A 56,376-nucleotide genomic window follows, 5' to 3' on the forward strand; every position below is an offset into this window, starting at 1 on the left:
CGCGATGGTGACGGCCTGCTCTATTTCGTCGGCCGCGACGATGCGATGATCAAGACCGCGGGCAACCGCGTCAGCCCGACCGAGGTCGAGGATGCAGCCGTCGCCACCGGCATGGTCTATGAAGCCGTCGCCTTCGGCGTGCCCGACGCGCGGCTGGGCGCTGCGATCCAGTTGATCGTGCGCGGCAAGGCCGATGCGGACCGCGAGGCGTTCGCCGCCGAGCTGCGCCGGACGCTGCCCAATTTCATGCAGCCCAAGGCCGTGGAGTGGCGCGAGGCGCTGCCGCGCAATCCCAATGGCAAGCTCGACCGCGTCGCGATCGCGGCCGAATGGGGTGCAGGGGTGGCGGCATGAAGCCGCACGGCCCGATCCCGCCCGGCTTCGCGGCCGACGCCGACGGCATGCTGCGCATCGGGGGCCGGCGCGCCGATGCCCTCGCCGAGGCCGCGGGCGACACGCCGCTCTTTGTCTATGACCGCGCGATGCTGACTGCGCGCGCCGCCGAATGGCGCGCCGCAATGCCCCGTGAGGTGCAGCTCCATTATGCGATGAAGGCCAATCCCTTCGCGCCGCTGCTTGCGCATATGGCGACCATCGTCGACGGGTTCGACGTGGCGTCCGGCGGGGAATTGGCGCTGGCGCTCGCGAGCAGCATGGCGGCCGAACACATCAGCTTCGCCGGCCCCGGCAAGCGCGACCGCGAACTGGAAGCGGCGATTGTGGCGGGCGCGACGCTCAATCTCGAATCGGCGGGGGAGGGGGCACGGGCGCTGGCCATTGCCGACCGTATCGGAACGCGGCCCCGGCTCGCAGTGCGCGTCAATCCCGACTTCGATCTCAAGGGATCGGGCATGAAAATGGGGGGCGGCGCCAAGCCGTTCGGGGTCGATGCCGATGCGGTGCCGGCGCTGGTCCGCACGCTGATCGATGCCGGCGCCGATTGGCGCGGCTTTCATATTTTCGCCGGATCGCAGGCACTTGATGCCGATGCGATCGCCGATACGCAGGCGCAGACGGTCGCCCTCGCGGCGCGGCTTGCGGAGGCGGTCGGCGCGACCCCGCCGCTCGTCAACCTGGGCGGCGGCATGGGGGTTCCCTATTTCTCCGGCGACCGCGCGGTCGACGCTGCGACGGTCGGCGCGCGGCTAGCCGAAACGCTCGGCGCGCGAGGGGCCGCGCTGGCAGAGAGCGGCTTTGCGATGGAACTCGGCCGCTGGCTTGTCGCCGAGGCCGGGGTCTATCTCACGCGCGTCGTCGACCGGAAAGTCAGCCACGGGGAAACCTTCCTCGTCACCGACGGAGGACTGCATCACCAACTCGCCGCGAGCGGCAATTTCGGGACGGTGATCCGGCGCAACTATCCGATCGCGGTTGCCGGCCGGTTCGGCCGCGAGGCCGTCGAAACCGTGTCGGTCGTTGGCTGTCTGTGCACCCCGCTCGACCGGCTGGGCGATCAGGTTGGCTTGCCGCGCGCCGATGTCGGCGACCTGATCGCGCTGTTCCAGGCGGGCGCCTATGGCGCCTCGGCGAGCCCCGCTGCATTCCTGGGACAGGGGCCAGCGCGCGAGATGCTCCTCTGAACCTTACCGAACGCGGTTAAATTTTGTGCCGAAGCGGCACAATGTGCGACAAGCGCGGACACAACTTATCCCAATACTAACGGTATGTTCACCCTTTTCCAGCATGGCTGACCCTGACGCATTGGCTGTTGCTGCGGGGATTGGCGCCGCGGCGGCACCCGTCCGCTCGAAAGGTGAATTGAACATGACGTCCTTCCCCTCGCTTCGCGCCGCCCGCGCCGCGCTGATTTCCGGCATCGCCGCGACCGCGCTGACCGGGTGCATGGGGGCCGGCACCACCGCGCCGCAGCTTCCCAGCGCCAATTTCGTCGCGAACCAGGAAGGACCGGGCGAGGAATATATCATCGGGCCGCTCGACGAGTTGCAGATTTTCGTGTGGCGCAACCCCGAACTCGGCGGCAAGGTGCAGGTGCGCCCCGACGGCCGGATCACCACGCCGTTGATCACCGATATGCCCGCGGTCGGCAAGACGCCGACGATGCTTCAGCAGGACATCAAGCTCGCGCTCAGCCAATATATCACCGATCCCATCGTCAGCGTGATCGTCACCAGCTTCAACAGCACCTTCTCGCAGCAGGTGCGTGTCGTGGGCGCGACCGAAAAGCCGGCGTCGATCCCCTATCGCGCGAATATGACCGTCCTCGACGCGATGATCGCAGTCGGCGGACTCGGCGATTATGCGGCCGGCAACAAGGCGCGGCTCGTCCGCTTCGACAAGGGCAGCGGCAAGCAGCATGAATATGGGCTTCGCCTCAACGACCTGATCAAGCGCGGCGACATCAAGGCGAACGTCAAGCTTCAGCCGGGCGACGTCATCATCATCCCCGAAAGCATGTTCTGACGGCGCGCATGCGCCCCCGACCGCCACTGCCCAGCAAGGACTGACGACAAGCGATGAACGGCCTTTACGACGAATTCCGGGTTGCGGTGCACAGCGTCTGGACGCGGCGCTGGCTCGTGCTCGCGGTCGCCTGGGGCATTTGCATCCTCGGCTGGCTGGGGATCGCGTCGATCCCGAACCGCTATGACAGCCGCGCGCGCCTGCTCGTCGATGTGAACCAGATACTGCCCGACGATGCGCAGGGCGGATCCTTTGGCGGGCGCCAGCAGATCGACCAGATTCGCGAAACGCTGACCAGCGCGCGCAATCTGGAGAAAGTCGCGACGACCACCGGCCTGATCCCGGCGGGTGCGGGCGAGCGCGAGAAAGCCGGTGCGGTCGCGATGCTGCAAAAGAATATCAAGATCTTGCCGCAGCAGGATAATATCTTCGAAATCACGTCGAGCGTCGGCATCGGCAGCCTGTCGGACGCCGACAATGCCAAGCTGGCGAGCGGTGTGCTTGACAGCCTGATCACCGTCTTTCGCGACGATCAGCTGCGCGGTGGCCGCGTGGATGCGCGCGAGGGGCTGAAATTCCTCGATTCGCAGATCGCTGACCGCGAAAAATCGCTGCGCGAGATCGAGGCGCGGCGCGCCGCGTTCGAGGCGCAGAATATCGGCCTGATCCCGGGCGGCGCCGGATCGCCCGCCCAGCGCGTCGATGCGGCGCGCGCCGAACTCAGCCAGATCGAAACACAACTGGTTGCGGCGCAGGCGGCGCTGGCGGCCGCGAACGGCCAGCTCGCCTCGACCCCCGCGACGGTGCCGGGCGCAGGCGGTGTTGGCGGCGGCGTCGCGCGGCAGCAGCTTGCGGGCGCGCAGAACGAGCTTGCATCGATGCGCGCACGCGGGCTGACCGACGCGCACCCCGATGTGATCGCGCTCAAGAGTCAGATCGCCTCGCTCAAGGCGCAGGCCGACCGCGAAGGCAATGGCGGTGGCGGCGGGATGCAGAACCCCGCCTATTCGTCGCTGGCCGCGATGCGCGCCGAGCGGCAGGCGACCGTCAGCGCGCTGTCGGCGCGCAAGGCGCAGCTCACTGGCGACATCGCGCGCATCACCTCGCAGCAGATCCAGAACCCGGGCATTGCCGCGGAATATGACCGGATCAACGGCGAATATACGGCGCAAAAGGCGCAGTATGACAAGCTGCTCGCGCAGCGCGAACAGGTGCGGCTGCGCGGCGACGTGCAGACCGAAACCGACGCGATCCGGATCGAATTGCTCGATCCGCCGTCGAAGCCGACCAGCCCTGCGGCGCCCAATCGCCCGCTGTTCCTGACACTCGTCCTGCTCGCCGGGATCGGCGGCGGCATCGGCGCGGCCTTTGGCTTGGCGCAGGTGCGCACAAGCTATGCCACCGCCGCGAAGCTCGAGCGCGCGAGCGGACTTCCGGTCATCGGATCGATCACCGAGGTCGTGACGCCCGACCGGCATGTCGAGCGGCGCAAGCGGCTTGTCTGGCTTGCCGGCGGGGGCGCGGCGCTCGTCGGCCTCTATGCGCTGCTGCTGGTCGCCGAGTTCGTCCAGCGTGGCATGGTCGCGTGAGCGAGGAAAAGGACATGAACGACCAACGCCCCGTCAAGCGCCAGCCCTCGCTCCTCGAACGCGCGGCCGACATGTTCGGCCTTGATCCAGCGAAGCATGCGCCGACGATCGACGTCTCGCAGCTTCCGCCCGAACCCGAGCGCAAGGCCAAGAAGGCGAAGCCCGCTGCCGAAGCGCCGCAGCCCGAAATCCTGCCGCCCGATGCGCCGGCACCGGCGGTCGAGGCGACGCCCCCATCCACCTCCACGCCCGCGGCAAAGGCATCGCCGCGCAAGGAGGTGGCGCGCGCCGCCCCGGCTATCGACGCGAACCGGCAGGGCAAGATCGATCGCGAGCGGCTCGCCGCGCGCGGAATGGTCGTGCCGGGCGCGCCGGTCACCGGCATCGCGGAAGAATATCGTATCGTGAAGCGCGAGATCATTCGCAACTTCGCGGGCACCTCCAACCGTCCCGTCGTGCCGCGCGGTCACCGCGTGCTGATCGCATCGGCCAATCCGGGCGAGGGAAAGACCTTTACCGCGGTCAATCTGGCGCTCAGCCTTGCGGTCGAGGCCGATCACGACGTGTTGCTGATCGATGCCGACATTGCCAAACCCAGCGTCCTCGAAACGCTGGGGCTGCCCGATGGGCCGGGCCTGATGGACGCGCTCGCCGATCCGCACTTGCCGCTCGGCGACTGCCTGATCCAGACCGACATTCCGGGGCTGAAGGTCATGCCTGCCGGTACGCAGCATATGCACGACACCGAACTGCTCGCATCGGCCCGAACCGAGACGCTGCTCGCGCAGCTCGAACAGGGTGCGCCGGGGCGGATCATCATCCTCGATTCACCGCCGGTTCTCGCCGCCTCGCCGGCCGCGGTGCTCGCGGGGCATGTCGGCCAGCTCATCATCGTGGTGCGCGCCGATCAGACGCTCGAATCCTCGCTGCGCGATGCGGTCGGGCTGATGGGCGGTTGCCCGCATATCCAGCTGCTCCTCAACGGGGTGAAATTCTCGCCGGGCGGCCGCCGCTTCGGCACCTATTACGGACAGGGAGGCGCGTCATGATGCGCGACCGGACTTATTTGCGCGGCGCTGCCGCGATCGCGGCGCTGTTGCTCGCCGGTACGGCGACGGGCGCGCAGGCCCAATGGTCGCAGGACAGCGGTTCCGGTTCGGGCTCAGGCTCTGGCGCGAGCGACGCTGCCCCGGCTTCGGGCGCTGCCTCCGGCGAAAACGACCGCAAGGGCGGCAAGCGCGCCGAGAAGCAGAAGAAGCGCCGCCAGGTCGACGTCAGCCCCTATCTCGAGATCGGCCAGGTACTCACTGCCGAGCTCAAGAATGGCGGCGACGTGCTCACCTACACGACCGTAGCGGCCGGCGTCGATGCGGTGATCGCGACGCGCCGCGCCGAGGCGGCAGCCACGATTCGCTACGAACACCGCTTCGGCGAATCGGGCAGTCTTGGCGATGCAGACGTGCTCAGCGGTCTCGCGCGGGCGCGCCTCGAACTGATGCAGGGCTTCAATATCGAAGGCGGCGCGCTTGCGACCCGTGCGCGCGCCGACGGTCGGGGCGCCGACAGCGGCCTGTTCATCGGCGGCGCGAACAATGTCGCCAATCTCTATTCCATCTATGCCGGTCCGACGCTGACCAAGCGCATCGGCAACCTCGACTTCGGAGCCGGCTATCGTTTCGGTTATACGAAGGTCGACATCGATACGCCCGCGGTGCTCGCACCGGGCGTTCCGGTCGGCGATGCCTATGACAGCTCGACGAACCATGTCGCCTGGGCCAGCCTCGGCCAGCGTCCGGGCGATCTGCCCTTCGGCTGGCAGGTTTCGGGCGGCTATGAGCGCGAGGACAGCAATCAGCTCGACCAGCGGTTCGAGGGCAAATATGCCCGCGCGGACGTTACGGTGCCGATCAGCCCCAGCGTCGCCTTGCTGGGCGGCGTGGGCTACGAAAAGGTCCAGATAAGCCAGCGCGATCCGCTGCTCGACACCAATGGGGTGCCGGTGCGCGATTCGAACGGCCGCTTTGTCACCGACACGTCGCAGCCCCGACAGCTCTCGTTCGACACCGACGGGCTGATCTGGGATGCAGGCGTGATGTGGCGCCCGAGCCCGCGCACCTCGCTGACCGCACGCGTCGGCCGCCGCTATGGCGACACGGTCTATACCGGCAGCTTCGCCTATCGTCCCGACGACAGGACGCTGTTCCAGCTTGGCGTTTATGACGGGCTTTCGAGCTTCGGGCGCGGGCTTACCACCGGGCTATCGGCGCTGCCGACGCAGTTCGATCCGACGCGCAATCCGATCAGCGGCGATGTGAACGCCTGCGTCTTCGGGCAGCAGAGTGGCGGATGCCTTGCCCCGCAGCTTGCCAATACGACAACCGCGCAGTTCCGCAGCAGCGGCGTGCAGGCGATCCTGTCGTCGCGCTATGGCCGCTGGAGCTATGGCGTCGGCGCCGGGTACGACCGCCGCAAGCTGCTGGTGCCGACCGGATCGGTACTCGGCGCGATCAACGGCACGGTGGACGAGGCCTATTATCTTTTCGTCTCTGCCGGGCGCCAGCTCGATTCCTCTTCGGACCTCAGCATTTCCGGCTACCTCAACTATTTCGACAATGGTTCGCCCGGTGCGTCCGACGTCCAGTCGGCCGGTATCTCCGCGGCCTATTCGCGGCGCTTCTGGCGCGGACTGACCGGAACGGCGGCGGCGGGGCTCAACGCCTTCGACCAGGATGGCTTCAACAGCCAGCTTATCGGATCGGCGCTCGTCGGTCTGCGTTACAACTTCTGATCCAGCACAACGGGATTACTGCGATGTACGATCAATTTTACGGCTTCACCGGACGCCCGTTCCAGCTGACGCCCGATCCCGCTTTCTATTTCGAGAGCGGAACGCACCGCAAGGCGATGTCCTACCTTGGCTATGGGCTGGCGCAGGGTGAAGGCTTCATCGTCATCACCGGCGATGTCGGCGCGGGCAAGACGACGCTGGTCGGCCATCTGATGAACACGATCGATCCGAACCGGCTGACCGCCGTCAAGCTGGTGTCGACACAGGTCGAGGGCGACGATCTGCTGCGCCTTGTTGCCGAACAATTCGGCATCGAATGGGAAGGGCAGAGCAAGGCCGAACTGCTGCGCGCGATGGAGCAATATCTGCGCGAACAGGCGCGCGCCGGCCGCCGCACGCTGCTGATCGTCGACGAGGGGCAGAATCTTGCGATCTCGGCGCTCGAAGAGCTACGGATGCTGTCGAACTTCCAGCTCGGCGGCCATTCGCTGCTGCAGATTTTTCTGCTCGGCCAGCCCGAATTCCGCCAGACGCTTTTCCATTCGCCGACGCTCGAACAATTGCGCCAGCGCGTGATCGCGACGCACCATCTCGATCCGATGGAACCCGAAGAGGTCGAACCCTATATCCTCCACCGCCTCGGCAAGGTGGGCTGGACGGGCAACCCGAGCTTCAGCCCCGACAGTTTCGAGCTGATGTATGATTATAGCGAAGGTGTACCGCGCAAGCTCAACGTCCTCGTCAGCCGCCTGCTGCTGTTCGGAGCGGTGGAGGAACTCAACCGCATCAACGCGCAGCATGTTCGCAACGTGATTGCCGAGATCGAATCGGACCGCGGCATCGACGAGGCGAGCCTTGCGCCGTTGCCCGTCGAGGAGGTGGTGGCGCATGCCGCAACGGCGAGCGCGCCGCACGCCGCCGTGCCGCACGAATGGCCGGTGACAAGCGCAGAGCGCGCGCCATTCGCGGCGCCGGCGACGGACGCCGCTGTGCCGGCAGTCGCGGCTCCGCAGGATACGGCGCAGTTCGATGCGCTGCGCGCGCAGATTTCGGCGCTCGAGTCACGCATTGCCGAACAGGATGAAGCGCTGCGCCGGGTTCTCGACCTGCTGATCGAATGGGTCGAGCGCGATCCGGATAACGCCCCCAACCCCGCAAAATCGCAGGTTTGGGCGGCCTGACGGCAGCGCCGATTTCGGCTATGCGACCGGCAGAGGTGATGGACGATGCAGAACGGCCTGTCGGTCGATGTCGAGGACTGGTTCCAGGTCGGCGCCTTTGAGCGCACGATCGAGCGCGCTGACTGGCCGGCGCTCGAATGCCGGGTCGAGGCGAATTGCGACGTGGTTCTGCACCTGTTCGCCGAAGCCGGGGTTCGGGGCACCTTCTTCACGCTCGGCTGGGTCGCCGAGCGCTATCCCGCGCTGATCCGACGGATCGTCGATGCGGGGCACGAGCTGGCGAGCCATGGTTATGACCACAAGCGCGTGTTCCAGATGACGGCGGGCGAATTTGCCGCCGACCTTGAAAAGACGCGCGCCATCTTGGAAAATCTGGGCGGCCAGCCCGTGCGCGGCTATCGCGCACCCAGCTTTTCGGTCGATATGCGCACGCCCTGGGCGCATGCCGTCCTTGCCGAACAAGGCTATGCCTATTCGAGCAGCGTCGCGCCGGTGGTGCACGATCATTATGGCTGGGCACAAAGCCCGCGCCATGCGTGGCAACCGCTTCCCGACAGCGCATTGATCGAATGGCCGGTGACGACTGCGCGCTTCGCGGGCCGCACGCTTGCTGCCGGCGGGGGCGGCTTCATGCGTTTGCTTCCTTATGGGTTCACGCGCTGGGCTATCGAGCGGATGAATCGCGAGGGGCATCCCGCGATCCTGTATTTCCACCCTTGGGAGATCGATCCCGGTCAGCCGCGCGTCGCCGATGCGCCGCTACGGTCGAAGGTCCGGCATTATACTGGCCTCTCGGCGATGGCGGGTAAGTTGAAGAAGCTGCTCGACGATTTCGAATGGACGCGCGCCGATGCATTGCTCGCGGCGCAGCGGAATCGCGCCCGGCCGTGGCGCGCGGCGGCGTGAACGCACCGGTCAAAACGATGAGCGACGCCTTTGCCGGTGCGCCGCTTGCGGACACGGCGGCGTGGGACGCCTATGTCGCCGCGCACCCCGATGCGACGCCCTTTCATACGCGCGCCTGGTGCGAAGCGATCACCAAGGCGACGGGTCACCGCTGCCATCTCGTCACGGCGCGCGATGCGCGCGGCGCGCTGACCGGCCTCGTCCCGTTGCACCACGTCCGCTCGCCGCTGTTCGGACAGGCGCTGGTCGGCAGCGGCTTTGCTGTCGACGGCGGACTGCTGGCGGACGATGCAGCGGTTGCCGACACCCTGGCCATGGGTGCCGCCGAACTGGCCCGCGCGCTCGGCGTTCCGTCGGTCGAACTGCGCGGGGGGCCGCTGCCCGAAGGCGAGGGGTGGCGCCGCGAAGACGATGTCTACGCCGGCTTCACGCGCGACCTCGCCGCCGATGACGAAGCCGAATTGCTCGCCGTCCCGCGCAAGCAGCGCGCCGAGGTGCGCAAGGCGCTGGCGGGCGATCTGTCGGTGAGCACGGGGCGCGATGCCGCCGAGCGGCGCGACCATTACCGCATCTACGCGACGAGCGTTCGCAACCTCGGCACGCCGGTCTTTCCGAAGGCGCTGTTCGATGCGGTGCTCGACGCCTTTGGCGAGGATGCCGACATATTGACCGTGCGCGCCGACGGCCGGCCGGTGGCGAGCGTGCTCAGCCTCTATTGGCGCGGCACGGTGATGCCCTATTGGGGTGGCGGGACGGCGGCAGCGCGCGGGCTGCGCGCCAACGAGCTGATGTATTTCGCGCTGATGGGGCATGCCCGCGCGCGCGGCTGCACCCGTTTCGATTTCGGCCGTTCGAAGCTTGGCACCGGTCCCTTCGCCTATAAGAAGAATTGGGGTTTCGAACCCCGCCCGCTGACTTATGCGCGCTGGCTCGCGCCGGGCGAGGCGCCGCGCGACACCAACCCGAACAGCGCCAAATACCGGTTGCAGGTCGATCTGTGGAAGAAGCTGCCGCTGTGGGCGGCCAACCGCATCGGGCCGATGATCGCCCGCGGATTGGGTTGACCCGCGCGATGGCCGAAATCCTGTTCCTGGTCCACCGCGCGCCCTGGCCGCCCGACCGCGGCGACCGGATAAGAAGCTGGCACATGTTCGAGGCGCTGCGCAAGCTGGCCCCCGTCCATGTCGCCGCGCTCGCCGACAATGCGGGCGAGGCGGAGACGGCGCGGAAGAAAATGGCGCCGCTTTGTAAAAGCCTGTGCATCGACGCGCGCCGCGCTGCGCGGCCCATCGCGCTCGCGCAGGCGGTGCTGCGCGGCGAGCCGGTGTCGAACCGGCTGTTCTGCAGCGGTGTGGTCGCCTCCTACGTCGATGCCTTGCTGGCGACCGGGCGCATTACCCATATCGTCGCCTTCTCGGGCCAGATGGCGCAATTTCTTCCGGCGCGTTTCGACGGGCCGGTCATCATGGATTTCGTCGACGTCGATTCGGCCAAATTTGCGACCTATGCCGAACAGGACAGGCGCCAGCCCATGAACTGGGTTCACCGGCGCGAAGCGGCAAAGCTCGGCGCCTATGAAGCGAAAGTCGCACGTTCGGTCGATACCAGCCTGTTCGTCAGCGAGGCGGAGGCGGCGCTGTTCCGGACGCGCAGCGGCCTTGGCGGCGACATCGCCGTCGCGGTCGAAAATGGCATCGACACCGACCGTTTCGACCCGGCGCAGGATTTCGCGGCGGTGGATGAAGGCGATGGACCGCTGGCGGTGTTCACCGGACAGATGGACTATCGCCCCAATATTGACGCGGTGAGCTGGTTTGCGGCGGCGGTGCTGCCGCTGCTGCGCCAGCGCGAACCGCGCGCACGCTTTGCGATCGTCGGCCGCGCGCCGACCGAAGAGGTGCGGCTGCTCGCCCGGCTGCCCGGCGTCACCGTCACCGGCGAAGTCCCCGACGTGCGCCCGTGGCTCGCCGCCGCCGATGTCGTCGTGGCGCCGCTGCTGCTCGCGCGCGGGGTGCAGAACAAGCTGCTCGAGGCGATGGCGATGGCGCGGCCGGTCGTCGCGAGCGCCGCCGCCGCGACCGGGATCGACGCGGTCGACGGCGACCATCTGCTCGTCGCCGATGGGGCCGCGGCCATGGCGGACGCAATCGCGCGCCTGTTCGCCGATCCGGGACGGGCCGCGCAGATGGGTGCCAGCGCGCGTGACCGAATGATCGCGCGCTATGGGTGGGACGCGCGGCTGGAACCACTCGGCGACTTGCTGGGGCTTCCCGAATGACCGCCCGGCCGATCGCGGCGCTGCACGGCTGGTCGCCGTGGCAGCGGCGTCTGGCTGCGCTCGGCGCGCTCGCGGCGGCGATCCTGCTGCTGTTCGCGCGCGATGCCGCCGACATGGCAGGCATCTGGTGGCACAGTTCGACATTCACCCATTGCCTGTTGATGGTGCCGATGATCGGCTGGCTGGTGCAGCAGCGCTGGCCGCAGCTTCGCACGCTGGCGCCGGTCTGGTGGTGGCCCGGCGTCGTCTGGCTGGCGGGCGGCGGCTTCGTCTGGTTGGTGGGCGAAGCGGCGGGCGTCGGCCTGTTCAGGCAGTTGGGGCTTGTCCTGATGTTGCAGGGCGCGGTCGGTGCTGCGCTCGGCGAAAACCTCGTGCGCGCGCTTCTCTTCCCGCTTGGCTATGCGCTGCTGCTCGTTCCCTTCGGCGAGGAATTGGTGCCGCTGCTCCAGACGCTGACGGCGCGGATCAGCGTCGTCCTGCTTCATCTCTCGGGGCTCGACGCGGCGATCGAGGGCGTGTTCATCACCACGCGCGCCGGCTTCTTCGAGGTGGCGGAGGCTTGTTCGGGGGTCAATTTCCTGATCGCGATGCTCGCCTATTCGGTGTTCGCCGCGAACCTCTGTTTCAAAAGCTGGACGCGGCGGATCGTCTTCGTCGCCGCGGCGCTCGCGACGACCGTCGGCGCCAATGCGCTGCGCGCCTATGGCACGATGGTCGCCGCCGAAATCTGGGGGATCGAGGCCGCGGGAGGCATCGACCATGTTTTCTACGGCTGGATATTCTTCGGGATCGTGATCCTGATCGTGATGTTGGTCGCGAAGCGATGGTTCGACCGGCCAGCGAACGATGTGGCGGTCGACATCACTGGGCTGGATGCGCCGCTGCGATTTGCCGGTCGGGCGCCTGCGGTTCTGGCGCTCGCCTTCGCGCTACCGCTCGCCTTTTCGGGGTGGGCCGCGCTGATTGGGGGCCGCGCAGCGCCGCTGCCCGCGACGATGGCGGTGGCGCCGCCGCCGGGCTGGCACGACGCAGCGAGCGAGGGCGCCGCGTGGCATCCGCGCTTCGACGGTGCCGACCGCCGGTTGGTCCGGCATTTCGTCGATGCCGCGGGACGCCGCGTCACGGTCGCGATCGGAGGCTATGAACGGCAGGCCGAAGGCCGCGAGGTCGTCGGCTTCGGGCAGGGCGCGATCGACCCCGACAGCAAATGGGCGTGGAGCGCGGCGCTGCCCGCGGTCGATGGCGCAAAGACCGAGCGGCTGCTTTATCCCGGTCCGGTGCTGCGCGACGCCGCAACCTGGTATGTCGTCGATGGCCGCGCGACGGGCAGCGCGCGCGCCGCGAAATTGGCCGAACTCAAGGCGCGGCTGCTCGGCGGGGATCCGCGCGCGCTGGCGCTGATTCTGACGGCGGAGGAGCGCGCGGGCGGCCGCGATGCGATCGCCGATTTCCTTTCCGCGTCGGGCGGAGCGCAGGCGATGGCTGACCGCGCGCTGAAACTGCGCTAGGGCTGCTTCCTATATGTGTGGGATCGCGGGCATTTATCATCTGGAGACGGCCAAGCCCGTCGATCCCGCGCGGCTGCGCGCGATGCTGCATCCCATGAGCCATCGCGGTCCCGACGGATCGGGCGAATGGACCGCGCCGGGTGTCGGGCTGGGGCATCTGCGGCTGTCGATCATCGATATCGAAGGCAGCCCGCAGCCGATGGCGAGCGACGACGAGGCGGTGACGATCAGCTTCAACGGCGAAATCTATAATTTCCGTCAGTTGCGCGCCGAACTCGAAGACCGTGGCCACCGCTTTCGCACCAGCGGCGATACCGAGGTGATTCTGGCGGCGTGGCGACAGTGGGGTCCGGATTGCCTGTCGCGGCTCAATGGCATGTTCGCCTTTGCAATCCACGACCATCAGCGGGGTTGCCTGTTCCTGGCGCGCGACCGGCTGGGCGTGAAGCCGCTGCATTTCGCGCAGCTGTCGGACGGATCGATCGCCTTTGCGTCCGAACTCAAGGGGCTGCTGCGGCATCCGCTGCTGCGGCGCGAGGCCAATCTGTCGGCGGTCGAGGACTTTCTGGCGCTCGGCTATGTGCCCGACGACAATTGCATCATGGCGGGCGTCAGCAAATTGGGCGCGGGCCATTATCTGCTGCTCGAACGCGGCAAGCCGTTTCCCGCCCCGACCTGCTGGTGGTCGCCCGATTTTTCGAACCGCATCCGCGCCAGCGAAGGCGAGGCCGCCGAGCATCTCGTCCATCTGATGCGCGCCGCGGTCACCGACCGGATGGTCGCCGACGTGCCGCTCGGCGCCTTTCTGTCGGGCGGCGTCGATTCGAGCGCGGTGGTGGCGCTGATGGCCGAGGCGAGCGCGAAAGCTGTCAAGACCTGCACCATCGGTTTCGATCAGGCGGCGCTCGACGAAACGGCCTATGCGGCGACGATCGCGGACCGCTTCGCCACTGACCACCGCACCCGCACCGTCGCGGCCGCCGATTTCGCGCTGGTCGACCGCATCGCCGACATGTTCGACGAACCCTTCGCTGACGCGAGCGCGCTGCCGACCTATCGCGTCTGCGAATTGGCGCGCGAAGAGGTGACGGTCGCGCTGTCGGGAGACGGCGCCGATGAGGCGTTTGCGGGCTATCGTCGGCTGGTCTTCCATCATCAGGAGGAACGGTTGCGGTCGCTGATCCCCGCCGTGCTGCGGCGCAATCTTCTGGGGCCGCTCGCCCGCGTCTGGCCGCAGATGGACTGGGCGCCGCGCCCGCTGCGCGCCCGCGCTACGCTTGCCAGCCTGTCGAAGAGCGGCGCCGAAGGCTATGCCGAAGCGGTCGGCGTCACCGGCCCGGACCAGCGCGCGCGCCTGTTCAATGATGCCGCGATCCGCGCGCTCGGCGATCATGTCGCGGAAACGCGCTATTGGCAGGCGATGGCCGAGGCGCCGGCCCGCGAACGGCTCGACCGCGCGCAATATGCCGACCTCAAGATCTGGCTGCCCGGCGACATTTTGACCAAGACCGACCGGATGAGCATGGCCGTCAGCCTGGAAGCGCGCGAGCCGCTGCTCGATTATCGACTCGTCGAATTCGCCGCCTCGCTCCCCGCCGCGATGCGGGTGAAAGGCGGGACGGGGAAAGCGATCCTGAAACAGGCGATGGAACGCTATCTGCCGCACGACATATTGTACCGGCCCAAGATGGGGTTCGTGACGCCGGTGTCGTACTGGTTCCGCGGCGCGCTGACCGAACAGGCGCGCGCGCTTGCCCATTCGGGAACGCTTGCACGGACGGGATGGTTCGACATGGCGGAGATCGAACGCGTTGTCGCCGCGCACCAGTCGGGCCGCCGCGATCATGGGCGGCTGATCTGGCAATTTTTCATGCTGGAAAAGTCGCTGGCGAAGCTTTTTGGTATCTAGTTTCTCGGCGGCGCGCGTGGTGCGAAGCCGCTGAATCGCCACCGCTTCTTAACAACTCGCTGCTAGGCTCGCCGCCGATGACGGTGCATCCCGCCTTTCCGACCCATGCCGCCGAAGCCGCGCCGCTGACCGTTCGTGTTGTCGATCCGCTCGCGCTGTCGGACGATCTTGCCGCGGCTTGGGACCGCCTGGCCGCGGCGGCGAGTGAGCCCAATCCCTTCGTTGAACGCTGGTGCCTGCAATCGGCGCTGCACCTGCTCGATCCTGAGCGGCAGGCGCGGCTGGTGATGGTGATGACGGGCAGCGACGGGCCGCTGATCGGCGTGATGCCGCTGGCGCCCGCCGCACGCTACGGCCCGTTGCCGCTCCGCCATGTTGTCGGCTGGGCGCACCCCAATCATTTTCACGGCGCCCCGCTGGTGCGCGCGGGCTGCGAGACGCTTTTCTGGTCGATCCTGCTTGGCTGGTGCGATGCTGCGCCGTGGGCGCAAACGCTGGTTCAGGTGCCGCGATTGACCGAAGACGGCCCGCTGCATCGCGCGCTGGCCGAAGTCGTGCGCGGTCGCGGCGACGAGGCCGAAGCCGTCCACCGCGAGGAGCGCGCGCTGCTCGAAAGCGACCTTTCGCCGGGCGCCTATTGGGAAGCCGCCATGCGCGGCAAGAAGCGCAAGGAATTGCGGCGCCAGGCCAACCGCCTTGCCGAACTGGGGCCGCTGACATTTCGCCAGTGGCGCAGCGGCGACGCGATCGAGGGCTGGATCGATGCCTTCCTCGACCTCGAAGCGCGCGGCTGGAAGGGGCGCGCCGGATCGGCGCTTGCGAGCCAGAGCGAAACCGAGGCCTGGTTCCGCGCGATCCTTGCCGCAGCGGCCGAGGCGGGCCGGCTCGACATGCGCGCGCTCGATCTTGGCGAGCGGCCGATCGCGCTGCTGATCAACTTCGTGGCGCCGCCCGGCGCCTTTTCCTTCAAGACCGCCTTCGACGAGGAATATGCCCGCTTCTCGCCCGGGGTGCTGCTTCAGCAGGCGAATCTCGATATCCTCGCCGACGCGCGCGTCGCATGGGTCGACAGCTGCGCGGCGCCCGATCATCCGATGATCGACAGCGTCTGGCGCGAACGGCGCCGGCTGGTGTGGATCAACGCGCCCCTATCGGGCGCCTCGGACCGCTGGCGCTTTCGCGCGCTGGCGCGTGCCGAGAAAATCTGGCGCCGCCTGAAGCGCGCCGCCCCCAAACCGCCGATCGAACAGGATCCGTCATGACCGCGCAATCCGCCGAACAAGTTCGTGTCTTTCCGCCCGAAACGCTGGAGCGCATGGCCGCGCTCTATCCGGCGCAGGCGGGGCTGCTGCACCACCACCTGCCCGACCATCCCTTGCTCTCGCTCGAAGCGCTCGCCGCGCTTGCCGACACGTTGCCCGCGTCGCAGGTCGAATATAATCCGGGCGATCTGTCCGTCGGCATCCGGCCCGAGGATGTGCCATCGAACGGGCTGTCGATTGCCGAAACGATCCGCACCATCGACAGCAACCGCAGTTGGGCGGTGCTCAAGAATATCGAAACGGTCGATGCCTATCGGGCGCTGTTGATGGACCTGCTCGGCGAGCTGGAACCCATTGTTTCGCCGCGCACCGGCGCGATGCTGACGCCGCAGGGGTTCGTCTTCGTCTCGTCGCCGGGATCGATCACGCCTTATCATTTCGATCCCGAGCACAATATCCTGCTCCAGCTTCGCGGCAGCAAGGTGATGCACGTCTGGCCTGCGGGCGACGAACGCTTTGCCCACCGGATCGAGCACGAACGCTACCACACCGGCGGTCACCGCAACCTGCCGTGGGAAGATGGCTTTGAAGGCGCTGAACAGGCGGTCCCGCTCGCGCCGGGCGATGCGGTGCTGATGCCCGTGATGGCGCCGCACTATGTCCGCAACGGCGATGCGCCCTCGATCTCGCTCTCGATCACCTGGCGCAGCGAATGGAGCTACCGCGAATCCGAAGCGCATGCCGCCAATGCCGCGCTGCGCCGGATGGGGCTGAACCCCGCAATGCCGCCACGCTGGCCGAACTATGCCTGGGCAAAGACCGTCGGCTGGCGCGTCGCGCGCAAACTGAAACTCGTGTCCTGACGCCACCGCGACAGATGGCTTTCAATTGCGCGCATTTGGAGCTATGGGCGCGCATCCTTAAATTTCGAGCCCATAGAGGATAGATGGCGAAAGAAGAACTTCTCGAAATGCGCGGCCAGGTGGTCGAACTTCTGCCCAATGCGATGTTCCGCGTCCGGCTGGAAAACGACCATGAAATTCTGGGCCATACGGCCGGCAAGATGCGCAAGAACCGCATTCGCGTTCTGGTGGGCGACGAAGTGCTCGTCGAACTCACCCCCTATGACCTGACCAAGGGTCGGATCACCTATCGCTTCAAGTGAGCGGGGCGGCGATCTTGCCCGCACCGTCGCTCGTGCTCGCATCGACGTCGCCGCGTCGGCGCGAACTGCTGGCGCGCATCGGTCTCGAGCCGGCGCGCATTGCGGCTCCCGACATCGATGAAACCCCGCTGAAGGGCGAACTGCCGCGCGCCTATGTCGCGCGCCTCGCCGAGAGCAAGGCCTGCGCCGTCGACCGCTCGGCGGACGAGGTGGTGCTGGCGGGCGACACGACCGTCGCGGTCGGGCGCCGCATTCTCGAAAAGCCAGCCGACGAGGCCGATCTGCGCCGGATGCTCGGTCTGTTGTCGGGGCGGCGCCATCATGTCTATTCGGGGGTTTGCGTTGTCGGAGCGGATGGCCGCCCGCGCGTTCGCGTCGCCGATACCGTCGTCGCCTTCAAACGGCTGACGCCCGCCGAGATCGACTGGTATGTCGCGAGCGGCGAGGGGATGGGCAAGGCCGGCGGCTACGCCATCCAGGGCAAGGCCGAGATGTTCGTGCGCTTCCTTTCGGGCAGCCATTCCAACGTCGTCGGCCTGCCGATCTTCGAGACGCGCGCGCTGCTGACGAGTGCCGGAGTGCCACTTGGCTGAGTGGCTATACGAAGCCGGCATCGGCGAGGCGCGGGCCGCGCTGATCGAAGACGGTCATATTATCGAGGCGCGGATCGAACGCGAGGGCGAGCGGCCGCGTGTCGGTGCTATTGTCGCCGGGCGGTTGATCGAACCGGGGGTGGTGCGTCTCGACCTGCCGGGCGATCCCGTCGCAACCGTGGCGGCGAAGGGCGTTCCGCTCGGCACGCGGCTGGCGGTCGAGATCACGCGCATGGCGCTGCGCGAGCGCGGTCGCGACAAGCCCGCGCGCGGCCGGCTTAGCGACGCCGCGCCGGATGACGGACCCGACCTGCGCGCGCGCATCGCCGCGAGCGGCCTGCCGGTGACCGACCTGGCCCCGACCGGTCCCGACCGGCTGCCCGACCGGCTGGAGGAAGCGGGCTGGTCCGATCTGATCGATCATGTCCGCACCGGCCATTGGCCTTTCGCCGGCGGCGCGCTGTGGGTCGATGCCACGCCCGCGATGCTGCTCATCGACATCGACGGCGATGGCGATCCGCTGGCGCTGGCACAAGCCGGCGCCGCCGCTGCGGCGCATGTGGTGCGCTGCTGCGACATCGGCGGCTCGATCGGCATCGATTTTCCCTCGCTGCCGGGCCGGGCCGAGCGACAGGCGGTCGATGGCTGGGTCGATGCGCATTTCCCGCAGCCGTTCGAGCGCACCGCGACCAACGGGTTCGGCTTTCTGCAGATCATCCGGCGCCGCGAGCGCCCGTCGCTGATCGAACAGGTCCGCTTCGACCCCGTGGCGACCGACGCCGCGCTGCTGTTGCGCCAGGCCGAGCGCGCGGTTGGTGCCGGACCGCTGCAACTCACGGCGCGACCGGCCGTTGCCCAATGGATCGGCGCGCACCCGCACTGGATCTCGATGCTCGAACGGCGCGCCGGGCGCGCGGTCGCGATCGCCGCCGATGCGCAAGTGAAAGGAACGGGCCATGCCCAGTAATGCCGCCGCCCGATCGCGCCGCTGCCCCTTGTGCGGCAAGCCGCGCGACGAGACCTACAAGCCCTTTTGCAGCCGCGGTTGCCGCGACCGCGACCTCAATCGCTGGTTCGACGAAGGCTATCGCGTACCGGTCGATCAGGCGCCCGACGGGGGCCTCGACGGCGACCGTTTCGAGGATGAATGACAGGACAAAATTTGCGCAACAAAGGCTCTGGACAGGATCGAAACCCCTGCCTATAGCCGCCGCTCCCGAACAGGCCGCACGGCCTTGTGGAGCCCGTGCCCGGGTAGCTCAGTTGGTAGAGCATGCGACTGAAAATCGCAGTGTCGGTGGTTCGATCCCGCCCCCGGGCACCACGGTCCCTTGGCGACCGTTCCGGAACATCTTGAAACCGGGATAATATTCCTGCGATGGCTCGCGTGGCTCGTCGGCGCGGCCTGGCGCGCCATGCCGCTCGGTTCCGATCCGAAAATTCCCGGCCAGCTTTCTGTGGGCGCATGCTTGGCGCGATATCCCGGGCCGGGGCGGGGTGCCATGCGGCAATCGCTTGCCAAGGCTCTGGCGCGCGGCTAAAGGCCGCCCATTCGGACAGATGCGCCGTTTTCCTTCCGCCTTTCGCCGACATGCTCGGGGAGGGTGGGCGGACTATTGCCTGAAGCCGTGCTTGACGCGGCGGGGGCGGCAACCCATCTGGCCGTGAACTGAGACGCATGAAGGACGGGACGATCGATATGGCGAGGCCCAAAATTGGCGAATTCGTCAACCAGGTAAAGGCGGAAGCCGGCAAGATCGTGTGGCCGACGGGCCGCGAGACGGTGCAGACGACGATCATGGTTCTGATCATGACGATCCTGCTGTCGCTGTTCTTCTTCGGCGTCGACACGGTATTCAAGCTGATCGTCGGCTGGCTGACGTCGCTCGCGGGCTGATCCGCGCTTCACACCCAATTTCAGGACAGGACACGCACAGATGGCGCGCTGGTACATCATTCACGCCTATTCGGGTTTCGAGAACAAGGTTCGCGATTCGGTCGTCACCGAAGCCGAGCGTCTGGGACTCAGCGATTTCGTCGAGGCGGTCGAAGTGCCCGTCGAAACGGTGACCGAGGTCAAGCGCGGCAAGAAGGTTCAGTCCGAACGCAAATTCTTCCCCGGCTATGTGCTCGCCAAGCTGACGATGACCGACGATGTGTATCACCTCGTCAAGAATACACCGAAGGTTACGGGCTTCCTGGGGTCGTCGGGCAAGCCCCAGCCGATCAGCGAAGCCGAAGCCGCGCGTATCCTGAACAGCAAGGAAGAAGCCGCCGCGCGCCCGAAGACCGAGATTCGCGTAGATTACGAAATCGGCGATCAGGTCAAGGTGCTCGAAGGCCCGTTCGCGAGCTTCAACGGCGTGGTCGAAGAACTCGATTTCGACAAGGCGCGCGTCAAGGTCAGCGTATCGATCTTCGGCCGTGCGACGCCGGTCGAGCTCGATTTCGAGCAGGTCGAACGGATGAAGTGATGGCCGTGGGCCGTCGCTTTTCGCAGCACTGGATAATCGCATGAGTCTGAGTCAGGACGAGATTCAGGCCCGTGTTGCGCGCGCACGCGAAATCAACGCGGGTGTTTCGGCCGAGAAGGTCGTCGCGGCGGTCGCGCGGCTGTTCGATCTCGACCCCGTGCCCGGCGTCGAGGATGAATTTACCTATCCCGCCCTAGCGACCACCGCGCGCGACCGGATCTTCGGCGGGCAGGTCATCGCGCAGGCGATGTTCGCGGCTTCGCGCACGGTCGAGACCGGAAAGCAGGTGCATTCGCTCCACGCCTATTTCCTGCGCGGCGGCGACGAAACCAAGCCGCTGCATTTCCGCATCCACCGCGATTTCGACGGGCGCAGCTTTTCGAACCGTCGTGTCGTCGTGCGCCAGGACGGCAAGGTGATCTTCAACCTGACCGCATCGTTCCAGATTCCGGCGAAAGGGCTGTCGCATCAGGTGCCGATGCCCGACCTGCTGCCGCCCGAGCAGTGCTGGGACTTCACCGATTTCATCGCTGCCGATCCCAATATTTCGGACCGCCATCTTGCCCATATGGCGCGGCGGCGGCCGTTTGAGGTGCGCAGCTATCGCCCGCCGGCGTCGGCCAAGGCGACGCAGCATTACCAGTGGTTCCGCGTCGCCGCGCCGATCGGCGACGATCCGCTGCTCCATCGCGGTTTCCTCGCTTTCGCATCCGACATGGGGCTTTTGTCGTCGGCGATGCTGCCGCACGGCGTCAACTTCTGGACGCTTGGCATGGTGTCGACCAGCCTCGATCATGCGATGTGGTTCCACGACGATATTCGCGTCGACGACTGGTTCGTGTTCGTGATGGACAGCCCGTGGACCGGCGGCGATCGCGGGCTGTGCCGCGGGTCGATCTATCGCCAGGACGGCACGTTGATCGCAACCGTGGTGCAGGAAGGCCTGGTGCGCTATCGACCGGATGCCGTGCGATAGCGATTGCGCGCGCCGCAGAAGGGGGCTGCTTTTCGAATGGGAACGGACGGCACGGCCATCGGGCGACTGAAGCAGCTTGACGGGGTGCGTGGGCTTGCCGCCTGCGCCGTCGCCTTCGGATATCATTCCAAGATATTGTTCGAACGCGCTGTTTTCGAAGACGGCTGGGGCGGTCCGGTAGCAGCGTGGCTGCGTGACAATGGCTGGACTGCAGTCGACCTGTTCTTCCTGCTATCGGGTTTCGTGTTCGCGCATGTGTATCGTTTCGGCGAATCGCTGCAGTCGACGCGCGCTCTTGCCGATTTCACCGTGGCACGCATCGCGCGCCTATACCCGCTTCACCTGTTCATGCTCGTCTGCTGCGCTGCAACCTTCTGGTGGATGCCGTATAACAACGTCGGTACCTTCATTGCGCATCTGTTCATGCTGCAGGTGTTTACGGAGCCGGTCGCGCGCACCTTCGATGGTCCATCCTGGTCGATCTCGGTCGAGGTTTTTTGCTATATTCTTTTCGCGGCGGCGGCTTTCGCGGGGCGACGGGCGGTTCTTACGGTCGCCTGCACCGCGATTCTGACGAGCGGTATAGTGCTTCTTTTCGACGGGCACGCGGGCCAGCCACTTACCTCCGCCAACAGCATCGCGCGTGGCGGCTTCGGCTTTTTCATCGGTGTGCTCCTGTGGCGCTACCGCGACCGTTTTGCGCGCGTTCCGGCGCTGGTGCTCGTGGCGATCGCCGTGGCGGGACTCCTGATCCCGACCGGGACAGCCAATCCGGTGCTGCCGCTCACCGCGCTGACCTGGCCGGCGGCGTTAATCCTGGCGCTGCGGACGCGCTTCATGGGAACAGCGCCGCTCGTGTGGCTCGGCGATCGCAGCTATTCAATCTATCTCGTCAATATTCCCGTCGCGGACGTGCTGTTGCGCGTCGCTGGCAAGTTCCGTGATTGGGACTACGGCCTGTTTTCGGCGCATATCCTCTTCGTCGCGATCGTCATGCTGCTGTCCGAATTCACCTATCGCTACATCGAACGTCCTGGCCAGCGGATGATCCGCGATCGCTGGAAGATCCGGCGCGGCCGGCAGGCGGCGGCCGCCGCCTGATCGCGCCGCGCGGCGCGTCTTTCCTTGCATTTCGGGCGAAAGCCCGCTAACGGCCGCGCTTCGCGATCGCCCTCCTTTGGAAAGGCGGCGTGATTCCGCGCGGGAGGAGGGCTGATAACCCTCTGCTTGACCGCTTATTTTGAGCCCCGGACCCGTCCGGGGCGACAGAAAGAAAGGAGGCCATCATGGCCAAGAAGATCAGCGGCTATATCAAGCTGCAGGTGCCCGCCGGCACTGCCAATCCCTCGCCGCCTCTCGGGCCGGCGCTGGGTCAGCGCGGCGTCAACATCATGGAATTCTGCAAGGCGTTCAACGCCGCGACCGACGGCATGGACAAGGGCACGCCGACCCCGACCATCATCACCGTCTTTGCGGACAAGAGCTTCTCGTTCGTCACCAAGACGCCCCCGGCAACCTACCTCATCAAGAAGGCCGCGAACCTGAAGTCGGGTTCGAAGGAGCCCGGCAAGATCAGCGGTGGCAAGATCGCGCGCTCGAAGCTCGCCGAAATCGCCGAGATCAAGATGAAGGATCTGAACGCCAACGACATCGAACAGGCGACCAAGATCATCGAAGGCAGCGCCCGCTCGATGGGCCTCGAAGTGACGGAGGGCTGAACCGATGGCAAAGCTGACCAAGAAGCAGAAGGCCCTCGAGGGCAAGGTCGACGCGACGAAGCTGCACAGCATCGAAGACGCGCTGAAGACCGTCCGTGAACTCGCTTCGGCGAAGTTCGACGAAACGCTCGAAATCGCGATGAACCTGGGCGTCGATCCGCGTCACGCCGACCAGATGGTCCGCGGCGTGGTCACGCTGCCCGCCGGTACCGGCAAGGACGTCAAGGTCGCGGTTTTCGCGCGCGGCGACAATGCCGAAAAGGCGCTCGCCGCCGGTGCCGACAAGGTCGGTGCCGAAGACCTGATGGAAGACATGCTCGCGGGTAACCTCGACTATGGCCGCGTCATCGCGACGCCGGACATGATGGGCATCGTCGGCCGCCTCGGCAAGACGCTGGGTCCGAAGGGCCTGATGCCGAACCCGAAGCTGGGCACCGTCACCCCGAACGTCGCCGAAGCCGTCAAGGCAGCCAAGGGCGGCCAGATCGAATTCCGCGTCGAAAAGGCCGGGATCATCCACGCCGGCCTCGGCAAGCTGTCGTTCGGCGAGGAAAAGCTCCGCCAGAATTTCGACGCGTTCGTCGACGCGATCGTCAAGGCCAAGCCGGCCGGTGCGAAGGGCAAATATGTCCGCAAGATCGCGCTGTCGTCGTCGATGGGCCCGGGCGTCAAGATCGACACCGCGGACGTCGCCGGCGCCTGATTTTCAGGCAAAGCAATTCAAGGAAAGGGCTGGGGGAAACTCCGGCCCTTTTCTTATGGGCTGAAGGGATGGATTGGGATGGGAAGCGGGCGTTGCCGCTAACCGCATGGTGTTCCCCGGCGAAAGCCGGGGCCCAGGGCTTTACAGTATCAACATCAGCGTTCGACACTCTGGACCCCGGCCTTCGCCGGGGAACACAATGACGACGTGGAGCTCTATTCGTTCGTCATCCCGGGCTTGATCCGGGATCCATTATTCCGACGCTGCGTGAATGGATCCCGGATCAAGTCCGGGATGACGATGAGGATCAGATGCCCCTTTCCGCTCGAAACCCGCTATTCCCGCAAGCCTCGCAATGCCGCCCCCGCCGCGAAGGGGCCTGTCACCGTCAGCAGCAGGCTGGCAGCGGCGAGCAGTTTCACTGCACCGCGGCCCGATGGATCGAGCATTCCGGCGCCGAAGATCAGTAATGGCACCGCGAGCGGCAGGACGAGCAGACCGCCGATCGCATTGCCGCCCTTGAGGTTCGCCGTGAGCGCGGCGCTGAGCACCGCGAGCGAGGCGAGGGCCGGGATGGCGATGGCGAGGCCGAGGGCAATCGTCGCGACGCGTGCCGCATCCTGTGCAAGCAGCGCCGCGGCTGGCAGCAGTGCAATCAGCAACGGCAATCCGAAGCCGATCGCATGGGCGGCGATCTTGACCGCCGCGACGACCTCGTCGGCGATGCCGCGCACCGCAAGCTGATCGAGCACGCCCGCATCCTTGTCGGGGCGGATCAGCCGGTCGATCGGCAGCAGCGCCGCGAGCAGCGCCGCGACCCACAGCATGCCGCCCCCCGTGCGCGCGAGCAGTGGCGCGTCAGGCCCCACCGCGAAGGGAAAGGCGGTCGCGACCAGGAGGAAAAAGACGACGGGCAGCCACAGCGCGCCGCTGCCCCAGGCGCGGCGCAGGTCGCGCCAGAAAAGCGTGAGCAGGGCGGTCATGCGCGCGCGCCCATGTCCAGCTCGGCAAGATCCGGGATGTCGAGCGCGAAGTGCGAGGCGAGCAATACCGCGCCGCCGTTCGCGCGGTGCGCCGCGATCGCTGCGACGAGCCGCGTCCGGGTGGCGTCGTCCATGCCATTGGCGGGTTCGTCGAGCATCCAGATCGGCGCCGCGCTGCCGATGACGCGTGCCATCGCGGCGCGTTTGCGCTGGCCGGTCGACAGCATAGCAACCGGTACTTCGGCAAGAGCGCCGAGCGCCATGGCCTCCATCGCGCGCTGCGTCATCGGGCCGTCGATGCCGTCGATGCGCGCCCAGACGTCGAGCGCCCGGCGCAGCGGCAGTTCGGCATCGAGCGCCGCGGCTTCGTCGATCAGCGCGCAGCGTTCGTGCCGCGTCACCGTGCCCGCGGCGGCGCGGAGCAGGCCCGCGGCAACGCGGATCAGGCTCGATTTGCCGGCACCGTTGGGACCACGCAGCCACAGCGCCTCGCCGCGCGCAAGCGCCAGCGACAGGCCTTCGAACAGCAGCCGGTTGCCACGGATGCAGGCAATGCGGTCTAGCTGGAGCAACAGCGTCACGCCATGTCTTCCAGCGCGTGCATATCGTCGTCCGAAAAGCCGAAATGATGTCCGATTTCGTGGATCAGGACGTGGCGCACCAGCCAGTCGAGCCGTTCGCCGCCTTCGATCCATTCGACCAGAATCGGGATGCGATAGAGCGTCACCCGGTCGGGCATGCCGCCGCTCATGTCGATGCTGCGTTCGGTCAGCGGCCGGCCTTCGTAGAGGCCGGTCAGATCATAGGGATGCTCGATACCGAGCGAAGCGAGCGTTTCGTCGTCGGCAAATTCCTCGATCGCGACGACCACGCCGCGGATGTGCGGCTTGAAAATATCGGGCAGCGCGGCCAGCGCCGCATCGGCCATTGCGTGAAAGGCATCGGCATCGGGGGCGCCGCCGGTCCAGCCGTCGGGCAATCGGGAAAGGGCGGCCTTGTCGCTCATCGCGCCCTTCCTTATGGCGGGGACACGGTCTTTACCAGCGGGAGAAAGCGGATGGTCCAGAAACTCGACGATGCGGCGCGTGCGGCGCTGCTCGCGCGCTTTCCCGAATGGACGCACGAGCCGCAGCGCGACGCGATCACGCGCCGGTTCCGGTTCGACGATTTCGCGCAGGCCTTCGGCTTCATGGCGAGCGTCGCGATCATCGCCGAAAAGATGGATCACCATCCCGAATGGTCGAACGTCTATAATCGCGTCGATATCCTGCTGACCACGCACGACGCCGACGGACTGTCCGATCGCGACGCGCGCTTGGCGGAAGCGATCGAAGCCTTGCTCTGATCCGCCGATGATCCGCTTCGATCAGGCTTATCGCACGCTCGCTGTCGGGATCGCTGTTTTGGCGGGCTTCGTCGATGCGATCGGCTTCGTCGAATCGGCGGGCTTTTTCGTGTCGTTCATGACGGGCAATTCGACCCGCCTCGCGGTCGGGGTGGCGGAGGGCCATCGCGCCGCCCTGCTTGCGGGCAGCATCATTGCGATTTTCGTCACCGGCGTCGTCGCCGGATCGTTGATCGGCGCGCGCGCAGGGCGGCGGCGCACGCCGGCGGTGCTGATGTGCGTGACGCTGCTGCTGGTCGTCGCGGCGCTGCTGCGCGTGGCCGATGCCGGCTGGGTCGCCATTCTCGGCCTCGCTTTTGCGATGGGCGTCGTCAATGCGGCGATCGAGGGCAGCGACGGCACTGTGGTCGGCGTCACCTATATGACGGGCACGCTCGTCCAGATGGGGCAGAAGATCGCCAACGCGCTTCGTGGCGAGGGCGACCGGCGGTGGCGTCATCATCTGGGGCTATGGGCGGGGCTGGCGGGCGGTGCCGTCCTGGGTGCGCGCACCGTTCTGTGGTCGGCACCGCTGGCTTACGTGCTCGCGATCGCGCTTGCCGCGGGGCTGGGGGCGCGCGCGATGTGGATGGCGCGCCAGACGCCCTAGGGTCAGGACCCATTAATTCCACGATCGAGGCGTCGAAATGGCGAAGATATCGGGTCTGCGCGGGTGCAGCGGGTAGCATCGCTACCCGCAAGGCCGCGCGGGCCTGAGATCGAAGCCATTTCGGCGTCCCTGCGGGATTTGACCGATTTTGCCCATGGCGTCGTCGAAAAGTCTCGAAATATCGACATATTCCTTCGCCTTTTCTCCTCGCCCTGAGCAAAATCGCTTCAAACCTCGATCGCGGAATCAATGGGTCCTGCCCCTAAGGCGGCGCTTGCCTTCCCCGGCCGACCGTTCCAAAAGTCGGCAATAAAGTAACACACCAAATCGTGAGACAGGGGAGTGTGCCGCATGTCCGACAGCCTATTTCGCCGCAAGGCGATCGTTCCCGACGCGCATGAGCACAAGCTCGCGCGCACGCTCGGATGGCCGCATCTCGTCGCGCTCGGCGTCGGCGCGATCGTCGGCACAGGTATCTTGACGCTGATCGGCGTCGGCGCCGACAAGGCGGGCCCCGCGGTCATCCTTTCGTTCGTCATTGCCGGACTGATCTGCGCCTGCGCCGCGCTCGCCTATGCCGAAATGGCGACGATGATCCCCGCGTCGGGCAGCGCCTACACCTACAGCTATGTGGTGATCGGCGAACTGATCGCGTGGATCGTCGGGTGGAGCCTGATCCTCGAATATTCGCTGGTCGTCAGTGCGGTCGCGGTCGGCTGGTCGGGCTATGCCGCGCCGCTGCTCCACGAATGGGCGCGGGTGCCGCAGGAATTGATGCAGGGCCCCGAACTCGGCGGGATCGTCAACCTGCCGGCGATCGCGATCATCGCGGTGGTCGCGGGCATGCTGCTCTATGGCACGCGCGAGAGTGCGACCGTCAACGCTATCCTCGTGCTCGTGAAGATCGTCGCCCTTGCGGTGTTCGTGGCGGTTGCGCTACCTGCCTTCGACGCCGCCAATCTCGAACCGTTCAGCCCGTTCGGCTTTGCCAAGCATATGGGTCCCGATGGCGTCGAGCGTGGCGTAATGGCGGCGGCGGCGATCATCTTCTTTGCCTTTTATGGATTCGACGCAATCGCGACGGCCGCCGAGGAGGCGAAGAATCCCGACCGCGACCTCAAGATCGGGATCGTCGGGTCGATGATCGCCTGCGTCCTGATCTACATTGCCGTCGCGGTCGCGGCGGTCGGGGCCATTTCCTACAGCCGCTTTGCGAACAGCCCTGAACCGCTGGCGCTGATCCTGCGTGAACTCGGCCAGCCGCTCGCCGCCCATTATCTGGCGATTTCTGCGGTCATTGCGTTGCCGACGGTGATCCTGGCGTTCTTCTACGGTCAAAGCCGCATCTTCTTCACCATGGCGCGCGACGGCCTGTTGCCCGCCAGCCTGGCGAAGCTGTCGGTGCGGGGGACGCCGGTGCGGATCACGATCTTCACGGCCGCAGTCGTCGCGGTGCTGGCGGGCTTCATCCCGCTCGGCGAGCTGGCGGCGCTGGCCAATGCGGGAACGCTGGCGGCCTTTACAGCGGTGTCGGTGTGCATGCTCATCATGCGCCGCCGCGCGCCCGACGCACCGCGGACGTTCCGTGCGCCAATGCCGTGGGTGGTCGGCGGCATCGCGGTGCTGGGGTGCATCTATCTTTTCTTCAGCCTGCCGGCAAAGACGCAGCTGTGGTTCCTCGCCTGGAACATCGGCGGTCTGGGCGTCTATTTTCTTTACGCGCGGAGCCGCGCCGTCGCGGGCTGAACAATAGATCCATGCTGGCATGGAATGGCGGTTGCATCGCGCCCTCAGCCCATGCAGGCTGGAATTTGTTTTGGGGCATTTGATTGGGGGAAAAGGCCGATGGCCGGATGGGGACGTGTTGCCGGTGTGGTATTGCTGATTGGCCCGGCCGGGTCGGCGTTGGCGGGTGAGCAACCGCTCTATCAGCCCGCGCCCGACTGGGCACAGGTCGCCACCCTGCCCGACGCTGCACCGGGCGGCGGGTTGCAGGTGCTCGATATCGAACAGCGTGTCGATGGCGCGACGGTCTGGAATTACACCGACACCGTCATCAAACTCAACACACCCGAAGAACTGGCGCAGAACAGCAATGTGACGGTCGGCTGGGCGCCGGACAAGGGCGATCTGATCGTCCACGAACTGTCGATCATCCGCGACGGGCAGGTGATCGACGCACTGGCGGGCGGCCAGAAGTTTACCGTATTGCGCCGCGAAGAAGCGCTCGAACAGCGCGAACTGACCGGCATCCTGTCGGCCAATCTGCCCGTCGAGGGACTGCGCGTGGGCGACATGTTGCGGCTGCGCATGTCGATCACCAACAAGGATGACGCGCTGGGCGGCCGCGCACAGCTGGCTGTGCCGCTGATCGCCGAACCCGCGCGCATCGGATCGGGCAGCTACCGTCTGTCCTGGCGCGCCGACGACAAGCTGCAATGGAAATCCTTCGCCAATGGCGTCACGCTGAAGCCGGTGCGCAAGGGCGCCTATTACGAGCTGCCGGTCACCCTGCCGATCGCGAAACAGGCCGAAATGCCGTCGGACGCGCCGATGCGCTTTCGCAGCCCGCCGCTGATCGAGGCATCGACCTTTTCGGGCTGGTCCGACGTGTCGAAGGTGATGGCGCCGCTGTACGCGACCGCCGGCACCATCGCGGACGATAGCCCGCTCGCCGCCGAAGTGGCGGCGATCAAGGCGGCGACGATCGACCCGCTCGAACGCGCCGCCAAAGCCTTGCAACTCGTGCAGGACAAGGTTCGCTATCTGGCGGTCGGCATGGACGGCGGTAATTATGTGCCGCAGGCGCCCGCGAAGACCTGGGACGTCCGCTATGGCGACTGCAAGGCGAAAACGCTGCTGCTGCTCGCGATGCTGCACGCGATGGATATCGACGCCGAACCGGTGCTTGCGCATGCGCAGCTCGGCGATGCGGTGGCGAGCCGCCTGCCCACCGCGCTGGCTTTCAATCATGTCATCGTCAAGGCGACGATCGGCGGCGAGCCGCTGTGGCTCGACGGAACGGGGCTCGGCACGCGGCTCGCCGATATTCGCGATACGCCGGCCTTTGGCTATGTCCTGCCGGTGCGCGCCGAAGGGGCGGAGCTGGAGAAGATCGCGCTGCGCCGTCCGGCGCGTCCGACGATCGACCTGGCGCTCGATGCCGACGAAAGCACCAGCATCGACCTTCCGTCGGTCATCAAGGTCGACATGGTCGTGCGCGGCCAGCTCGCGAGCCTGCTTACCCTGTCGACCGCGCAGCTCGGTCCCAAGGAGCAGGAGGACATGCTGAACGGCCTGCTCCAGAATTTCGTCGGGCAGGCGCAGTTCGACAAGCTGGAAGCCAAACCCGACGCCTCGGACGGCAGCGTGACGATCACCGCGCGCGGCGTGTTCGGATCGGGGTGGGAGCGCGAGGATAATCACAGCGAGCGCTGGCTGTCGCGTGTCGGCAATCTGATCGAATTTTCGCCCGACCGCGCGCGCGCTTCCTGGGCGAATATTCCCGTTGCGACGGGCGCGCCCGACTATGCGCATTATCGTTTGCGCGTCCGGTTGCCCGACGGCGGCCGTGACTACAAGATCGAGGGCGAAGGCGCGCTCGACGCGCGGCTCGCCGGCGTCGATGTCAAACGCAGCGTGACGATGGCCGACGGCTATGTCGTCGTCGACGAGGTGCTGGCGAGCAGCGGCGTCGAAATCGCGCCGACGGATGTCGCGGCCGAGCGCGACCGCGTTGCCACCGTCATCAGCCAGACCCCGCGGCTGGTCGCGCCCGAGGATGCGCGGCGGCGCTGGAACCTGAAAGGCGCACCATCGACGTCGCAGCTCGACGCAGTGCGGTCGATTTATGCGGTCAACGCCGCCAAGGCCGATGAGGAAAATGTGTCGGCGCTGATCAGCGAAGCGTCGTTCCAGCGCGGCATCGGCGATTACAAGGCAGCCGAGCAGACGTTGACCCGCCAGATCGCATTGCAGCCGTCGGAGGACGCCTATCTGTCCCGGTCGGGGGTGCGCAAGGAATTGGGGAATATTGCGGGCGCGCTCGCCGATGCCGAAGAGGCGCGCAAGCTCGACCCCTCGTCGCTCGGCGCGATCGGGGCTGTCGCAATGCTGACCGCCGAAAAGGGCGATGTCGCCGCGGCGACGCGGATGTTCGATGATCGCATCGCGCTTGGCGGCAAATCGAAAAGCGACCTCCGGCTCGCCAAGGCGGCGATGGTGGGCGAATTCGGCGATCCCAAGGCCGCGATCGACGAACTCGATGCGCTCGTTGCGACAAAGCCCGGGTCGCCCGACCTGCTCAACGCGCGCTGCTGGGTGAAGGCATCGCGCGAAGTCGCGGTCGACAGCGCGCTCAAGGACTGCACCTCGGCGATGGAACTGGCGGACAGCACGGCGCATATTCTGGACAGCCGCGCGCTGGTGTGGCTGCGCCTCGGCCGCAACGACGATGCGCTGCGCGATCTCGACGCGGCGCTACTGCAGGTGCCGTCGCTCGCATCGAGCCGCTTCCTGCGTGCGATCGTCTACCAGCGGCTGGGCCGCGCCACCGATGCCGCGGCCGATCTCGCGATCGCGCGCCAGCTGTCGCCGTCGACCGAACGCGATTATGCCCGCTTCGGGCTGAAGCCGTAACAACAGCGAAATCGATGCGGGAAATGCATCCGGGGGGCGGGGCCTGAAGGCCGCTCCGCCCCCCGTCTGCGTCGGGGGCAAGTGGGGATGTCCCGGTGGGGGCAGGGGGCATCAGGGACCAGACCGATGCCCCCCACCGCTCCATTGAGCGGAACACTCGGGAACATATCTTACTATACAAGTGCCGTGCCATTTTCGGGCCGTCGCGCAAATCAGCGGGTTACGCTGGTTAGCGATTTCTTACCGCGCGGCAGACTTGTCAAAAATCCCGACACCGGCCGGAAAAATCCCGTTCATCGACCGTTCAGTCAATTGACTACATTTGTAGTCGCATAGATTGTCGCAGCCGAAGGGAGGGGTTCACCATGGCGGAACGACCAAGCGAATCCGAAATGCAGGTGCTGGCCGCACTGTGGGATGACGCCCCGCAGACCGCGGCCGATCTGACCGCGCGCGTCGGCCGGGCGAACGGCTGGACGCAAGCGACGGTCAAGACGCTGCTCGCGCGGCTCGTGCAGAAGGGCGCCGTTGCGGCGGAGGCCGACGGTCGGCGTTATCTCTATCGCCCGGCGGTCGATCGCGACGCGGCGGTGGGCGAGGAATCGCAGCGTTTCGTCGATCGCCTCTTCGGCGGCCGCGTCAGCCCGCTGATCGCGCATCTCGCCGACCGCGAAGCCTTGACCGACGCCGATATCGCCGAGATCGAGGCGCTGCTCCGGAAGCTCAAGTCATGAGCGGCGCGACCATCATGCAGATTTGGGGCGACACGCTCGTCACCACCGCTCTGCTCGTCCTCGCGGTGCTGCTGGTGCGCAAGCCCTTTGCGCGCCAGTTCGGTCCGCGCCTGACCTATGCGCTCTGGCTCGTGCCGGCGCTGCGGCTGGTGCTGCCGCCCTTGCCCTTTGCCGATCCCGTGGCGACCCCGGCCGCGGTGACCGTCCCGGCCGATGTCGTACTGATCGAGGCGGCCGACGCGGCGCGTACGATCGGGACGCCGGCGGCGATGCCGCAGCCGAGCTGGGGGCTGGCCGACGCGCTGCCGCTGCTGTTCACCCTGTGGATGGCGGGCGCGCTGTTGCTGATCGCGACGGCGATCGTGCGGCATATGCGCTTCCGGCGGCTGGTGCTGGATGCGGCGGTCGCGCTCGAACCGATCGGGTCGATCCGTCTCGTCATGAGCGGCGCCGTCGATGGTCCCGTCGCCTTTGGCCTTTTCAGCCGATATGTGGCGGTACCCCCCGACTTTTTCGCCCGCTACGCCGCCGAAGAGCGCGCGCTGGCGATCGATCATGAACTTGCGCACCATCGCCACGGCGATCTGTGGGCAAACAGCGCCGCGCTGCTGCTGCTCGCCTCGCAATGGTTCAACCCGCTCGCGTGGCGCGCGATCCGGGCGTTTCGTTTCGACCAGGAGGCGGCGTGCGACGCGCGCGTGCTGACGATAGCCGATACCGCCGAACGCCGCGTGCGCACCGCCCATTATGCCGCCGCGATCGCCAAGGCGGCGGTCGGTGCGCGCCTGTCACTTGCCGCCCCGATGGCGGTTCACGATAATCTGCAGGAGAGGCTGACCATGTTGACGCAGCAGGATATTTCGAAAAAGCGACGCCTTGCCGGAAAGCTTCTCGTAGGCAGCGCGACGCTGGCCGTGCTCGGCGCGACCGCGACGCTCGTTCCAGCTGGGACCGCCACCGCGCATGTTCAGGACGCCGGTTTGATCGCGCCGCCGGCTCCGCCGGCTCCGCCCGCCGCGCCCGAAGCGCCCCCGGCCCCTCCCGCACCTCTTGAGCCGGTTGCGGACGGTCCGCACCATATCATGATCGTCACCACCAAGGGCGATGGCGAGAGCGAAACCGTGACGACCTCGGCCGACGGCACGCGGCGCGAAGTGAACCGCGTGGTCGTGCGCCAGATCGCGGATGGCGACGGCAAGGCGGCGCGTGTCACGCTGGCGCCCGGTACCGGAGAGGGACGACGGTTCGAGCTTCACTTGCCGGGGAATCTGTCGCGCGAGGACATTCTGGCGACGCTGACGGAACAGGGCATCAGCGGCGCGCGCGCCGAGGCCATAGCGGACAAGCTGGAAGCCAAGCGCACCGAGCGCTTCCGCACCGCGCTGGCACCGATGCCGCCAATGCCGCCACTCCCGCCGATGCCTCCGATGGGCGAAGGCGCCTGGCGTTCGAAGGATGGCAAGGCGATGGCGACGGCCACCTGCAAGGACGGGCCGAAATCGGTTCGGCTGTTTTCCAGCGACGAACAGGAACAGGGCGGCCGCAACCGCATGGTGATGATGGTGTGCGGCGATGCCGGGGCGAGCAAGGCCGATCGGGTCGCGGCGCTCAAAAAGGCGCGCGACCGGTTGGCCGCCGACAGCCGCAGCGCGATGTCCGGCGAAATGCGCGCCAAGGTGATCGCCGACATGGATCGCGCCATCGCAGAAGCCGAAAAGGGCCAGTAACCGGATCAGCTTTGACGCCGGTCTTTGCTCCCCGGTTGGGATCGGCGGCAGGGGCGGGGAAAGGGAGCGCGGTTGTCCCCGCTTCCTTTCTCCGTCCCCCTTTTGCCCTTCTTTCGGCGGGCGCGGGCTTTTCCTTTCGCCCGCGCGATGCCACATGGGAGGGGTGAGCGAAGAAAAACCCTGGCCCGACACGATCCGCGCCGGCGACTGCGAACAGCATGAGCCGCTGGTGCGCCGCGTGCTCGCGCCCAATCCGTCCCCCTATACCTTCACCGGAACCCAGACATGGATCGTCGGCGCCGGCCGCGATGTCGCGATCATCGACCCCGGCCCGACCGGATCGGGGATGAGCATCGGCGATCCACCCGACGCGAATGGCGCAGGGCATGTCGATGCAATTTTGCGCGCCGTCGAAGGGCAGAGCGTGGCGGCGATCCTCTGCACGCATACGCACCGCGACCATAGCCCCGCCGCGATGCCGCTGAAACAGGCGACGGGCGCGCCGATTATCGGCTGCGCACCGCTCGCGCTTTCGGACGATGGCCCGCGCGCCGATTCGGCCTTCGACCCCGATTATGCGCCCGACCGCGTGCTGACGGACGGTGAGCAGATCGCGGGCGACGGCTGGACGATCGAGGCGGTGGCAACACCGGGCCACACGTCGAACCATTTATGCTACGCGCTTATGGAAAGCGGTGCGCTGTTCACCGGCGACCATGTCATGGCCTGGTCGACGAGCGTCGTCAGCCCGCCCGACGGCGACATGGCCGCCTATATGGCGAGCCTTGCCAAGCTCTATGACCGCGACGACCGCGTCTATTATCCGGCGCATGGTCCCGCGGTCGCAAAGCCCAAACAACTCGTTCGCGGCATGCTCGGCCATCGCAGGCAGCGCGAGCGCCAGATATTGCGGGAACTGGAAAAGGGGCCGCGCGTCGTCCCCGATATGGTGAAGCATATGTACAAGGGGCTCGACCCCCGCCTGACCGGCGCTGCGGGCCGATCGGTGCTCGCCCATCTTCTCGATCTGCAGGCGCGGGGCCGGGTGCGCGTCGAGGATCAGACCTGGGAGCTTTGCTGAATGATCGCGATCATCCTGCTGGCTCTCGCCGCGCAAGCCGCGCCCGATGCGCCATCGGACGACCGCATCGTGATGCTGTCACCCGGAGGCGACGGGGCGCTGTGCGTTGCCGATAGGGGCCTATGCCTCGCGCTTACGGGAGATGGCGATGCGCGCGCGCTTCACGTCGCCGCTCCGATATCGGGCGATGCTGCGGGAACGGACCTGCCGTTACCCGCTCCCCTTGCCGCCGCGCCGGACATTGCGCTCTGGCCCCATCTCATTGCTGTTCCCCGCGACGACGTGGCCGGACAGGCGGCGGGATCGGAGTATCTTGCCGGATTCGTAACGACCGAGAGGACGGGCTATTCGGGCGGCGGCGGGACTGGTGGACGCCTGCATCTTTTCCGTTTGACCACGCCGCCCGACGCGATCGGCTTCGGCAGCGAAGTGCTCGACGTCGTTTGGGACAGTTCGCTCATCATCCGTGCCTGCTTTTCGGAGCGCGATGCAAAGGACAGGCTCGGTGCCTGCCATGACGAGTATCGCTTCATTGCCACGCTCAACCCGGCGCCGGGCGATGGAGCCGAACTCCCGGCATTGCTTTATCGCAGCGTAGCGACGGCCTATCCGCAAACGGCGCGGCGCGGCGAAGACAATAGCGGACAAAAGCTGACCAAGGCCGATCTTTCGGACTGGCGCGACTTCGACTGCAGCTACGAACGTGTTCTGCACTATAATCCCGCAACCGCGCGATATGAAATGGATCGCCCGGCGCCCGATTGCTCGGCCTACACGACGCCATGACCGAAGCGAAAATTTCGTCCGGGCGCATGATTGCCCGCCTTCTTCTCCTCGCGACCGCAATGCTGTTCGTGCTCGGCACATGGTGGACGGTTTCGGCGTGGCGCGATTGGCGCGAGGGTACGGCGCCGCAAACCGTGGTTGCGGCGAGCCTCCAGGGGCTTCAGGAGCAGAATGTCCTCGTGCCCTTCACCGCGCGCTATGTCGCGGTCGTGACCTCGACTCAGAACCGGCTGGGGCTGGAGGCCAAGAAGACGCTGATCATGCCGGGGACGGTGCGGTACGAGGTCGATCTTGCCAAGCTGAAGCCCGCCGATCTCGACTGGGATGCGGCGAACAACGCGCTGACGGTCACCTTGCCGCCGCTGCGCCTCGCGGGGCCGGAAATCGACATCGATGCGATCAGCGAATATCGCGACGGGCTGATCCTTCTGACGCTGACCGATGCCGAACAGGCGCTCGATGCCGCTAATCGCAAGGCGGGGCAGGCCGAATTGATCAAGCAGGCGCGGGGCGACACGCCGATGCGGCTCGCCGAAAATGCCGCCCGGACGGCGATCGAACAAAGCTTTGCGATGCCCCTCAAAGCCGCGGGGATCGACGCCAAGGTCACGGCGCGCTTCGGGCGCTGAGCCCCTCCGAAATTTCGGCTTTCGTCCGCGCGGGCTTCACGCTAGCTTCCGCCGCCTGTCCGGCCTGAGGGGGGTATGGCATGGCAACGACCGCAAATCGCGCGCTCGCCGGCGAGCGTTTCTGGCAGCGTATGGCAATCGGCCTCGCGCTTTTCATCTTCGTCGCATTCGCCCAGTTCGCATTTCGCGGGCTGGCCGATCCGGTAGCCGCACCGATTTGGGTGCATCTGCACGCGCTGGCGATGTTCGGCTGGCTCGGGCTTCTCGTCGTCCAGCCTCGCCTGGCGGCGGCGGGCAACCGGACGCTGCACCGCCAGCTTGGCTGGACCGGCGCCGCGCTGGCGACGATCATCGTCGGGCTTGGCATCTTCACCGGCTTTGCCGCGGTGATCCTGCACCGCCAGCCGCCCTTTTTCACCGCACCCTATTTTCTCGCGCTGACCGCAATCGAAGCGATCGCGTTCGGGTTGCTTGTCTATGCTGCGATCCGCCGCCGCCGTGCCACCGACTGGCACCGGCGCCTGATGCTGGGGGCGACGATCATCGTCCTCGAACCGGCGCTTGGGCGCGTCTTGCCGCTACCGCTGATGATCGGCTGGTCCGACATTCCGATCGGTCTCGTCGAACTCGCGGTCGTCGGCCTGATCGCGTTCCATGACCGCCGCACGATCGGGCGCGTGCACCCGGCGACGATCCGGGTCGCGCTCGCGGTGGTGCTAACCCGCATTGCGGTCTACTCGCTCGCATTGGCACCGCCGGTCGAGGAGCTTGCGCGGCGCCTTGGCGGCGGCTGACCAGCCGCGGCCGGCATAAGCCGCGGCGGGCGCGTTTGCCCTCGCGCTGACGGCGGTGTAGGGAGCGCCCGACAAGCACCGACAAGGAACCGCCATGACTGCTCCCGTCCGCGAAAATCTCTCCGGCCTCGACCTGCGCGCCGAGATCGATCGTCTGCGCAAGGAGCGCAATGCGGTGATTCTGGCGCATTATTACCAGAAGCCCGAAATTCAGGATCTTGCCGATTTCGTCGGCGATTCGCTCGAGCTTTCGCGCAAGGCGGCCGAGACCGATGCCGATGTCATCGCCTTTTGCGGGGTCAAGTTCATGGCCGAGACGGCGAAGATTCTCAGCCCCGAAAAGATCGTGATCCTGCCCGATCTCGACGCCGGGTGCAGCCTGGAGGACAGCTGCCCGCCCGAACAATTCGCGCGGTTCCGCGCCGCCCATCCCGACCATATCGCGCTGACCTACATCAACTGCTCGGCGGCGGTGAAGGCGCTCAGCGACGTAATCGTGACCTCGTCGAGCGCCGAGACGATCATCAGCCAGATCCCGCCCGAACAGAAGATCATCTTCGGTCCCGACCGCCACCTCGGCGGCTATCTGAACCGCAAGTTCGGGCGCGACATGCTGCTGTGGCCCGGTGTTTGCATCGTCCACGAAGCCTTCAGCGAAACCGAGCTGCTGAAGCTGAAGGCGCAGCATCCGGACGCGCCGGTCGCGGCGCACCCCGAATGTCCGCCCTATATCGTCGATCATGCCGATTATGTCGGATCGACCAGCGGCATCCTGCAATTCGCCAAGACCTTCGATGGCGATACGCTGATCGTCGCGACCGAACCGCATATCATTCACCAGATGCAGCTCGCGCTGCCCGGGAAGAATTTCATCGGTGCGCCGGGTGCGGACGGCAACTGCAACTGCAACATCTGCCCCTATATGGCGCTCAACACGATGGAAAAGCTCTACATCGCGCTGCGCGACCTGAAGCCGCAGATCGAACTCGACGAGGACCTGCGCCTTGCCGCGCGCAAGAGCCTCGACCGGATGCTCGAAATGGCGTCGGGAACCGTCGGCAAGGGCGATCTGGGCGCTCGCTGAGTCGCGAGTCGTCGTCGCGCGGGGCGAGTCGGATCGGCGAGTCGTCGCTCAAACCGCCTCTGGGCGAATCCGAAAATGCTGCAGCGCTGTTACAAAAATGCTGCACCGAATCCGCTTGTTGCTAATGCCGGACTTATCCACAGAAGGCGGCGTGTGCTGCGCGCGAAAGCGCGTTTTTTATTTGGCGCTCCGCGGCCTTCATGTCAGCTTCAAATCATCGGACGACAGAGACGTCGGACCGCCGGGACACGAAGGGTGGTTGCAAGACTAGCCAGAAGAGAACGGACCGGTTGACGAGGAAATTGACCGATAGCTCGATCACGGAACGCCGCGATTCCCACGAGTTGAGGCGAACCCGATCGGGTGCGGGAAAGCAGACCGTCGCTTGGACGGCGACCGCTTCGGCGGACGCGCAGACCGGATGACGAAGGGCTTTCCGGGTGAGGCCGGCCCCCGAAAGGGGGCCGACCGAACCATCGCCGGATCGAGCCGGCGCGCGCCGCGACGCATCGTTTGGCGGGCTGCTGGTCGCCAGGCCAGCGGTTCGGGATGAAGCGGAACGGACGCGCGACGATCGAAACCGGATAGTGGGGGTTGGCAGCGATGTCGGCCCCCATTTCGTTTGAGCGCCGCCTGTTTGGGTGCCGCTATCGGCCTTCGGCACTTTTTTTCGCGCCTGTGATGTCTGTCACAACCGCGGCGCACCAATCCCCCTAAATCCCGTCCTGCGACCCGGAGCAGTTCCCCGACCGGAACTGATCCCACTGTCCCGGCCGTGACCTTTCGGGGAAGCGGCCGGGAACTTTTCGCCCTCCATCGACATTATGATCGCATCGTTGAAGCGATGTCGCACCGCGACCGGCCGAGCGTCGGAACGGGTGCCGCATCGATGTTCGACTGTGTCCAAGGAGGAGATTGCAACATGATCGGCATTATCATCTGGCTCGTTGTCGGCGGTGTGGTCGGCTGGCTGGCAAGCATCGTCATGCGCACCGACGCGCAGCAGGGCATCCTGCTCAATATCGTTGTCGGCATCATCGGCGCCTTCATCGGCGGCTTGCTGATCGGCGGCGGTTCGATCAACAACGCGATTACGCTGTACAGCTTCCTCGTGTCGCTGCTGGGTGCGATCATCCTGCTGGCGATCGTGAATCTGGTGCGCCGCGGCAGCGTCCGCTGACGTCCGATGGCGGCGTCCTTCGGGTCGCCGCCAATTCGTTAGGCAATCGGGGCTGTTCGCGTTATCAAGCACATACCCGCAGACAGGCGGGCAACAATGATCGTAGGGGGTCAATGTCATGATCGATTTCATCATCGCTATCGTCGTGGGCGGCATCATCGGCTGGCTTGCCAGCATCGTAATGCGTACCGACGCACAACAAGGCATTTTCCTGAATATCATCGTCGGCTGCATCGGCTCTATTCTGGGTCGGTTTCTGCTCGGCGGTCTGATCGGCGGCGGCCATTTGCGTGGTGACGCGTTCGATCCGAAGACGTTGCTGACGGCCTTTCTTGGCGCCGTGATCCTGCTTGCCATCGTCAATCTGGTCCGGCGGGGCAGGGTGCGCTGAAGCGCTGAAACCGACATAGCTCCAAAGCGGAGCGAAGGCTCGAAAAAGGGTGGTCTGCGACAGCAGGCCGCCCTTTTTCATGGGCATAAACGCTGGAAAAGACGGATGATTTCGCCTAGTCGCGCGCAGCTGTGTGCGGGGTGTGCACGGGCTCAATCGCCTCTTGTATGTGGTGATGTAATAGGGTAATACACCTTCGACATATTTGTCCTGCCGTTCGGAAGAGAGGGGCGGCCGTCACGGACGGCTGCGGCACATGCCGGCGCGGAGGGATGGGGAGTTCGATGTGAACTACGAGCGGAAAGTGGATTCGATGGATAGCCTGGCGGGTTCGACCCAAAGCTTTTACGAAGAGGCGGACAATCGCCGCAAGCGCACGATCCTGATCGTCGCTCTGGTGTTGACCGCGATCGTGCTTGCCGTCGCCTGGTTTGCGTTCGGTTCGGGCAAGGCCGGCGACGGCGCGGCCTCGGGCGGCGCCGCGGGCGCCGCTGCGGGCGCCAGCACGCCGACCGTGACGGTGATGATCCCGGGCCGACAGTCGGTCGAAGCGGTCATCGCCGCCAATGGCACCATCGCCGCACGGCGCGAGATGCCGGTCGGTGTCGCGGGCGAGGGCGGCCAGGTCGTCAGGGTTCTGGTCGAACCCGGTCAGTGGGTCGGCGCGGGCCAGACGCTCGCGGTGATCGACCGCTCGGTGCAGGCGCAGCAGGCCGCGAGCCTTTCCGCATCGATCCGCGTCGCCAGGGCGGACGCCGATCTGGCGCAATCCGAGCTCGATCGCGCCGAAGCGCTGATCAGCCGAGGCTTCATCTCCAAGGCGGATCTCGACCGCAAGCGCGCGACGCGCGACTCCGCGAACGCGCGGGTTCGCGTTGCGGAGGCACAGTATAAGGAAGCCGTTGCGCGCAACGGCCGTCTGAACATCGTCGCGCCTGCGGCGGGTCTGGTGCTTACGCGCCAGGTCGAACCGGGTCAGGTCGTCGGCGCCGGCAGCGGCGTGCTGTTCCGCATGGCCAAGGGCGGCGAGATGGAAATGCTCGCGCAGCTTGCCGAGGGCGATCTCCAGCGTGTCCGCTCCGGAACGCGCGCGACCGTGACCCCGGTCGGCACCAATCTGCAGATTGCCGGACAGGTGTGGCAGGTGTCGCCGGTCGTCAATCCCGACACGCGGCAGGGCACCGTGCGCATTGCCGTCCCCTACAGCGATGCTCTGCGTCCCGGCGGCTTCGCCGACGCCCGCCTGGTCTCGGGTTCGGCCGAGGCGCCTCTGCTTCCCGAAAGCGCGGTGCAGAGCGGTCCCGAGGGCAATTATGTCCTGATCGTCGGCAAGGACGACAAGATCGAACGGCGCCCGGTCAAGGTCGGCACCGTCACCGATGGCGGCGTGTCGATCGCGTCGGGTCTGACCGGCAACGAAAAGGTCGTCGTGCTGGCGGGCGCCTTCCTCAACGTCGGCGACAAGGTGAAGCCGACGATCCAGAAATCGTCGCAATAAGCCTCTCCCCGGACCGACTGCGCACAAGGGCGTTTGAATCATGAGCTTTCGCAACATCTCCGCCTGGTGCATCCGCAATCCGGTGCCGCCGATCGTCCTGTTCGCGCTGCTGCTGCTGGCGGGGATCGTCAGCTTCAACCGGATGGACGTCAACGACAATCCCGATATCGAATTCCCGGCGGTGCAGGTCATCGTCGCGCAGCCGGGCGCTGCGCCAGCGGAACTCGAAACGCAGGTGACGCAGCGCGTCGAAGCTGCGGTGCGCAGCGTCAGCGGCGTCGACGAATTGTCCTCCTATGTCAGCGAAGGCAGCAGCCGTACGATGGTGCAATTTGCGATCGGGACACCGATCGATCGCGCCTATAATGACGTCAATCAGGCGATTTCCCAAATCCGCAGCAATCTGCCCGACGGGATTCTCGAGCCGCAGGTGATCCGTGTCGATATCGCCGGCGGCCCGATCACCTATTTCTCGGTCGAAGCGACCGACATGACGCTCGAACAATTGTCGTGGTTCGTCGACAATACGGTCGCAAAAGAGCTGCTGTCGGTGCCGGGTATGAGCCAGGTGCGCCGTTCGGGCGGGGTCGACCGCGAAATCCGCGTGATCCTCGATCCCGCGCGGATGCAGAGCTATGGCCTGACCGCGAGCCAGGTGAACCAGCAGCTCCGTCAGGTCAATCTGAACGCGGCGGGCGGGCGCACCGAAATTGCCGGGTCGGAACAGGCGGTCCGCGTCCTCGGCAACGCGCAGAATGCATTCCAGCTCGGCGAAACGCGCATTTCGATCGGCAACGGCCGGACGATCCAGCTTTCCGACGTGGCCAAGGTGACCGACGGTTATGCCGAACAGCGTAATCTGGCGAAGATCAACGGCCGTCAGGTGCTGTCCTTCTCGATCGAAAAGGCGAAGGGCTCGTCCGACGTCAGCGTCCATGACGAGGCGATGAAAAAGCTGGCGGAGATCGAGAAGAACAACCCCAAGGTGAAGTTCAAGATCCTCTTCACCCGCACCGAATATACGAAGGAACAATATCGCAGCTCGATGGCCGCGATGATCGAAGGCGCGGTGCTCGCCGTCGTCGTCGTCTTCCTGTTCCTGCGCGACTGGCGCGCCACGATGATCAGCGCGATGGCGATCCCGCTGTCGGCCATTCCGACCTTCTGGTTCATGGATCTGATGGGCTTTTCGCTCAACAGCCTGTCGCTGCTGGCGCTCAGCCTTGTCGCCGGGGTACTGGTCGACGACGCGATCGTCGAGATCGAGAATATCGTCCGACATATGCGTATGGGCAAGACGGCCTATCAGGCTTCGATCGACGCCGCCGACGAAATCGGCCTCGCGGTTGTGGCGACGACGATGTCGATCGTCGCGGTCTTCCTGCCCGTCGCGTTGATGCCCGGCATCTCGGGCCAGTTCTTCATCCAGTTCGGGATGACCGTGGTGTTCGCGGTGCTGATGAGCCTTGCCGTCGCGCGTATGATAACGCCGATGATCGCGGCCTATTTCTTGGCCGCGCACGGCGAACAGGCGCACGCCGAAGGGCCGTGGATCGATCGTTACGAGCGCGTGCTGCGTTGGACGCTCGACAATGGCAAGCATCACGCGGTGCGCGCCCGCTACGAAGCGGTTCCGACCCGGCTCGCCTTCCTCGCTGTTCCCCTGATCCTGTCGGGCATCTTCGTCCTCTATTCGGCCTACGCCTATTTCCAGCCGGTGCCGGTCGGTCAGGATGCGCCGAATACCGCGCTCTATTTCCTGCTGCGCACGCCGGCGCTGACCGTGATCGTCTTCCTTGCGACCAGCTTGCTTGCGATCTTGCTCGGTGCGCTCGCCTGGTTTGTCGGTATGCGCCAATGGGCCTTTACCGGCTGGGCCAAGTTCATGCTGCAGCGCGCTTGGGCACGGCTGTTCGATCACCGCGTGTGGATCGTCGGCATCGGCGCCGCGGCCTTCGTGCTGAGCATCGTCCTGTTCGCCACGCTGCCGCAGCAGTTCCAGCCGACGATCAACAGCGATTACAGCCAGATCAAATATGAACTGCCGCCGGGATCGACGCTGGCGCAGAGCGAGCATATCGCGAACCAGGTTTCGTCGATCCTCAGCGCAAGCCCCGCCGTCGATACCGCCTTTTTCGACGTCAATGTCGGCGGCGGCAATGCCTTCCTGACGCTCAAGAAGGACCGCGATATCAGCAGCGTCGAATGGGAACGCAGCCTGCAGCCGAAGTTGACGGCGATTCCCGATGCGCGCGTGTCGTTCCAGAGCCAGTCGGGCGGCTTTTCGGGCCGCGACATCACGATGGTGATCGGCGGCGACGATCCGGTCGCGCTGGAAAAGCACGCGCTCAAGATCGTCGACGAAATGAGCAAGCTCAAGGAACTGCGCGCGCCGCGGATCGAGGGCGACATTCCGCGGCCCGAGATCATCGTCAATCCGCGCATGGATCTGGCCGCCGAACTCGGCGTGACCACCGCGGCGCTCAGCCAGACGATCCGCATCGCGACGCTGGGCGATATCGATCAGAATGCGGCGAAATTCTCCCTGTCCGATCGCCAGATACCGATCCGCGTGCTGCTGTCAGAAGATTCGCGCCGCAGCCTCGCGACGATCGAGAATCTGCCGGTGCCGACCTCGCGCGGGACGACCGTGCCGCTGAAATCGGTGGCAGAAATCGGCTTCGGCGCCGGTCCGACCGAATTGCGTCGCTACAATCAGACGCGGCGTATCGTCATCGGGGCGGACCTTGCGCCCGGCCTTGTCACGGGCAATGCGCAGCAAAAGATCGATGCGCTGCCCGCGGTCAAGAACATGCCGCAGGGCATCCGCAAGGTCATCCAGGGCGACCAGAAGTGGCAGGCCGAGCTGATCAAGAACTTCCTGATCGCGGTCGTGTCGGGCCTGATGCTCGTGTTCTCGACGCTCGTGCTGCTCTATCGCCGCTTCCTGTCGCCGCTGGTCAACATGTCGTCGCTGCTGCTGGCACCGCTCGGCGGGTTGCTTGGCCTGCTCGTGACCGGGATGCCGATCTCGATGCCCGTCTATATCGGCCTGCTGATGCTGCTGGGGATCGTCGCCAAAAACTCGATCCTGCTCGTCGATTTCGCGATCGAGGAAATGGATAAGGGGATCGGCAAGGTCGAGGCCCTCGTCGATGCAGGGCGCAAGCGTGCGCAGCCGATCATCATGACGACCGTCGCGATGGTCGCGGGCATGGTGCCGACGGCGCTGTCGCTGTCGGGTGACGGTGCATGGCGCGCGCCGATGGGCGTCGTCGTCATCGGCGGCCTGATCCTGTCGACGATGCTGACGCTGCTGATCGTGCCCGCAGGCTTCAGTCTGGCCGACAGCATCGAAAAGCGTCTCGGCCGCTTCTTCTCGAGCAATCTGCTCACCTACAAGAAGGGCGACGATACGCGGCCGCACGGCGATGCCGCGCCGCAGCCGGCCGAGTAACCGGACGCGACCGGCGACCGCGCGCGCGGTCCGCCGGTTGCAACCTTTGGCGGGCTGCCCCATTTGAACGGCATGACCAGCGTATCGCCCCCGACCGAAAGCAGGCGCGCCCACCCCGCCGGAGTGGGCGTCGCCGTTCCGACCGGCGGCATCAACGTCCGCATTGTGGCAACCGGACTGCTGCTCTTCATGGCCGCGGTCTTCGTGACCGCAAAATATTATCAGGACGTTCACCCCGCCGTCGGCTTCGTCCGCGCCTTTGCCGAAGCGGCGATGGTCGGCGGGCTGGCCGACTGGTTTGCCGTGACCGCGCTGTTCCGTCACCCGATGGGGCTGCCGATTCCGCACACCGCGATCGTGCCGCGTAACAAGAATCGCATCGGCGACACGCTGGCGCGCTTTCTGCTCACCAATTTCCTGTTGCCGCGCCTGATCGCGCGCAAGATGCAGACGGTCGATGTTGCGGGCGCGGTCGGCAAATTCCTCTCGCAGCCTGCCGAGGGCGGCGGGCGGCTGAGGCTCGGCGCGTCGCGAATTATCGCCGACGGGCTCGGCGCGCTCGATCAGCAGCGGCTCGGCGGCATGGTCAAATCGGCGATCGCGGACCGGCTGCGCGAACTCGACGTCGCGCCGCTGCTCGGGCAGGCGCTGCAGGCGGCGCTGGCCGAGGGGCGGCATCAACCGTTGCTCGATGCGATGGTCAAATGGGGGTCGAAGACGCTCGACCTCAACGAGCATCTGATCCACCAGATGGTCCACGACAATTCGGGGGCCATCGTCCGCTTCACCGGCCTCGACGAGAGCATTTCGAACCGCATCGTCGCCGGCCTGTCGAAGCTGCTCAGCGAAATGGCGGTCGACGAAACCCATCCGATCCGCATCCGCGTCGAAGAGGGGCTCGCAAAGCTGGCGCTCGATCTGCAGCATGACCCGGAAATGCAGGAAAAGGTTGCGCGGGTGCGCGACGAACTGCTCGATAACCTGGCGGTCAAGCGCTGGCTCGACGGATTGTGGGAACAGGGGCGGGGCGCCTTGCTGCGCGCGGCGCGCGATCCCGAGACGATGCTCGCGGGCCGGATCGGCGAGCTGGTGACGCAGTTCGGCGCGATGCTGGGCGAGGACCAGGCGATCAAACGCACGCTCAACCGCTACGCCCGCCGCGCCGTCGTCGGCGCGGTCGACAGCTATGGCGAAACGGCGCTGAAGCTGGTGTCGGACACGATCCGCGGCTGGGATGCGAAGACGATCACCGACAGGCTGGAGAATGCCGTGGGCGACGACCTGCAATATATTCGTATCAACGGCACGCTGGTCGGCGGACTGGTGGGCGTTTTGATCCACACGATCGATATCTGGATTTGACCGTCGCCCCTCGAAGGGTGGAGCCGCTGGCTTAAAGACAGGCCGCCAGCCCCTCGCGAAAACTCGGGTAGCGCGGATGCCAGCCCAGCAGCCGCTTCGCCTTGCCGTTCGCGACGCGGCGGTTCTCGGCATAGAAGGCACGCGCGGCGGGCGACAGGCCGGCGGCGTCGAGCGATTGCAGCGGCGGCAGCGGCGCCCCCAGCAGCGCGCAGCCCCATTCGACGAGGCGGTTCTGGTGGCACGGCGCATCGTCGGCGAGGTTGTAGACGCCCGCCGGGCCGCGGAAGGAGGCGATCACGCCGCCCGCGATATCGTCGACATGGACGCGGCTGAAAACCTGATCGGGCAGATCGATCCGGTGCGCGCGGCCTTCGCGGATACGATCGAGGATGCTGCGGCCGGGACCATAGATGCCCGGCAGCCGAAAGACGCACATGTCGCCGCGCAGCGCGGCCCACGCCGCATCGGCGGCGTTGCGGCCGGGCCGGCGGCCCGTCACCGGTGCGCTCTCGTCGACCCACGCGCCCCCGGCATCGCCATAGACGCCTGTCGAGGAGAGATATCCGGTCCAGCCTGCCGGTGCGAGCGCCACCGCCTCGCCATAGCGGGCGAGCACCGGGTCGGTGCCGTCCGCCGGGGGAACCGACGACAGGATATGCGTCGCCGATCGCAGCGCGCCCAGCACCGCGGCCTCGTCGGCGAAGGCGATGCTGTCGCCGCGTCCGTCGCGCGTTGTCCCGCTCACCTCCCACCCGCGCGCGCGCAACCGGTCGGCGATATGGCCCGCCGCATAGCCCATTCCGAAAATCAGCATATGTCCCATCGCCGCCCTTATTGCGCGGCAGGCGGCGCAAGCCTAGACCCGCATTATGACCGACGCTTCTTCCTCCCCCGTTCCGCCCGTGACCATCCACCGCAGCGATTATCGCCCGCCCGAATGGCAGGTGCCCGACATCGCGCTCGATTTCGCGCTCGGCCTCGACACGACGCGCGTCGGTGCGGCGCTGTCGGTCGTGCGCCATGCCGACGCGCCGGCGCCGCTGACGCTGCGCGGCGACGGCCTGACCCCGCTCGCGGTGCGCGTCGATGGCGAAAGCTGGAACGATTGGCATATGGAGGGCCCCGACCTGATCGTCGATCTCGGCGACCGGGCCCGCGCTATCGTCGAGGTCGATACCGCGATCGATCCCACGGCCAATACCCAGCTCATGGGCCTTTATGCCTCGAACGGCATGCTCTGCACCCAGTGCGAGGCCGAGGGGTTCCGGCGGATCACCTTCCATCCCGACCGTCCCGATGTCCTCAGCCGCTACAAGGTGCGGATGACGGGCGACAAGACGGCCTTTCCGATCCTGCTGTCGAACGGCAATTGCGTTGCAAAGGGTGCGGGTGACGACGGCAGCCATTGGGCTTTGTGGGAAGATCCCTGGCCGAAACCTTCCTATCTTTTCGCGCTCGTCGCGGGCGATCTTGTCGTCAACCGCGACAGCTTTACCACCATGTCGGGGCGCAAGGTCGAACTGGGCATCTGGGTGCGCGCGGGCGACGAGGGCCGCACCGGCCACGCGATGCAGGCGCTCAAGGACAGCATGGCGTGGGACGAGCGCGTCTATGGCCGCGAATATGACCTCGGCCTGTTCAACATCGTCGCGGTCAGCGATTTCAACATGGGGGCGATGGAGAACAAGGGCCTCAACATCTTCAACACGCGTTATATCCTGGCCGATCCCGACACAGCGACCGACCTCGACTATGACGGGGTGCAGGGGGTGGTCGCGCACGAATATTTTCACAATTGGTCGGGCAATCGCGTCACCTGTCGCGACTGGTTCCAGCTCAGCCTGAAAGAAGGCTTCACCGTCTATCGCGACCAGAGTTTTTCGGCCGATATGGGTTCCGCACCGGTCAAGCGAATCGAGGATGTCCGCCTGCTTCGCGCCGCACAGTTTCCGGAGGATGCGGGGCCGCTCGCGCACCCGATCCGGCCCGACAGCTATCAGGAGATCAGCAACTTCTACACCGCGACCGTTTATAACAAGGGCGCGGAGATCATCCGGATGATGGCGACCCTGCTCGGTCCGCAGCGCTTCCGCGCCGGCACCGACCTCTATTTCGACCGCCACGATGGCGAGGCCGCGACGTGCGAGGATTTCGTGCGCGCGATGGAGGAGGGCGGGGCGATCGACCTGACCCAGTTCCGCCGCTGGTACGAGCAGGCGGGGACGCCGCGGCTCAAGCTGACGCTTTCAGAGGATCAGGGGCAGTGGGCGCTCGATGTGGTGCAGACCGTGCCGCCGACCCCCGGCCAGCCCGAAAAACTGCCGATGATGATGCCGCTGCGTATCGCGGCCTTCGATAGAAGCGGCGGTGCATCGCTGCCCGATACGCTGGTGACGCTGACCGGTGCGACGCAGCGGATCGCGCTCGGCGCCTTCGACGGGCGCCCTGCCTTGTCGGTCAACCGCGGCTTTTCGGCACCGGTCATCGTCGATTTCGATCGCGCGCAGGGGGAACTCGCCTGGCTTGCGGCGCATGATGACGACCCCTTCGCGCGCTACGAAGCCTTGCAGCAGCTCATGCTCGACACGCTTGTCGCGGCAGCGGCGGGGAATGAAGTCGATCATCGGGCGGTGGTCGATGCGGTGGCGCAGACGTTGCGTGGGCGCGGCGAAGATCCGGCCTTCGTTGCCGAGGCGGTGCTGCTGCCCAGCGAGGCGTTCATCGGCGACCAGATGCTCACCGTCGATCCCGACGCAATCCGGCGCGAACGGCTGGCGCTGCAGGCCGCGATCGGCCGCGCGCTCGAGGAGGAATGGCGCGCGATACTGGCGGGCAAGGCACCGCCGGCGACCGACCTGTCGCCGCACGCCAAGGGTGAACGGCGCCTGCGCGGCGTCGCGCTCGCCTATCTTGCCGCGACGGGGATCGCCGATATCCCGGCGCTCGTCTTCGGGGTGTTTTCGGATGCCGACGGCATGACCGAGCGCCAGGCGGCGCTGGCGACGCTCGCGCATGGCGACAGCGACGAGCGCGCCCATGCGCTCGACATCTTCTACCAGCGCTACCGCGACAATCCGCTCGTGCTCGACAAATGGTTTCAGGTGCAGGCCTGGTCGATGCGCCCCGACACGGTGGAGGCGGTGCGCCAGCTGGCCGAGCATCCCGATTTCACCCTGTCCAATCCGAACCGGGTGCGATCGCTTTATGGGGCGTTCACGGGCAATCAGGCGGCCTTTCATCAGGCCGATGGCGCGGGTTATCGGCTGATCGCGGACCTTGTCATCGCGCTCGATCCGCGCAATCCGCAGACCGCGGCGCGAATGATCCCGCCGCTCGGGCGGTGGAAGCGCTTCGACGAGGCGCGGGCCGCGATGATGCGCGCCGAACTCGAACGCATCCTCGCCCAGCCCGGCCTGTCGCGCGACACGACCGAACAGGCGTCGAAGAGCTTGCTGGGCTGAGCGATCAGGCCGGCGCCGACAGCTTGGTGCCGACGACGCCGATCACGATCAGCGCCATGAAGCCGATCTGCACGGTGCCGATTTTTTCGCCGAACAGGACGATACCGCCGATGATGACGCCGACCGCGCCGAGGCCGGTCCAGATTGCATAGGCGGTGCCGGCTGAAATCTCGCGCATCGCAAAGGCGAGCAGCGCCATGTTGAGGAAGCTGAGCGCGATCGGCACCGTCGAGGCCTGCCACGTGCCCAGCGTTGCGGCCCATTTCAGGCTGAGTGCCCAGCAAATTTCGGTGAAAACGGCGATTGCCAGGATGAACCATCCCATGCGCTAGTCCTTTCGTCAGGCGGGCTCGTGCGGGAGGCGCACGCCGGAAACCCGAAAGAGGCGATGCACGAAAGAGGCGGCTATCGCGGCCGCGGCTCGCCCCTAAGGGGCAGGAGCGCAAAGCGCACGAGCGGAGCGGCCGCGAGCCGGCGCGGCGCGCGTCAGCCGGCGAGCCAAGCGGCGACGTCGGTAGCGACCTTGTTGGCGGCGCGGGTCAGCGCCTCGCCGACCGGCTTTGCCTCGATCTTGCCGCCGATCGGTTCGCGCACCTCGAAGCGGCGCTGCGTCACCGTCTTGCCGCCCGCCGCGACGCGCATCGCCTGGAGCGAGACGACCGCTTCGTTGGTGCGCGCATCGACGCCGAATTCGAGCAGCTGGCTGGCAAGCTGTTCGCCCGGTGCGGTCAGATACTGACCTTCGTCGAGCACGACCAGCGGGGTTTTTGCCGCGACGGTTTCCGACAGGAGCCGCTGGAACAGGCGCTGCGGCGCCTCGACCCACTGGGCGTCCTTGACATAGGCGACGCTCGCATCGTCCTGCTGCACGGGGATGCGCGTGGTGCGCAGCTTTTGCGGCGCATTCGGGATCAGGATCGTCAGCGTCTGCGCTTCGCCCGCCGAGCGCGCCTCGCCGACGACCGGGGCGACATCGGAATCGAGCGTGAGCAGAAAGGGCGGCGCCTTGCCGCCGAAACTGACACAGGCCGAGAGCGACAGCGCGCCCAGCGCGAGCAGCGCGGGAGTGCGAAGACGGCGAAGCGGGTGGGGCATGGCGGTCGTCATCCTCATTTCTTGTAATCGGGCAGCTTGCTGCCGCCGAGCACCGCGCCCGCGCCTTGCTGATCGAGCTTGTCGGTCAGGCTCGAAAGCGAGGAGGAGGTGCGGCGCAGGTCGCGGATCAGCGCATTCGCTTCGGGAATCGTCGTTTCGCTGAAGGTCTTGAGGCCGGGCCGGGCGTCCGAAATCGCCGATTCGAGCGTCTGCATCGACTTGTTTGCGGAGGCGAGCGTGTCGCGCAGATTGCGCATCGCAGGATCGACATTGCGGTCGATCGTGCCCTGCGTCGCGGCGGCAAGATTGCCGATCTGTTCGGCCGCGGTCCCCGTCTGCTGGATCGCAACGCGCGTGTCGGCGAGCGCGGCTTCGATCGCCGGTCCGTTGCGCGCGAGGATCGCGGTCGATTGCTCGACATTCTTCAGGATCGCCGCGAAGCTCGCCTGATTCTTGTCGTCGGCCAGTTCGGCCAGCCGCTCGGTCAGCGTCGACAGGCGCTGGAGAAGCTGCGGCGCGGTGTTGAGCAGTTCGCCGAGCCCACCAACGCGCGTCGGGATGACCGGTTTGCCGGCGGGGCCCTTGTCGGCGATCGGCGGCGCGCCCTTGACCGCGCCGTCGAGCGAGATTTGCGATACGCCGGTGAAGCCGACGCCTTCCAGCGCCGCGGTCGTCCCCTGCAGCACCGGCACATGCTCGTCGACTTCGATACGGACGCGGACGAATTGCGGATCGTCGGGCCACAGCGCGATCTGCCGCACCTGGCCGACGGGGACGCCGGAGAATTGCACCTGTGCGCCCTTGTTCAATCCGTCGACCGACTGTTTGAAAAATATATCATATTCCTGACGCTTGCCGCCGCTGTCGTTCGCCAGCCAGACCACGAACAGCGCAAGCGCAACGGTGAACAGCAGGACGAAGGCCCCGACCAGAACATTGTTCGACCGCGTTTCCATCAGCTCTTCCTATCTGCCCGCGTCAGCGCGTCGTTGCTGCCAGAGGCGGCGCGTCCGCGCGGTCCGTTGAAATATTCCTGTATCCAAGGATGCTCGGTGGCAAGAAGTTCCGGAATCGTGCCGACCGCGATCACTTTTTTCTCGGCCAGCACCGCGACCCGGTCGCAGGTCGCGTAGAGCGAATCGAGGTCGTGGGTGATCAGGAACACGGTCAGCCCCATCGTGTCGGCCAGTTCGCGGATCAGCTCATCGAACTTCGCGGCGCCGATCGGGTCGAGCCCCGCGGTCGGTTCGTCGAGGAACAGCAGCGCCGGATCGAGCGCCAGCGCCCGCGCCAGCCCCGCACGCTTGACCATGCCGCCCGACAGCTCGGCCGGATATTTGGGGCCGGCATCGTTTGGCAGGCCGACCATCGCGACCTTGTAGGCCGCGATTTCGTCGAGCAGCTCTGAGTCCATGCGCGGATAGAACTCGCGCAGCGGCACCTGGATATTCTCCGCAACGGTGAGCGTCGAGAACAGCGCACCGCCCTGGAACATCACGCCCCAGCGACGGCGCAGGTCGCGCGATTCCTCTTCGTCGACGATCGTGTCGAGCGTCTTTCCATAGACTTCGACCTCGCCCGCGGTCGGGATCTGCAGCCCGATGATCGACCGCATCAGCACCGACTTGCCGGTACCCGATCCGCCGACGACTCCCAATATCTCGCCCGACCGCACGTCGAGATCGAGGTCTTCGTGGATCACCGCATCGCCGAACTGGTTGCACAGCCCGCGCACCTTGATCGCAATGTCGAATTTTTCTGGTTCGATCAGCTCGGCCATCAGTTCCAGCCCAGCGAGGTGAAGAAAACGGCGAAAAAGGCGTCGAGAACGATGACGAGGAAGATGGCGGCGACAACCGCCGAGGTCGTCCGCTTGCCGACTTGCTCGGCATTCTGGCGCACCTGCATCCCTTCGTAACAGCCGGTGACGCCGATCAGGATGCCGAAAACCGGTGCCTTGATCAGCATGATCCAGAAATCGGTCATCGGGATGATTTCACGGATGCGCTGGACATAGGTCAGCGGCGGGATTTCCAGCCCGATCCAGCAGAAGATGCCGCCTCCGATGATCGCGCAGATGCTGGCATAAAAGCCGAGCAGCGGCATGGTGATCGTCGACGCCGCGACGCGCGGCAGGACGATCGCTTCCATCGGCGACACCCCGATCGTGCGCATCGCATCGACTTCCTCGGTCAGCTTCATCGTCCCGATCTGCGCTGCGAAGGCCGAGCCCGACCGACCGGCGACCATGATCGCGGTCATCAGCAATCCCAGCTCGCGGATCGAGGCACGGCCGACGAGGTTGATCGTGAACACTTCGAGCCCGAATTGCTTGAGCTGCACCGATCCCTGCTGCGCGATGACGATGCCGATCAGGAAGCTCATCAGCCCGATGATGGGCAGCGCGTCGACGCCGACGGTCTGGAACCGCGTGACGATCGCATTCCAGCGGATCGCGCGGCGGGCGCGGATCTGGTTGAACAGCGCGACGACCATCGCGCCGAAAAAGCCGATGATGCCAAGCAGTTCGTTCCAGATCGCCACACTTGCGGTGCCGAGCTGTTCGAGCATACGCACCCAGGCAGGGCGCCGGTCGCCATGGATGCGATACTCGCTGGTGTCGTTCGCCAGCGCGTCGAGCAGCCGCTGCGCATCCTGGCTCGCGCCGACGACCTTCGCGTCGTGGCGATGCATCGTGCGCGTCACGATCCACGCCCCGACGGTGTCGATGCGGGTAATATTTGAAAGATCGAGGAGCGAAATCGGTCCAAGCTCGTCGAGCCGCTGCGGCAGGTCGCCCATCCGGGCGAGCGTCAACCGGCCCGAGAAGCGGACCTCTGCGCCGTCAGCGCCATCGTTCGTTTCGAAGTCCGCCCAAACCGCCATGACGCGGGCGACATTGGATTATTTGCCAGGGCACGGCAAGCGAATTGGCCGCGCTTGCGGCAGGCTGCGCTCTTGGCCGGCGGTGGGCGCGCGGTTATAGCGGGAGTATGGAGGTTCCGACGCTCGATCCCGTTCGCGACTATGCGCATCGTGTTGCGATGTACGACATGGACCGCACGATCACGCGGTCGGGGACGTATAGCGGCTTTCTGATGCACGTTGCGCGGCGGCGCCAGCAATGGCGGCTGCTGTTGCTGCCGCTGGTGGCGCTTGCCGCCGCTGCCTATTCCTTGCGCCTGATCGACCGGTCGCGGCTGAAGGCGATCAATCTGCGGCTGCTGGTCGGAAAGAGTTTCAACCGCGCCGAGATCGCTCCGCTCGCCGAAAGCTATGCCGATCAGGTCATTGCGCGCGGCGTGCACGCGGCGGCGCTCGACCAGATCGCGGCCGACCGCGCGGCGGGTTACCGCGTCCTCCTCGCGACCGCGTCCTTCCATCTCTATGTCGATGCGATCGCGCGGCGGCTGGGCATCGACGATGTGCTGGCGACCCGCCTCGACGCACCCGACGGCGCCGATCATATCCACGCGCGGCTGGCGGGCGACAATTGCTATGGCGCGGCCAAGTTCGCGCGCATCGGCGAATGGCTCGCCGATAATGCCATCACCCGCGAAGACGCGCACATCCGCGCCTATTCGGATCATGTCTCCGATCATCCGATGCTGGGCTTCGCCGACGAGGCGGTGGCGACGACGCCGTCGCGCGCGCTGAAGAAGCTGGCGCCGCAGCGGGGATGGGCCGTCGTCGACTGGCGGCAGAAGACATAGTCATCCCGGCGGTGCGGGAGGCTTGCCTCGCTTCCGCTCAGACCGCGTCCAGTGCCTGCGCGAAGTCGGCGATCAGATCGTCGGCATCCTCGATCCCGATAGAGATGCGGACGAGATTGTCGGTGATGCCCAGCGCCTTCTTGCGTTCGTCGGGGACCGACAGATGCGTCATCGCCGCCGGATGGCTCGCGAGCGTTTCGGTGCCGCCGAGGCTGACCGCGAGCTTCGCGATCTTGAGCGCGTCGAGAAAGCGGAAGCTCTCTTCCTCGCCGCCCTTGATGAACAGCGAGAAGGTCGATCCCGCGCCGCTGCAGTGGCGGTCGAAGATGTCCTGCTGGCGCGGGTCGGCAATGAAGCCGAGATAGCCTAGTCCTTCGACCTTGGGATGATCGCGCAGGAAGGTGCAGACCTTCAGCGCATTCTCGCCCGCCCGGCTCATGCGCAGTTCGAGCGTCTCGAGGCTGCGCAGCAGCATCCACGCCGTGTTGGGATCGCAGATGGTGCCGATCGTGTTGCGCATCGGCCGGATGATGTCGATCAGCCGCTGATCGCCCGCCACACCGCCCGCGACCAGGTCCGAATGACCGCCGGCATATTTGGTCAGGCTATAGACGACGAGTTCGGCGCCCTGCTTGAGCGGCTGTTGCCAGAGCGGGCCGAGGAAGGTGTTGTCGATCGCGATCGCGGGCTTGTGGTCGCCGGGGAAGGCGGCATCGCGTGCGCCGCGCACCGCCTCGACATCGACGAGCGCGTTCGTCGGGTTCGCTGGGCTTTCGAGATAGACGAGAGCGACCTTGCCGCCCTTTTCGTCGGCGAGCGCCTGGGCGCGGGCGAGCACGTCGTCGATCTGCTCGCGCGTCGCGCCTGCCGGAAAATCGACGAAGCCGACGCCGAAGCGCGAGAGGATGCGCGCGATCAGCGTCTCGGTCGCGGCATAGAGCGGCCCCGAATGGACGACCACGTCATTCTGTCCGACGAGCGCCAGCATCAGCGTCGCGATCGCCGACATACCGCTTGAAAAGACGAGCGCATCGTCGGCGCCGTCCCACAGCGCCAGCCGGTCCTCGACGATTTCCTGATTGGGGCCGTTGAAGCGCGAATAGACAAGGCCATCGGCGGGGCCCTGCCTTTTGCCGGTGATATGTTCGAAGAAGCGCTTGCCCGCCGCCGCGCTTTCGAACGCGAAGGTCGAGGTCAGGAAGATCGGCGGCTTCAGCGCGCCTTCGGACAGAAAGGGGTCATAGCCATGCCCCATCATCTGCGTCGCGGGGGTCAGCTTCTTGCCGCCGACTGCTTCGATATTCGCCTTGTTCTTGCCGCGCGTGGCCATGACATGCTCCTGAGAATGATCACGCAGCTATAGCAAGGTTGGTTACGATTGAAACCGGTTCGCGGTCAGCCGGGTCAGGCAAGTGCGGCGATGGCCCAGATAATGCCGATGAGCAGCGGTACGCCGAGCAGATCGAGCGCCAGCCCCGCCTTGAGCATACGCGGCAGAGCGATGTTGCCCGTCGCCCAGGCAAGCGCGTTGGGGCCCGTTCCCGATGGCAGCATGAAGCCCCAGCTTGCCGCCATCGCGACGGGCAGGGCAAGGAGGACGGGATCAGTGCCGGTCGCGGCGATCAGCGCGGCGAGCACGGGCATGATGCCGCTCGCCGTTGCGACATTGCTGGCGAATTCGGTGATCAGGATCGTCAGCGCGACAATCACCGCCGCAAGGAGGATTGTCGGGATCGAACCGAGCGGTGCGAGAACCGCGCCCAGCCAGGCAGCAAGTCCGCTCTCGGTGATTGCGGCAGCGAGGGCAAGCCCGCCACCGAACATCATGATGACGCCCCAGGGCGCGCGATCGGCTTCCTTCCAGACGAGCAGCGGTCGGCCGGTGCCGTCGGGCACGACGAACAGCAGCAGGCTGCCCGCTACTGCGACGGTGCCGTCGGTCAGCGCGCCCTTCGGGAACAGCGGTTCGAGCCAGGGCTGCATCACCCAGGCGATCAGCACGAGCAGAAACACGGGCACGACGCGCCGCTCGGCGGTCGACCAGATTGCCTGGTTGCCGAGCGCGGCCGCCGCCGCGCGCCCGTCGAACGGATGCTCGGCAAGCCGCTGCACCCGCGCAAGGACGATCATCGCAAAGGGCACCGACACAAGCACCACCGGCACGCCATAAATCGCCCAGTCGAGGAAGGAGATGTGCAGCCCGAGCGTCCGCTCGATCAGGCCCGCGGCAATGGCGTTGGTCGGGCTGCCGACTAATGTGCCCAGTCCGCCGAGCGAAGCGGCGAAGGCAATCCCCAT

Annotated in this window: 53 protein-coding genes and 1 tRNA gene (2 of these 54 cut by a window edge); 43 read left to right on the plus strand and 11 right to left on the minus strand. The window is 66.2% G+C overall.

Features of this window, described 5'->3' with window-relative positions:
• The 25 genes from ATE59_RS13575 to rplA form a co-directional block, all read left to right on the plus strand.
• Positions 1-354: the 3' portion of an acyl-CoA ligase (AMP-forming), exosortase A system-associated gene (locus tag ATE59_RS13575; protein ID WP_058812847.1), read on the plus strand. Its footprint begins 1,176 nt before the window's first position; only the last 354 of its 1,530 coding nucleotides appear in the window; the start codon falls outside the window, past its left edge; it ends in the stop codon at positions 352-354.
• Positions 351-1,580, plus strand: coding sequence for a pyridoxal-dependent decarboxylase, exosortase A system-associated (locus tag ATE59_RS13580; protein ID WP_058812849.1), 1,230 nt, complete (start codon positions 351-353; stop codon positions 1,578-1,580). The genes ATE59_RS13575 and ATE59_RS13580 overlap by 4 nt, the downstream gene beginning before the upstream one ends.
• A gap of 184 nt (positions 1,581-1,764) precedes the next feature.
• A complete protein-coding gene (locus ATE59_RS13585; protein WP_058812850.1) occupies positions 1,765-2,421 on the plus strand; it encodes an XrtA/PEP-CTERM system exopolysaccharide export protein in 657 nt (218 codons plus the stop codon).
• Positions 2,422-2,474: 53 nt separating this feature from the next.
• Positions 2,475-4,010, plus strand: a complete 1,536-nt coding sequence (locus ATE59_RS13590; RefSeq protein WP_058812852.1) for an XrtA system polysaccharide chain length determinant — start codon at positions 2,475-2,477, stop codon at positions 4,008-4,010.
• Between the two features lie 14 nt (positions 4,011-4,024).
• Positions 4,025-5,059 (plus strand): AAA family ATPase, encoded by a 1,035-nt coding sequence (locus ATE59_RS13595; RefSeq protein WP_058812919.1) that lies wholly within the window; start codon positions 4,025-4,027, stop codon positions 5,057-5,059.
• The gene (locus tag ATE59_RS13600; RefSeq protein WP_058812853.1) at positions 5,056-6,798 is read left to right on the plus strand and encodes a hypothetical protein; all 1,743 of its coding nucleotides are present in this window, start codon (positions 5,056-5,058) and stop codon (positions 6,796-6,798) included. The genes ATE59_RS13595 and ATE59_RS13600 overlap by 4 nt, the downstream gene beginning before the upstream one ends.
• 23 nt (positions 6,799-6,821) lie before the next feature.
• The gene (locus tag ATE59_RS13605; protein ID WP_058812859.1) at positions 6,822-7,979 is read left to right on the plus strand and encodes an XrtA/PEP-CTERM system-associated ATPase; all 1,158 of its coding nucleotides are present in this window, start codon (positions 6,822-6,824) and stop codon (positions 7,977-7,979) included.
• Positions 7,980-8,024: 45 nt separating this feature from the next.
• A complete protein-coding gene (locus ATE59_RS13610) occupies positions 8,025-8,885 on the plus strand; it encodes an XrtA system polysaccharide deacetylase (RefSeq protein ID WP_058812862.1) in 861 nt (286 codons plus the stop codon).
• Between the two features lie 17 nt (positions 8,886-8,902).
• Positions 8,903-9,949, plus strand: a complete 1,047-nt coding sequence (locus tag ATE59_RS13615) for a FemAB family XrtA/PEP-CTERM system-associated protein (protein WP_058812920.1) — start codon at positions 8,903-8,905, stop codon at positions 9,947-9,949.
• Positions 9,950-9,957: 8 nt separating this feature from the next.
• Positions 9,958-11,163 carry a TIGR03087 family PEP-CTERM/XrtA system glycosyltransferase gene (locus tag ATE59_RS13620; protein ID WP_058812867.1) on the plus strand — a complete coding sequence of 402 codons (1,206 nt, stop codon included), beginning with the start codon at positions 9,958-9,960 and terminating at the stop codon, positions 11,161-11,163.
• Positions 11,160-12,671: an exosortase A gene (gene xrtA, locus ATE59_RS13625; protein ID WP_058812868.1), complete on the plus strand. Its 1,512-nt coding sequence runs from the start codon at positions 11,160-11,162 to the stop codon at positions 12,669-12,671. Before ATE59_RS13620 ends, xrtA begins: the two co-directional genes overlap by 4 nt.
• Before the next feature lie 13 nt (positions 12,672-12,684).
• Positions 12,685-14,580, plus strand: coding sequence for an XrtA/PEP-CTERM system amidotransferase (locus tag ATE59_RS13630; RefSeq protein WP_058812870.1), 1,896 nt, complete (start codon positions 12,685-12,687; stop codon positions 14,578-14,580).
• Between the two features lie 77 nt (positions 14,581-14,657).
• Positions 14,658-15,842, plus strand: coding sequence for a GNAT family N-acetyltransferase (locus ATE59_RS13635; protein WP_058812872.1), 1,185 nt, complete (start codon positions 14,658-14,660; stop codon positions 15,840-15,842).
• On the plus strand, positions 15,839-16,705 hold the full coding sequence (locus ATE59_RS13640) for a cupin-like domain-containing protein (RefSeq protein WP_058812874.1): 867 nt from the start codon (positions 15,839-15,841) through the stop codon (positions 16,703-16,705). The genes ATE59_RS13635 and ATE59_RS13640 overlap by 4 nt, the downstream gene beginning before the upstream one ends.
• Before the next feature lie 83 nt (positions 16,706-16,788).
• Positions 16,789-17,007: a translation initiation factor IF-1 gene (infA, locus tag ATE59_RS13645; RefSeq protein ID WP_003049127.1), complete on the plus strand. Its 219-nt coding sequence runs from the start codon at positions 16,789-16,791 to the stop codon at positions 17,005-17,007.
• On the plus strand, positions 17,004-17,600 hold the full coding sequence (locus ATE59_RS13650; RefSeq protein ID WP_082657430.1) for a Maf family protein: 597 nt from the start codon (positions 17,004-17,006) through the stop codon (positions 17,598-17,600). The genes infA and ATE59_RS13650 overlap by 4 nt, the downstream gene beginning before the upstream one ends.
• Positions 17,593-18,567 carry a hypothetical protein gene (locus ATE59_RS13655; RefSeq protein ID WP_058812876.1) on the plus strand — a complete coding sequence of 325 codons (975 nt, stop codon included), beginning with the start codon at positions 17,593-17,595 and terminating at the stop codon, positions 18,565-18,567. Before ATE59_RS13650 ends, ATE59_RS13655 begins: the two co-directional genes overlap by 8 nt.
• Positions 18,557-18,751 carry a DNA gyrase inhibitor YacG gene (locus tag ATE59_RS13660; RefSeq protein ID WP_003049134.1) on the plus strand — a complete coding sequence of 65 codons (195 nt, stop codon included), beginning with the start codon at positions 18,557-18,559 and terminating at the stop codon, positions 18,749-18,751. The genes ATE59_RS13655 and ATE59_RS13660 overlap by 11 nt, the downstream gene beginning before the upstream one ends.
• A 97-nt stretch (positions 18,752-18,848) precedes the next feature.
• A tRNA-Phe gene (locus tag ATE59_RS13665) sits at positions 18,849-18,924 on the plus strand.
• Between the two features lie 375 nt (positions 18,925-19,299).
• Entirely contained in the window at positions 19,300-19,497 is a 198-nt protein-coding gene (gene secE / locus ATE59_RS13675) for a preprotein translocase subunit SecE (protein WP_058812922.1), read from the plus strand.
• A 40-nt stretch (positions 19,498-19,537) separates the two neighbouring features.
• On the plus strand, positions 19,538-20,074 hold the full coding sequence (nusG, locus tag ATE59_RS13680; protein ID WP_003049140.1) for a transcription termination/antitermination protein NusG: 537 nt from the start codon (positions 19,538-19,540) through the stop codon (positions 20,072-20,074).
• Between the two features lie 40 nt (positions 20,075-20,114).
• The gene (locus ATE59_RS13685) at positions 20,115-21,050 is read left to right on the plus strand and encodes an acyl-CoA thioesterase (protein WP_058812880.1); all 936 of its coding nucleotides are present in this window, start codon (positions 20,115-20,117) and stop codon (positions 21,048-21,050) included.
• 36 nt (positions 21,051-21,086) lie between these two features.
• Positions 21,087-22,151: an acyltransferase family protein gene (locus tag ATE59_RS13690; RefSeq protein ID WP_058812881.1), complete on the plus strand. Its 1,065-nt coding sequence runs from the start codon at positions 21,087-21,089 to the stop codon at positions 22,149-22,151.
• A gap of 185 nt (positions 22,152-22,336) precedes the next feature.
• Positions 22,337-22,768: a 50S ribosomal protein L11 gene (gene rplK, locus ATE59_RS13695; protein WP_003049146.1), complete on the plus strand. Its 432-nt coding sequence runs from the start codon at positions 22,337-22,339 to the stop codon at positions 22,766-22,768.
• A gap of 4 nt (positions 22,769-22,772) precedes the next feature.
• Positions 22,773-23,471, plus strand: coding sequence for a 50S ribosomal protein L1 (rplA, locus tag ATE59_RS13700; protein WP_003049148.1), 699 nt, complete (start codon positions 22,773-22,775; stop codon positions 23,469-23,471).
• 335 nt (positions 23,472-23,806) lie between these two features.
• On the opposite strand, the gene ATE59_RS13705 is transcribed toward rplA, so the two are convergent.
• The 3 genes from ATE59_RS13705 to ATE59_RS13715 are packed head-to-tail and all read right to left on the minus strand — an operon-like array spanning position 23,807 to position 25,460.
• Positions 23,807-24,454 (minus strand): heme exporter protein CcmB, encoded by a 648-nt coding sequence (locus ATE59_RS13705; RefSeq protein WP_058812883.1) that lies wholly within the window; start codon positions 24,452-24,454, stop codon positions 23,807-23,809.
• Complete coding sequence (gene ccmA / locus ATE59_RS13710; RefSeq protein WP_058812885.1) at positions 24,451-25,035, minus strand: heme ABC exporter ATP-binding protein CcmA; 585 nt, start codon at positions 25,033-25,035, stop codon at positions 24,451-24,453. Before ccmA ends, ATE59_RS13705 begins: the two co-directional genes overlap by 4 nt.
• Positions 25,032-25,460 carry a metallopeptidase family protein gene (locus ATE59_RS13715; protein WP_058812887.1) on the minus strand — a complete coding sequence of 143 codons (429 nt, stop codon included), beginning with the start codon at positions 25,458-25,460 and terminating at the stop codon, positions 25,032-25,034. The genes ccmA and ATE59_RS13715 overlap by 4 nt, the downstream gene beginning before the upstream one ends.
• A 51-nt stretch (positions 25,461-25,511) precedes the next feature.
• Between ATE59_RS13715 and ATE59_RS13720 the strand changes: the two genes are divergently transcribed.
• The 16 genes from ATE59_RS13720 to ATE59_RS13795 all read left to right on the plus strand — a co-directional run bounded on the left by ATE59_RS13720 (position 25,512) and on the right by ATE59_RS13795 (position 45,809).
• The gene (locus ATE59_RS13720) at positions 25,512-25,799 is read left to right on the plus strand and encodes a 4a-hydroxytetrahydrobiopterin dehydratase (protein WP_003049156.1); all 288 of its coding nucleotides are present in this window, start codon (positions 25,512-25,514) and stop codon (positions 25,797-25,799) included.
• A gap of 7 nt (positions 25,800-25,806) precedes the next feature.
• The gene (locus ATE59_RS13725) at positions 25,807-26,448 is read left to right on the plus strand and encodes a YoaK family protein (protein ID WP_058812889.1); all 642 of its coding nucleotides are present in this window, start codon (positions 25,807-25,809) and stop codon (positions 26,446-26,448) included.
• 351 nt (positions 26,449-26,799) lie between these two features.
• A complete protein-coding gene (locus ATE59_RS13730) occupies positions 26,800-28,194 on the plus strand; it encodes an amino acid permease (RefSeq protein WP_058812890.1) in 1,395 nt (464 codons plus the stop codon).
• A gap of 99 nt (positions 28,195-28,293) precedes the next feature.
• Positions 28,294-31,086 carry a DUF3857 domain-containing protein gene (locus tag ATE59_RS13735; RefSeq protein WP_231737375.1) on the plus strand — a complete coding sequence of 931 codons (2,793 nt, stop codon included), beginning with the start codon at positions 28,294-28,296 and terminating at the stop codon, positions 31,084-31,086.
• A gap of 365 nt (positions 31,087-31,451) precedes the next feature.
• On the plus strand, positions 31,452-31,820 hold the full coding sequence (locus ATE59_RS13740; protein ID WP_058812891.1) for a BlaI/MecI/CopY family transcriptional regulator: 369 nt from the start codon (positions 31,452-31,454) through the stop codon (positions 31,818-31,820).
• On the plus strand, positions 31,817-33,547 hold the full coding sequence (locus ATE59_RS13745) for a M56 family metallopeptidase (RefSeq protein WP_058812892.1): 1,731 nt from the start codon (positions 31,817-31,819) through the stop codon (positions 33,545-33,547). The genes ATE59_RS13740 and ATE59_RS13745 overlap by 4 nt, the downstream gene beginning before the upstream one ends.
• A 154-nt stretch (positions 33,548-33,701) precedes the next feature.
• Positions 33,702-34,628, plus strand: a complete 927-nt coding sequence (locus ATE59_RS13750) for an MBL fold metallo-hydrolase (RefSeq protein WP_443029281.1) — start codon at positions 33,702-33,704, stop codon at positions 34,626-34,628.
• Positions 34,629-35,414 (plus strand): hypothetical protein, encoded by a 786-nt coding sequence (locus ATE59_RS13755; RefSeq protein WP_058812894.1) that lies wholly within the window; start codon positions 34,629-34,631, stop codon positions 35,412-35,414.
• Positions 35,411-36,043 (plus strand): DUF4230 domain-containing protein, encoded by a 633-nt coding sequence (locus ATE59_RS13760; RefSeq protein ID WP_231737377.1) that lies wholly within the window; start codon positions 35,411-35,413, stop codon positions 36,041-36,043. The genes ATE59_RS13755 and ATE59_RS13760 overlap by 4 nt, the downstream gene beginning before the upstream one ends.
• Before the next feature lie 80 nt (positions 36,044-36,123).
• Entirely contained in the window at positions 36,124-36,837 is a 714-nt protein-coding gene (locus tag ATE59_RS13765; protein WP_058812895.1) for a hypothetical protein, read from the plus strand.
• A gap of 94 nt (positions 36,838-36,931) precedes the next feature.
• Positions 36,932-37,921, plus strand: a complete 990-nt coding sequence (gene nadA, locus ATE59_RS13770; protein WP_058812896.1) for a quinolinate synthase NadA — start codon at positions 36,932-36,934, stop codon at positions 37,919-37,921.
• A gap of 925 nt (positions 37,922-38,846) precedes the next feature.
• Positions 38,847-39,101 carry a GlsB/YeaQ/YmgE family stress response membrane protein gene (locus ATE59_RS13775; RefSeq protein WP_058812925.1) on the plus strand — a complete coding sequence of 85 codons (255 nt, stop codon included), beginning with the start codon at positions 38,847-38,849 and terminating at the stop codon, positions 39,099-39,101.
• 118 nt (positions 39,102-39,219) lie between these two features.
• A complete protein-coding gene (locus tag ATE59_RS13780) occupies positions 39,220-39,492 on the plus strand; it encodes a GlsB/YeaQ/YmgE family stress response membrane protein (protein WP_058812897.1) in 273 nt (90 codons plus the stop codon).
• Positions 39,493-39,805: 313 nt separating this feature from the next.
• The gene (locus ATE59_RS13785; protein WP_058812898.1) at positions 39,806-40,990 is read left to right on the plus strand and encodes an efflux RND transporter periplasmic adaptor subunit; all 1,185 of its coding nucleotides are present in this window, start codon (positions 39,806-39,808) and stop codon (positions 40,988-40,990) included.
• Positions 40,991-41,030: 40 nt separating this feature from the next.
• Positions 41,031-44,447 (plus strand): efflux RND transporter permease subunit, encoded by a 3,417-nt coding sequence (locus tag ATE59_RS13790; protein WP_058812899.1) that lies wholly within the window; start codon positions 41,031-41,033, stop codon positions 44,445-44,447.
• Between the two features lie 72 nt (positions 44,448-44,519).
• Entirely contained in the window at positions 44,520-45,809 is a 1,290-nt protein-coding gene (locus ATE59_RS13795) for a DUF445 domain-containing protein (protein ID WP_231737379.1), read from the plus strand.
• Positions 45,810-45,840: 31 nt separating this feature from the next.
• Here ATE59_RS13795 and ATE59_RS13800 read toward each other — a convergent pair whose 3' ends face one another.
• Entirely contained in the window at positions 45,841-46,632 is a 792-nt protein-coding gene (locus tag ATE59_RS13800; protein ID WP_058812900.1) for an NAD(P)-dependent oxidoreductase, read from the minus strand.
• Positions 46,633-46,678: 46 nt separating this feature from the next.
• Between ATE59_RS13800 and pepN the strand changes: the two genes are divergently transcribed.
• Positions 46,679-49,270 carry an aminopeptidase N gene (pepN, locus tag ATE59_RS13805; protein WP_058812901.1) on the plus strand — a complete coding sequence of 864 codons (2,592 nt, stop codon included), beginning with the start codon at positions 46,679-46,681 and terminating at the stop codon, positions 49,268-49,270.
• Positions 49,271-49,274: 4 nt separating this feature from the next.
• Here pepN and ATE59_RS13810 read toward each other — a convergent pair whose 3' ends face one another.
• The 5 genes from ATE59_RS13810 to ATE59_RS13830 all read right to left on the minus strand — a co-directional run bounded on the left by ATE59_RS13810 (position 49,275) and on the right by ATE59_RS13830 (position 53,251).
• On the minus strand, positions 49,275-49,595 hold the full coding sequence (locus tag ATE59_RS13810) for a DMT family transporter (RefSeq protein ID WP_003049205.1): 321 nt from the start codon (positions 49,593-49,595) through the stop codon (positions 49,275-49,277).
• Between the two features lie 161 nt (positions 49,596-49,756).
• The gene (locus tag ATE59_RS13815; RefSeq protein ID WP_058812902.1) at positions 49,757-50,377 is read right to left on the minus strand and encodes an ABC-type transport auxiliary lipoprotein family protein; all 621 of its coding nucleotides are present in this window, start codon (positions 50,375-50,377) and stop codon (positions 49,757-49,759) included.
• Between the two features lie 2 nt (positions 50,378-50,379).
• Positions 50,380-51,321 (minus strand): MlaD family protein, encoded by a 942-nt coding sequence (locus ATE59_RS13820; RefSeq protein ID WP_003049211.1) that lies wholly within the window; start codon positions 51,319-51,321, stop codon positions 50,380-50,382.
• Entirely contained in the window at positions 51,321-52,145 is an 825-nt protein-coding gene (locus ATE59_RS13825) for an ABC transporter ATP-binding protein (protein WP_003049215.1), read from the minus strand. Before ATE59_RS13825 ends, ATE59_RS13820 begins: the two co-directional genes overlap by 1 nt.
• Positions 52,145-53,251 (minus strand): ABC transporter permease, encoded by a 1,107-nt coding sequence (locus ATE59_RS13830; protein ID WP_058812903.1) that lies wholly within the window; start codon positions 53,249-53,251, stop codon positions 52,145-52,147. The genes ATE59_RS13825 and ATE59_RS13830 overlap by 1 nt, the downstream gene beginning before the upstream one ends.
• 107 nt (positions 53,252-53,358) lie before the next feature.
• Here ATE59_RS13830 and ATE59_RS13835 point away from each other — a divergent pair, with 107 nt between their 5' ends.
• Positions 53,359-54,078: an HAD family hydrolase gene (locus tag ATE59_RS13835; RefSeq protein ID WP_003049220.1), complete on the plus strand. Its 720-nt coding sequence runs from the start codon at positions 53,359-53,361 to the stop codon at positions 54,076-54,078.
• 37 nt (positions 54,079-54,115) lie between these two features.
• Here the strand turns inward: ATE59_RS13835 and ATE59_RS13840 are convergent, their stop codons facing one another.
• Both ATE59_RS13840 and ATE59_RS13845 read right to left on the minus strand, forming a co-directional pair.
• Positions 54,116-55,408, minus strand: coding sequence for a cystathionine gamma-synthase family protein (locus tag ATE59_RS13840; protein WP_003049223.1), 1,293 nt, complete (start codon positions 55,406-55,408; stop codon positions 54,116-54,118).
• Positions 55,409-55,482: 74 nt separating this feature from the next.
• A protein-coding gene (locus tag ATE59_RS13845; RefSeq protein WP_058812904.1) for an SLC13 family permease crosses the window boundary here: on the minus strand, positions 55,483-56,376 show its 3' portion. Its footprint extends 513 nt past the window's final position; the window shows 894 of its 1,407 coding nt (coding positions 514-1,407); its start codon lies off the right edge, out of view; the stop codon is at positions 55,483-55,485.

Origin of the sequence: Sphingopyxis sp. A083, assembly GCF_001468495.1 — a bacterium.
Classification (GTDB): Bacteria; Pseudomonadota; Alphaproteobacteria; order Sphingomonadales; family Sphingomonadaceae; genus Sphingopyxis; species Sphingopyxis terrae.

What these genes read in the sequence shown, in the direction of transcription:
- ATE59_RS13580 (WP_058812849.1), top strand. Translation starts at nt 351, where the DNA reads ATGAAGCCGCACGGCCCGATCCCGCCCGGCTTCGCGGCCGACGCCGAC.
- ATE59_RS13585 (WP_058812850.1), top strand. Translation starts at nt 1,765, where the DNA reads ATGACGTCCTTCCCCTCGCTTCGCGCCGCCCGCGCCGCGCTGATTTCC.
- ATE59_RS13590 (WP_058812852.1), top strand. Translation starts at nt 2,475, where the DNA reads ATGAACGGCCTTTACGACGAATTCCGGGTTGCGGTGCACAGCGTCTGG.
- ATE59_RS13595 (WP_058812919.1), top strand. Translation starts at nt 4,025, where the DNA reads ATGAACGACCAACGCCCCGTCAAGCGCCAGCCCTCGCTCCTCGAACGC.
- ATE59_RS13600 (WP_058812853.1), top strand. Translation starts at nt 5,056, where the DNA reads ATGATGCGCGACCGGACTTATTTGCGCGGCGCTGCCGCGATCGCGGCG.
- ATE59_RS13605 (WP_058812859.1), top strand. Translation starts at nt 6,822, where the DNA reads ATGTACGATCAATTTTACGGCTTCACCGGACGCCCGTTCCAGCTGACG.
- ATE59_RS13610 (WP_058812862.1), top strand. Translation starts at nt 8,025, where the DNA reads ATGCAGAACGGCCTGTCGGTCGATGTCGAGGACTGGTTCCAGGTCGGC.
- ATE59_RS13615 (WP_058812920.1), top strand. Translation starts at nt 8,903, where the DNA reads ATGAGCGACGCCTTTGCCGGTGCGCCGCTTGCGGACACGGCGGCGTGG.
- ATE59_RS13620 (WP_058812867.1), top strand. Translation starts at nt 9,958, where the DNA reads ATGGCCGAAATCCTGTTCCTGGTCCACCGCGCGCCCTGGCCGCCCGAC.
- xrtA (WP_058812868.1), top strand. Translation starts at nt 11,160, where the DNA reads ATGACCGCCCGGCCGATCGCGGCGCTGCACGGCTGGTCGCCGTGGCAG.
- ATE59_RS13630 (WP_058812870.1), top strand. Translation starts at nt 12,685, where the DNA reads ATGTGTGGGATCGCGGGCATTTATCATCTGGAGACGGCCAAGCCCGTC.
- ATE59_RS13635 (WP_058812872.1), top strand. Translation starts at nt 14,658, where the DNA reads ATGACGGTGCATCCCGCCTTTCCGACCCATGCCGCCGAAGCCGCGCCG.
- ATE59_RS13640 (WP_058812874.1), top strand. Translation starts at nt 15,839, where the DNA reads ATGACCGCGCAATCCGCCGAACAAGTTCGTGTCTTTCCGCCCGAAACG.
- infA (WP_003049127.1), top strand. Translation starts at nt 16,789, where the DNA reads ATGGCGAAAGAAGAACTTCTCGAAATGCGCGGCCAGGTGGTCGAACTT.
- ATE59_RS13660 (WP_003049134.1), top strand. Translation starts at nt 18,557, where the DNA reads ATGCCCAGTAATGCCGCCGCCCGATCGCGCCGCTGCCCCTTGTGCGGC.
- secE (WP_058812922.1), top strand. Translation starts at nt 19,300, where the DNA reads ATGGCGAGGCCCAAAATTGGCGAATTCGTCAACCAGGTAAAGGCGGAA.
- nusG (WP_003049140.1), top strand. Translation starts at nt 19,538, where the DNA reads ATGGCGCGCTGGTACATCATTCACGCCTATTCGGGTTTCGAGAACAAG.
- ATE59_RS13685 (WP_058812880.1), top strand. Translation starts at nt 20,115, where the DNA reads ATGAGTCTGAGTCAGGACGAGATTCAGGCCCGTGTTGCGCGCGCACGC.
- ATE59_RS13690 (WP_058812881.1), top strand. Translation starts at nt 21,087, where the DNA reads ATGGGAACGGACGGCACGGCCATCGGGCGACTGAAGCAGCTTGACGGG.
- rplK (WP_003049146.1), top strand. Translation starts at nt 22,337, where the DNA reads ATGGCCAAGAAGATCAGCGGCTATATCAAGCTGCAGGTGCCCGCCGGC.
- rplA (WP_003049148.1), top strand. Translation starts at nt 22,773, where the DNA reads ATGGCAAAGCTGACCAAGAAGCAGAAGGCCCTCGAGGGCAAGGTCGAC.
- ATE59_RS13705 (WP_058812883.1), bottom strand. Translation starts at nt 24,454, where the DNA reads ATGACCGCCCTGCTCACGCTTTTCTGGCGCGACCTGCGCCGCGCCTGG.
- ATE59_RS13715 (WP_058812887.1), bottom strand. Translation starts at nt 25,460, where the DNA reads ATGAGCGACAAGGCCGCCCTTTCCCGATTGCCCGACGGCTGGACCGGC.
- ATE59_RS13720 (WP_003049156.1), top strand. Translation starts at nt 25,512, where the DNA reads ATGGTCCAGAAACTCGACGATGCGGCGCGTGCGGCGCTGCTCGCGCGC.
- ATE59_RS13725 (WP_058812889.1), top strand. Translation starts at nt 25,807, where the DNA reads ATGATCCGCTTCGATCAGGCTTATCGCACGCTCGCTGTCGGGATCGCT.
- ATE59_RS13730 (WP_058812890.1), top strand. Translation starts at nt 26,800, where the DNA reads ATGTCCGACAGCCTATTTCGCCGCAAGGCGATCGTTCCCGACGCGCAT.
- ATE59_RS13735 (WP_231737375.1), top strand. Translation starts at nt 28,294, where the DNA reads ATGGCCGGATGGGGACGTGTTGCCGGTGTGGTATTGCTGATTGGCCCG.
- ATE59_RS13740 (WP_058812891.1), top strand. Translation starts at nt 31,452, where the DNA reads ATGGCGGAACGACCAAGCGAATCCGAAATGCAGGTGCTGGCCGCACTG.
- ATE59_RS13745 (WP_058812892.1), top strand. Translation starts at nt 31,817, where the DNA reads ATGAGCGGCGCGACCATCATGCAGATTTGGGGCGACACGCTCGTCACC.
- ATE59_RS13750 (WP_443029281.1), top strand. Translation starts at nt 33,702, where the DNA reads ATGGGAGGGGTGAGCGAAGAAAAACCCTGGCCCGACACGATCCGCGCC.
- ATE59_RS13755 (WP_058812894.1), top strand. Translation starts at nt 34,629, where the DNA reads ATGATCGCGATCATCCTGCTGGCTCTCGCCGCGCAAGCCGCGCCCGAT.
- ATE59_RS13760 (WP_231737377.1), top strand. Translation starts at nt 35,411, where the DNA reads ATGACCGAAGCGAAAATTTCGTCCGGGCGCATGATTGCCCGCCTTCTT.
- ATE59_RS13765 (WP_058812895.1), top strand. Translation starts at nt 36,124, where the DNA reads ATGGCAACGACCGCAAATCGCGCGCTCGCCGGCGAGCGTTTCTGGCAG.
- nadA (WP_058812896.1), top strand. Translation starts at nt 36,932, where the DNA reads ATGACTGCTCCCGTCCGCGAAAATCTCTCCGGCCTCGACCTGCGCGCC.
- ATE59_RS13780 (WP_058812897.1), top strand. Translation starts at nt 39,220, where the DNA reads ATGATCGATTTCATCATCGCTATCGTCGTGGGCGGCATCATCGGCTGG.
- ATE59_RS13785 (WP_058812898.1), top strand. Translation starts at nt 39,806, where the DNA reads ATGGATAGCCTGGCGGGTTCGACCCAAAGCTTTTACGAAGAGGCGGAC.
- ATE59_RS13790 (WP_058812899.1), top strand. Translation starts at nt 41,031, where the DNA reads ATGAGCTTTCGCAACATCTCCGCCTGGTGCATCCGCAATCCGGTGCCG.
- ATE59_RS13795 (WP_231737379.1), top strand. Translation starts at nt 44,520, where the DNA reads ATGACCAGCGTATCGCCCCCGACCGAAAGCAGGCGCGCCCACCCCGCC.
- ATE59_RS13800 (WP_058812900.1), bottom strand. Translation starts at nt 46,632, where the DNA reads ATGGGACATATGCTGATTTTCGGAATGGGCTATGCGGCGGGCCATATC.
- pepN (WP_058812901.1), top strand. Translation starts at nt 46,679, where the DNA reads ATGACCGACGCTTCTTCCTCCCCCGTTCCGCCCGTGACCATCCACCGC.
- ATE59_RS13810 (WP_003049205.1), bottom strand. Translation starts at nt 49,595, where the DNA reads ATGGGATGGTTCATCCTGGCAATCGCCGTTTTCACCGAAATTTGCTGG.
- ATE59_RS13815 (WP_058812902.1), bottom strand. Translation starts at nt 50,377, where the DNA reads ATGACGACCGCCATGCCCCACCCGCTTCGCCGTCTTCGCACTCCCGCG.
- ATE59_RS13820 (WP_003049211.1), bottom strand. Translation starts at nt 51,321, where the DNA reads ATGGAAACGCGGTCGAACAATGTTCTGGTCGGGGCCTTCGTCCTGCTG.
- ATE59_RS13825 (WP_003049215.1), bottom strand. Translation starts at nt 52,145, where the DNA reads ATGGCCGAGCTGATCGAACCAGAAAAATTCGACATTGCGATCAAGGTG.
- ATE59_RS13830 (WP_058812903.1), bottom strand. Translation starts at nt 53,251, where the DNA reads ATGGCGGTTTGGGCGGACTTCGAAACGAACGATGGCGCTGACGGCGCA.
- ATE59_RS13835 (WP_003049220.1), top strand. Translation starts at nt 53,359, where the DNA reads ATGGAGGTTCCGACGCTCGATCCCGTTCGCGACTATGCGCATCGTGTT.
- ATE59_RS13840 (WP_003049223.1), bottom strand. Translation starts at nt 55,408, where the DNA reads ATGGCCACGCGCGGCAAGAACAAGGCGAATATCGAAGCAGTCGGCGGC.